Origin of the sequence: Streptomyces sp. NPDC006463, from assembly GCF_042870715.1 — a bacterium.
Classification (GTDB): domain Bacteria; phylum Actinomycetota; class Actinomycetes; order Streptomycetales; family Streptomycetaceae; genus Streptomyces.
In genome coordinates this window covers 1-57,671 of sequence record NZ_JBIAHP010000017.1, presented here as the reverse complement: position 1 = coordinate 57,671, position 57,671 = coordinate 1, and the positions used below count along the sequence as shown (strand labels likewise).

General features: G+C 72.3%; 46 protein-coding genes and 1 other RNA gene (1 of these 47 running past the window's edge). 22 read left to right on the top strand and 25 right to left on the bottom strand.

The features are described from left to right. The 6 genes from ACFYOB_RS27795 to ACFYOB_RS27770 all read right to left on the bottom strand — a co-directional run. Positions 1-1,739, bottom strand: the 5' portion of a protein-coding gene (locus ACFYOB_RS27795) for a HelD family protein (protein WP_388563950.1). It extends 568 nt beyond the left edge of the window; only the first 1,739 of its 2,307 coding nucleotides appear in the window; its start codon is at positions 1,737-1,739; its stop codon lies off the left edge, out of view. Between the two features lie 93 nt (positions 1,740-1,832). Next, positions 1,833-2,378 carry an ABATE domain-containing protein gene (locus tag ACFYOB_RS27790; RefSeq protein ID WP_328925959.1) on the bottom strand — a complete coding sequence of 182 codons (546 nt, stop codon included), beginning with the start codon at positions 2,376-2,378 and terminating at the stop codon, positions 1,833-1,835. Positions 2,379-2,486: 108 nt separating this feature from the next. Beyond that, positions 2,487-3,035, bottom strand: coding sequence for a GNAT family N-acetyltransferase (locus ACFYOB_RS27785; RefSeq protein WP_388563947.1), 549 nt, complete (start codon positions 3,033-3,035; stop codon positions 2,487-2,489). Positions 3,036-3,096: 61 nt separating this feature from the next. Beyond that, complete coding sequence (locus ACFYOB_RS27780) at positions 3,097-4,248, bottom strand: uroporphyrinogen-III synthase (RefSeq protein WP_388563945.1); 1,152 nt, start codon at positions 4,246-4,248, stop codon at positions 3,097-3,099. Between the two features lie 111 nt (positions 4,249-4,359). After that, entirely contained in the window at positions 4,360-5,730 is a 1,371-nt protein-coding gene (locus ACFYOB_RS27775; protein ID WP_388563943.1) for a nitrate/nitrite transporter, read from the bottom strand. Between the two features lie 97 nt (positions 5,731-5,827). Next, positions 5,828-6,793 (bottom strand): LysR family transcriptional regulator, encoded by a 966-nt coding sequence (locus ACFYOB_RS27770; protein WP_388563941.1) that lies wholly within the window; start codon positions 6,791-6,793, stop codon positions 5,828-5,830. A 94-nt stretch (positions 6,794-6,887) separates the two neighbouring features. On the opposite strand from ACFYOB_RS27770, the gene ACFYOB_RS27765 reads away from it, so the two are divergent. Genes ACFYOB_RS27765 through ACFYOB_RS27755 form a run of 3 tightly spaced genes read left to right on the top strand, consistent with a single transcriptional unit; the run spans position 6,888 to position 8,687 of the window. Continuing rightward, entirely contained in the window at positions 6,888-8,123 is a 1,236-nt protein-coding gene (locus ACFYOB_RS27765; RefSeq protein WP_388564122.1) for an MFS transporter, read from the top strand. A 34-nt stretch (positions 8,124-8,157) separates the two neighbouring features. Then, complete coding sequence (locus ACFYOB_RS27760; RefSeq protein ID WP_388563939.1) at positions 8,158-8,433, top strand: type II toxin-antitoxin system Phd/YefM family antitoxin; 276 nt, start codon at positions 8,158-8,160, stop codon at positions 8,431-8,433. Continuing rightward, positions 8,430-8,687 carry a Txe/YoeB family addiction module toxin gene (locus ACFYOB_RS27755; protein ID WP_388563937.1) on the top strand — a complete coding sequence of 86 codons (258 nt, stop codon included), beginning with the start codon at positions 8,430-8,432 and terminating at the stop codon, positions 8,685-8,687. Before ACFYOB_RS27760 ends, ACFYOB_RS27755 begins: the two co-directional genes overlap by 4 nt. 57 nt (positions 8,688-8,744) lie before the next feature. Here the strand turns inward: ACFYOB_RS27755 and ssrA are convergent. The 5 genes from ssrA to ftsE form a co-directional block, all read right to left on the bottom strand. Continuing rightward, positions 8,745-9,133: a transfer-messenger RNA gene (ssrA, locus tag ACFYOB_RS27750) on the bottom strand. An 82-nt stretch (positions 9,134-9,215) separates the two neighbouring features. Further along, a complete protein-coding gene (gene smpB / locus ACFYOB_RS27745; RefSeq protein WP_069920480.1) occupies positions 9,216-9,701 on the bottom strand; it encodes an SsrA-binding protein SmpB in 486 nt (161 codons plus the stop codon). 18 nt (positions 9,702-9,719) lie between these two features. Next, a complete protein-coding gene (locus ACFYOB_RS27740; protein ID WP_388563935.1) occupies positions 9,720-10,901 on the bottom strand; it encodes a S41 family peptidase in 1,182 nt (393 codons plus the stop codon). A gap of 67 nt (positions 10,902-10,968) precedes the next feature. Continuing rightward, complete coding sequence (ftsX, locus tag ACFYOB_RS27735) at positions 10,969-11,934, bottom strand: permease-like cell division protein FtsX (RefSeq protein WP_328925967.1); 966 nt, start codon at positions 11,932-11,934, stop codon at positions 10,969-10,971. 17 nt (positions 11,935-11,951) lie between these two features. After that, positions 11,952-12,641, bottom strand: coding sequence for a cell division ATP-binding protein FtsE (gene ftsE, locus ACFYOB_RS27730; protein ID WP_328925968.1), 690 nt, complete (start codon positions 12,639-12,641; stop codon positions 11,952-11,954). Between the two features lie 223 nt (positions 12,642-12,864). Here ftsE and ACFYOB_RS27725 point away from each other — a divergent pair, with 223 nt between their 5' ends. Continuing rightward, positions 12,865-13,056 carry a hypothetical protein gene (locus ACFYOB_RS27725; protein ID WP_030662818.1) on the top strand — a complete coding sequence of 64 codons (192 nt, stop codon included), beginning with the start codon at positions 12,865-12,867 and terminating at the stop codon, positions 13,054-13,056. Between the two features lie 89 nt (positions 13,057-13,145). Here ACFYOB_RS27725 and prfB read toward each other — a convergent pair whose 3' ends face one another. Then, positions 13,146-14,255, bottom strand: coding sequence for a peptide chain release factor 2 (gene prfB / locus ACFYOB_RS27720; protein WP_388563932.1), 1,110 nt, complete (start codon positions 14,253-14,255; stop codon positions 13,146-13,148). A gap of 315 nt (positions 14,256-14,570) precedes the next feature. On the opposite strand from prfB, the gene ACFYOB_RS27715 reads away from it, so the two are divergent. Continuing rightward, positions 14,571-15,575: an isopenicillin N synthase family dioxygenase gene (locus tag ACFYOB_RS27715; protein WP_388563930.1), complete on the top strand. Its 1,005-nt coding sequence runs from the start codon at positions 14,571-14,573 to the stop codon at positions 15,573-15,575. Between the two features lie 55 nt (positions 15,576-15,630). Here ACFYOB_RS27715 and ACFYOB_RS27710 read toward each other — a convergent pair whose 3' ends face one another. Together ACFYOB_RS27710 and ACFYOB_RS27705 are read right to left on the bottom strand one after the other, a co-directional pair. Next, positions 15,631-16,881, bottom strand: coding sequence for a serine/threonine-protein kinase (locus ACFYOB_RS27710; RefSeq protein WP_388563928.1), 1,251 nt, complete (start codon positions 16,879-16,881; stop codon positions 15,631-15,633). A gap of 160 nt (positions 16,882-17,041) precedes the next feature. After that, complete coding sequence (locus ACFYOB_RS27705; protein WP_388563926.1) at positions 17,042-18,736, bottom strand: serine/threonine-protein kinase; 1,695 nt, start codon at positions 18,734-18,736, stop codon at positions 17,042-17,044. 436 nt (positions 18,737-19,172) lie between these two features. On the opposite strand from ACFYOB_RS27705, the gene ACFYOB_RS27700 reads away from it, so the two are divergent. From ACFYOB_RS27700 to ACFYOB_RS27680, 5 genes are all read left to right on the top strand, one after another. Next, the gene (locus tag ACFYOB_RS27700; RefSeq protein WP_388563924.1) at positions 19,173-22,208 is read left to right on the top strand and encodes an FHA domain-containing protein; all 3,036 of its coding nucleotides are present in this window, start codon (positions 19,173-19,175) and stop codon (positions 22,206-22,208) included. Positions 22,209-22,322: 114 nt separating this feature from the next. Further along, positions 22,323-23,684 carry an ABC transporter substrate-binding protein gene (locus ACFYOB_RS27695; protein WP_388563922.1) on the top strand — a complete coding sequence of 454 codons (1,362 nt, stop codon included), beginning with the start codon at positions 22,323-22,325 and terminating at the stop codon, positions 23,682-23,684. A 29-nt stretch (positions 23,685-23,713) separates the two neighbouring features. Beyond that, the gene (locus tag ACFYOB_RS27690; RefSeq protein WP_388563920.1) at positions 23,714-25,033 is read left to right on the top strand and encodes a carbohydrate ABC transporter permease; all 1,320 of its coding nucleotides are present in this window, start codon (positions 23,714-23,716) and stop codon (positions 25,031-25,033) included. A gap of 26 nt (positions 25,034-25,059) precedes the next feature. Continuing rightward, on the top strand, positions 25,060-25,971 hold the full coding sequence (locus tag ACFYOB_RS27685) for a carbohydrate ABC transporter permease (RefSeq protein WP_388564120.1): 912 nt from the start codon (positions 25,060-25,062) through the stop codon (positions 25,969-25,971). 118 nt (positions 25,972-26,089) lie between these two features. Beyond that, positions 26,090-28,342 (top strand): CDP-glycerol glycerophosphotransferase family protein, encoded by a 2,253-nt coding sequence (locus ACFYOB_RS27680; protein ID WP_388563918.1) that lies wholly within the window; start codon positions 26,090-26,092, stop codon positions 28,340-28,342. 55 nt (positions 28,343-28,397) lie between these two features. On the opposite strand, the gene ACFYOB_RS27675 is transcribed toward ACFYOB_RS27680, so the two are convergent. Further along, a complete protein-coding gene (locus ACFYOB_RS27675; protein ID WP_388563916.1) occupies positions 28,398-29,015 on the bottom strand; it encodes a TetR/AcrR family transcriptional regulator in 618 nt (205 codons plus the stop codon). A 130-nt stretch (positions 29,016-29,145) separates the two neighbouring features. Between ACFYOB_RS27675 and ACFYOB_RS27670 the strand changes: the two genes are divergently transcribed. Further along, complete coding sequence (locus ACFYOB_RS27670; protein ID WP_388563914.1) at positions 29,146-30,051, top strand: ABC transporter permease; 906 nt, start codon at positions 29,146-29,148, stop codon at positions 30,049-30,051. Continuing rightward, positions 30,044-30,820, top strand: coding sequence for an ABC transporter ATP-binding protein (locus ACFYOB_RS27665; protein ID WP_388563912.1), 777 nt, complete (start codon positions 30,044-30,046; stop codon positions 30,818-30,820). The genes ACFYOB_RS27670 and ACFYOB_RS27665 overlap by 8 nt, the downstream gene beginning before the upstream one ends. An 89-nt stretch (positions 30,821-30,909) precedes the next feature. On the opposite strand, the gene ACFYOB_RS27660 is transcribed toward ACFYOB_RS27665, so the two are convergent. The 3 genes from ACFYOB_RS27660 to ACFYOB_RS27650 form a co-directional block, all read right to left on the bottom strand. Then, positions 30,910-35,889: an NAD-glutamate dehydrogenase gene (locus tag ACFYOB_RS27660; RefSeq protein ID WP_388563910.1), complete on the bottom strand. Its 4,980-nt coding sequence runs from the start codon at positions 35,887-35,889 to the stop codon at positions 30,910-30,912. A gap of 367 nt (positions 35,890-36,256) precedes the next feature. Next, on the bottom strand, positions 36,257-36,913 hold the full coding sequence (locus ACFYOB_RS27655) for an HAD family hydrolase (RefSeq protein ID WP_388563908.1): 657 nt from the start codon (positions 36,911-36,913) through the stop codon (positions 36,257-36,259). Next, positions 36,910-37,410 carry a DUF6912 family protein gene (locus tag ACFYOB_RS27650; RefSeq protein WP_388563906.1) on the bottom strand — a complete coding sequence of 167 codons (501 nt, stop codon included), beginning with the start codon at positions 37,408-37,410 and terminating at the stop codon, positions 36,910-36,912. The genes ACFYOB_RS27655 and ACFYOB_RS27650 overlap by 4 nt, the downstream gene beginning before the upstream one ends. A gap of 397 nt (positions 37,411-37,807) precedes the next feature. Here ACFYOB_RS27650 and ACFYOB_RS27645 point away from each other — a divergent pair, with 397 nt between their 5' ends. Next, a complete protein-coding gene (locus ACFYOB_RS27645) occupies positions 37,808-38,275 on the top strand; it encodes an Rv3235 family protein (RefSeq protein ID WP_388564118.1) in 468 nt (155 codons plus the stop codon). A gap of 145 nt (positions 38,276-38,420) precedes the next feature. Here ACFYOB_RS27645 and secA read toward each other — a convergent pair whose 3' ends face one another. Beyond that, entirely contained in the window at positions 38,421-41,222 is a 2,802-nt protein-coding gene (gene secA / locus ACFYOB_RS27640) for a preprotein translocase subunit SecA (protein ID WP_388563904.1), read from the bottom strand. Between the two features lie 239 nt (positions 41,223-41,461). Between secA and ACFYOB_RS27635 the strand changes: the two genes are divergently transcribed. Genes ACFYOB_RS27635 through ACFYOB_RS27625 form a run of 3 tightly spaced genes read left to right on the top strand, consistent with a single transcriptional unit; the run spans position 41,462 to position 43,841 of the window. After that, a complete protein-coding gene (locus ACFYOB_RS27635) occupies positions 41,462-42,046 on the top strand; it encodes a GNAT family N-acetyltransferase (RefSeq protein WP_388563902.1) in 585 nt (194 codons plus the stop codon). A gap of 21 nt (positions 42,047-42,067) precedes the next feature. Beyond that, positions 42,068-42,649: a GNAT family N-acetyltransferase gene (locus ACFYOB_RS27630; RefSeq protein WP_388563900.1), complete on the top strand. Its 582-nt coding sequence runs from the start codon at positions 42,068-42,070 to the stop codon at positions 42,647-42,649. A 10-nt stretch (positions 42,650-42,659) separates the two neighbouring features. After that, on the top strand, positions 42,660-43,841 hold the full coding sequence (locus tag ACFYOB_RS27625) for a winged helix-turn-helix domain-containing protein (RefSeq protein ID WP_388563898.1): 1,182 nt from the start codon (positions 42,660-42,662) through the stop codon (positions 43,839-43,841). A gap of 69 nt (positions 43,842-43,910) precedes the next feature. Here ACFYOB_RS27625 and ACFYOB_RS27620 read toward each other — a convergent pair whose 3' ends face one another. From ACFYOB_RS27620 to mtrA, 6 genes are all read right to left on the bottom strand, one after another. Then, on the bottom strand, positions 43,911-44,663 hold the full coding sequence (locus ACFYOB_RS27620) for a response regulator (RefSeq protein ID WP_388563896.1): 753 nt from the start codon (positions 44,661-44,663) through the stop codon (positions 43,911-43,913). Between the two features lie 210 nt (positions 44,664-44,873). Then, on the bottom strand, positions 44,874-45,569 hold the full coding sequence (gene hpf, locus ACFYOB_RS27615; RefSeq protein ID WP_388563894.1) for a ribosome hibernation-promoting factor, HPF/YfiA family: 696 nt from the start codon (positions 45,567-45,569) through the stop codon (positions 44,874-44,876). A 311-nt stretch (positions 45,570-45,880) separates the two neighbouring features. Then, positions 45,881-46,585: a ComF family protein gene (locus ACFYOB_RS27610; RefSeq protein WP_388563892.1), complete on the bottom strand. Its 705-nt coding sequence runs from the start codon at positions 46,583-46,585 to the stop codon at positions 45,881-45,883. Positions 46,586-46,650: 65 nt separating this feature from the next. After that, complete coding sequence (locus ACFYOB_RS27605) at positions 46,651-48,540, bottom strand: LpqB family beta-propeller domain-containing protein (RefSeq protein ID WP_388563890.1); 1,890 nt, start codon at positions 48,538-48,540, stop codon at positions 46,651-46,653. Further along, positions 48,506-50,467: an MtrAB system histidine kinase MtrB gene (mtrB, locus tag ACFYOB_RS27600; RefSeq protein WP_388563888.1), complete on the bottom strand. Its 1,962-nt coding sequence runs from the start codon at positions 50,465-50,467 to the stop codon at positions 48,506-48,508. Before mtrB ends, ACFYOB_RS27605 begins: the two co-directional genes overlap by 35 nt. A 1-nt stretch (position 50,468) precedes the next feature. After that, positions 50,469-51,158, bottom strand: coding sequence for a two-component system response regulator MtrA (mtrA, locus tag ACFYOB_RS27595; RefSeq protein WP_200904315.1), 690 nt, complete (start codon positions 51,156-51,158; stop codon positions 50,469-50,471). A 234-nt stretch (positions 51,159-51,392) separates the two neighbouring features. Here mtrA and ACFYOB_RS27590 point away from each other — a divergent pair, with 234 nt between their 5' ends. The 6 genes from ACFYOB_RS27590 (at position 51,393) to ACFYOB_RS27565 (ending at position 57,542) form a co-directional block, all read left to right on the top strand. Further along, positions 51,393-52,628: a hypothetical protein gene (locus ACFYOB_RS27590; RefSeq protein WP_388563886.1), complete on the top strand. Its 1,236-nt coding sequence runs from the start codon at positions 51,393-51,395 to the stop codon at positions 52,626-52,628. A gap of 7 nt (positions 52,629-52,635) precedes the next feature. Next, a complete protein-coding gene (locus ACFYOB_RS27585; protein WP_388563884.1) occupies positions 52,636-53,316 on the top strand; it encodes a DUF4129 domain-containing protein in 681 nt (226 codons plus the stop codon). Further along, entirely contained in the window at positions 53,313-54,575 is a 1,263-nt protein-coding gene (locus ACFYOB_RS27580) for a DUF4350 domain-containing protein (protein WP_388563882.1), read from the top strand. Before ACFYOB_RS27585 ends, ACFYOB_RS27580 begins: the two co-directional genes overlap by 4 nt. Further along, positions 54,572-55,558 carry an AAA family ATPase gene (locus ACFYOB_RS27575; protein WP_388563880.1) on the top strand — a complete coding sequence of 329 codons (987 nt, stop codon included), beginning with the start codon at positions 54,572-54,574 and terminating at the stop codon, positions 55,556-55,558. Before ACFYOB_RS27580 ends, ACFYOB_RS27575 begins: the two co-directional genes overlap by 4 nt. Continuing rightward, on the top strand, positions 55,558-56,868 hold the full coding sequence (locus tag ACFYOB_RS27570; protein WP_388563878.1) for a DUF58 domain-containing protein: 1,311 nt from the start codon (positions 55,558-55,560) through the stop codon (positions 56,866-56,868). Before ACFYOB_RS27575 ends, ACFYOB_RS27570 begins: the two co-directional genes overlap by 1 nt. A gap of 77 nt (positions 56,869-56,945) precedes the next feature. Continuing rightward, positions 56,946-57,542: a Uma2 family endonuclease gene (locus tag ACFYOB_RS27565; protein ID WP_388563876.1), complete on the top strand. Its 597-nt coding sequence runs from the start codon at positions 56,946-56,948 to the stop codon at positions 57,540-57,542. Positions 57,543-57,671: the final 129 nt, after the last annotated feature.

Genomic DNA, 57,671 nt, shown 5'->3' with positions numbered 1-57,671 from the left:
ACCACGGTCCAGGTGCCCATCCGGCCCCGGCGGCCCACCATCCGCCACTGCATCGGCGTCAGATCCTGGGCCTCGTCCACGATGACGTGCGCGTACTCGGTGCGCTCCGCCGCGAGCCGCTCGGCCCGCTCCCACTGGGTCTCCTCGCGGGTCGGCATCAGCTCCTCCAGCCCGCTGAGCTGGTCCAGCGGGTCCATCTCCCGCCTCCGCCTGGGCCGCGCGGGCGCGCCGAGCAGCTGCTGGAGCTCGTCCAGCAGCGCCACGTCGTGCACGGAGAGGGGGCCCTTGCCGTCCGGGCCCACCCGGCGCAGCGAGCGGGCCAGCTGGCGGGTCTCGCGCGGGTTCAGGTCCCGGCGCGACCAGCGCCCGAGCTTGCGCTCGTCCGCCATGGCGGCGAGCACCCCCCGCGGGGTCAGCTCCGGCCACCAGGCGTTCAGGAAATCGATGAAGGCGTCCTCGGTGGAGATGTCCTCGTCGAAGGCGGAGCGCAGCTCGGCCGCCAGCTCCGGGTCGCTGTGCCGGCCGGCCCCGCCGGACTTCGCGTACAGCGCGTCCAGCAGCAGCTTGCGGGCGCGGGGGCGCAGCAGGTTGACGGGGGCGGTGCCGCCGAGCACGTTCTGCCGGATCCGGTTCAGCTCGTCGGCCTCCAGCTCCTGGCGGCGGCCGAAGGCCACCACCCTCAGCCGGTCCGGGGCGTCACCGAGCTCCAGTGCGCCCCGTACGGCCTTGCGCAGCACCTTCAGCATCCGCGAGGAGCCCTTGATCCGGGCCACGGCCGGATCGTCGTACGTGGTCGCCTCGGCGCCGTCGACCAGCGAGCCGAGCGCCCGGATGGCGACCTGGCCCTCCTCGCCGAGGGAGGGCAGCACGCCCTCGGTGTACGCGACGAGCAGCGGTGTCGGCGAGACGATCAGGATGCCGCCGGAGTAGCGGCGCCGGTCCTGGTAGAGCAGGTAGGCGGCGCGGTGCAGGGCGACTGCGGTCTTGCCGGTGCCGGGCCCGCCCGCGACCTCGGCGACCGAGGCGGCGGGGGCCCGGATGACCAGGTCCTGCTCGGCCTGGATGGAGGAGACGATGTCCCGCATGGAGTGCGTACGGGCCCGCCCGAGCGCGGCCATCAGGGCGCCGTCGCCGAGCGCGGGGAGCTCCTGGCCGTCGAGGAAGGCGGTGACCTCGGGGCGCATCAGGTCGTCCTCCACGCCGAGCACCTTGCGGCCCTTGGAGCGGATGACGCGGCGGCGCACGACGCGGCCGGGGTCCTTGGGCGTGGAGCGGTAGAACGGCGCGGCGGCCGGCGCGCGCCAGTCGATGACCAGCGGCGCGTAGTCGGAGTCCAGGACTCCGATGCGGCCGATGTGCAGCGTCTCGGCGATGTCGGCCGTGAGGTCCTCGCGGATCGCGTCGTCGGCCGGCTCGACGGAGGTGTAGGCGCCGTCCGGCCCCTTCTCCCCGTCCTTCCCGAGCACCAGGTCGATGCGGCCGAAGAGGAAGTCCTCGAACTCGTTGTTGAGCCGGTTCAGGTGGATGCCCGCCCGGAAGACCTGCGCGTCGCGCTCGGCGAGCGCCCCGGGGGTGCCCACCTGACCGCGTTTGGCGGCGTCGTTCATCAGGAACTCGGCCTCGTGGATCTTCTCCTCGAGGCGTCGGTACACCTGGTCGAGATGCGTCTGCTCGACCGCGATCTCCCGATCGCGGACGGAATCCGCCGTGCTGTCGACAGCGGCATTCTGCGCGGCCACCAAAGCCCCCTTCTGACGTGCATGGGCGACCGTCAACCGTACGCGAACCGGCACCCTGTCCGCACGCCCGTTCCGGAACCGGCGGGGCCTGGCCTACACCGACCCCGCGGCCAGGGCCCGGCGGCGGTGCCGGGCGACGCGCTCCCGGTTGCCGCACACCTCGCTGGAGCACCAGCGTCGCCGGTGCCCGCGGGAAGTGTCCAGGTAGACCCTGGTGCAGCCGTCACCTTCGCAGGCCCGCAGCAGCGCCAGGTCGCCGGGGTCGGTGAGCAGCTCGACGGCGTCCCGGGCGACGGCCGCGAGCAGCGCCCCGCATTCCACGCCGCCGCACAGCTCCCGTACGAGGTGGCCCTCCTGGTCCCGTACGGCACACAGGCCCGGGGGTGGTCCGGCGGCCAGCGCGTTGACCCGGGCGAGCGCCTGTTCGTCGGGGCCGGTCCCGTCCAGCTCCGCCCGTACGAGGGTCTCCACATCGCCGCGCAGGTCCCGGAAGGCGGCGGCCCAGTCGGGGCCCACCCGCGCGAGCGGCGTCCGGTCGGGCACCAGCCCGGCCCCGGCGAGCCACTGCCGCAGCTCGTCGCCGTCCCGGATCTCCTCGGCCACCAGGTCCAGGCAGACCCGCCCGGCGTCGAACCGCATGCCCGTCACCGCCTCGCGTCTCGGGGGCGCCGCCCCACCAGAGTGCCCCCAGCCGCAGCGCAGCGGAAGCCCCCGTGCGGGTGCGGCGCGGCGATTGCGGGACAGCCCTCAGGGCGCCGGCGGGTCGTCGTGCAGCAGCCGCTGGAAGAGGCGGTGGTCCCGCCAGGCCCCGTTGATGTGGAGGTACCGCGGCGCGACGCCGTACGGCTCGAAGCCCGCCTTCGCCAGCACCCGCTGCGAGGCCACGTTGTCGAGCAGGGTCCCGGCCTCCACCCGGTGCAGGCCCAGGTCGTCGCGGGCGGCCCGGCACACCTCTTCCAGGGCCGCGGTGGCCAGGCCCTTGCCGTGCCAGGCGCGGTCGACCCAGTAGCCGACGCCTCCGCTGCACAGCGGCCCGAGCGCGATGGAGCCCAGGTTGATCGCGCCGACCGGCGCGCCCGTGGCCGCGTCGGCCAGCACGTACGGAACGATCCGCCCCGCGTCGCGCTCGGCGAGCATGCCCTCGATCCGGGCCCGCTGCCCCTTCTCGGTGTAGAAGTGCTCCGGCCGGACCGGCTCGAAGGGCGCCATGTACGCCCGGTTCCGCGCGAACGCCTCGGCCAGCCCGGCTGCGTCGCCGGGGGCGAGGCCCCTCATCTCCACCCCGTCAATGATCATCCGGGCACGCTAGCCCAGGCCGCCCGCGGCGGGCACCCTCCCGGCGGTCACCCCTCCGTGGTCACGCGGGCGGAGCCTCCCCGTACTTGACGTCCCCGCCCGCGTCCAGCGACAGCCTGTAGCCCCGCTTGACCACGGTCTGGATCAGCTTCGGCGCCCCCAGCGCCGCCCTCAGCCGGGCCATCGCCGTCTCCACGGCGTGCTCGTCGCGCCCCGCCCCCGGCAGTGCCCGCAGCAGCTCAGCGCGGGCCACCACCCATCCGGGCCGCCGGGCCAGCGCCCGCAGCAGGGCCATCCCGGCGGGTGGCACGAGCCGCAGCTCGTCGTCCACCAGGACCGCGTGCCCGCGGATCTCCACCCGGTGGCCGGCCAACGGCAGCACCCGCGCCCGGCCCGGCAGCTCCTTGCAGAGCAACTGCACCAGCGGGCCCAGCCGGAACCGCTCCGGCTGCACCGTGTCCACCCCGTGCGCCTGCAGCGGCAGCGCGGTCACCGGACCCACGCACGCCGACACCACCGTGCCCCGCAGAGCCTCCAGCACGGCCTCCCGTACGCCCCGCTCCTCGGCCCGGGACAGCAGCGAGGCCGCCGCCGGGGCCGAGGTGAAGCTGACCGCGTCCACCCCGCCGGCGACCACCGCGTCCAGCAGCCGGTCCAGCGGTGCGAGGTCCTCCGGCGCCATCCACCGGTACACCGGGACCACCACCACCTCGGCCCCACCGGCCCGCAGCGCCTCGACGAATCCGGGCAGCGGCTCCCCGTGCAGCTGGAGCGCGATCCGCCGCCCGGCCACCCCGGCCGACAGCAGCCGCTCCAGTACCTCGGCGAGCGATTCCGACTCCGGCGACCAGGCCTCCACCAGCCCGGCGGCCCGGATGGCGCCCTTCACCTTCGGTCCGCGCGCGAGCAGTTCGGCGGCCCGCAGCCGCGCGAGCAGCTCCTCGCCGATCCCCCAGCCGTCGGCGGCCTCGATCCACCCGCGGAACCCGATGGCCGTGGTGGCGACCACCGCGTCCGGGGCGCAGGCGATCAGCTCCTTGGTGGCGCCGAGCAGTTCGCTGTCGTCGGCCAGCGGGACGATCCGCAGCGCGGGTGCGTGCACCACGGCCGCCCCGCGCCGGCGCAGCAGGGCGATCAGCTCGTCAGCCCGCCGCGCGGCGGTCACCCCGACCGTGAAGCCCGCGAGCGGACCGGTGTTCCTGTCATCGTCCATGGTGACCTGCCTTGCCCAGTGGGTCGGTATCGCGTCGCGGGAGCGGAACCGAGACTGCCAAGTCGGCATGTCAGGCTCGGTTCCGCCGTATTTCACCGGGGTAAAGCCCGGTTACACCGACGTGAGCTGCGACTTCGCCGCGACCCCGGTGTCCGGGACGGCCACCACGGCCGGCCGGCGAAGGTATACCGCCCACGTGACGGCGCAGCACACCGCGTAGAAGCCGAGGAAGGTCACGAAGGCGGCCGTCCCCGACCCGGAGCTCAAGAACGCCTCCCGGAAGACCAGGTTGATGCCGAGCCCGCCGAGCGCTCCCACCGCGCCGATCAGCCCCATGGCGGCCCCGGACAGCCGGCGCCCGTACGCGGCCGCGCCCTCGCCGCTCATGCCCCGGTCCAGCGCCTTGGCCTGGAAGATCCCGGGGATCATCTTGTACGTCGACCCGTTGCCGAGGCCGCTCAGCGCGAACAGCGCCACGAATCCGACCAGGAACACCGGCAGCGATTCCCGTACCGAGGCCAGGACCACGACCCCGGTCGCGGCCGCCATCGCCACGAAAGTGGCCAGGGTGATCCGCGCGCCGCCGAACCGGTCCGCCAGCGCCCCGCCCACCGGCCTGATCAGGGAGCCGAGCAGCGGTCCGATGAAGGTCAGCGAGGCCGCCTGGAGCGGGGTGCGGCCGAACTGCGTCTGGAGCACCAGCCCGAAGGCGAAGCTGTAGCCGATGAAGGACCCGAAGGTGCCGACGTAGAGGAAGGCCATGATCCAGGTGTGCGGTTCGCGGACCGCCTCGCGCACGGCGCCGGTGTCGTTGCGTACCGGCGCCAGATTGTCCATCCGCAGCGCCGCGAGCGCCGCGGCGGCCACGATCAGCGGGATGTACACACCGAGGAGCAGCCGCGGGTGCCCGGCCCCGGCGGTGGCGATGACCAGCAGCGCGGCGAGCTGCACGACGGGGACGCCGATGTTCCCGCCGCCCGCGTTCAGCCCGAGTGCCCAGCCCTTCTTGCGCAGCGGGAAGAAGGCGTTGATGTTGGTCATCGACGAGGCGAAGTTGCCGCCGCCGACGCCGGTGAGGGCCGCCACGGCGAGGAAGGTGCCGTACGAGGTCCCGGGCTCCATGACCACCAGTGCGGCCACGGTCGGCGCGAGCAGGAGCAGGGCGCTGACGACGGTCCAGTTCCGGCCGCCGAAGCGGGCGACGGCGAAGGTGTAGGGGATCCGCACCAGGGCGCCGACCAGGGTCGCGGTCCCGATGAGGAAGAACTTGCCGGCCGGGTCGATCCCGTACTGCGGGCCCATGAAGAGGACCATCACGGACCACAGCGACCAGATGGAGAACCCGATGTGCTCGGAGAGCACGGAGTAGAGGAGGTTGCGGCGGGCGGTCCGCTCCCCCGTCTCCTTCCAGAACGTCTCGTCCTCGGGATCCCACCGCTCGATCCAGCGGCCCCCCTTGTGCGGTGCGGTCGTACCGGTCATCACACGCCTCCACAGCTGTCGCGTCCGTGGTGACGACCGTAGGAACGGCGCGTTTCGGCCTCGGTCCCCGCCGGATGACCGCCGGGAAACCTTGCTCTCACCCGCCGCCGGGGCCGTGTGTGAGCCGGGCCGGGGTCCAGCTGCCCGGAGGCGGTTCCAGCCAGCCCCCCTCGGCCGCCAGCTCGGCGGCCGCGGCGCGCAGGGCGTCCAGCCCGGGGTGGGTGAAGCCCCTGCGCCACACCATGGACAGCGGCGACAGCGGGACGGGGTCGATCAGCGGCCGCTTCACGCAGCCGGGCATGTCGAGGAAGTCCACCGTCGCCAGCACCGGGTTGCCGGTCTTGGCCATCACCCGGCCGAACTCCTCCTTGCCCATGGCCACGGGGGCGGGCGGCGCCATCTCGATCCCGCGCCCGGCGAACAGCTCGCGCGCGAGCCCGGTCCACTCCACGGTCCGCGGGTTCCCCGCTCCCGCGTACACGGTCTCCCCGGCCAGCGCGTCCAGGCGTACGGCGCCCCGCGCGGCCAGGGCGTGCCCCTCGGGCAGCAGTACGGCGAGCGGCTCGTACCGTACGGGCGCCTGCGCAAGCCGTGCCCGCAGCGCCGGGGCCAGCCCGTCGGCGTACCCGAAGGCGACGTCGAGGCGGCCTGCCGCGATCTCGGCGGCGGCGTGGGTGAGCCCGCTCTCGAAGCGGGCCATCAGCTCGCAGTCCGGGGCGAGTTCGCGGGCCCGTTCCAGCACCGCGCGCCCGGTGCTGGGCCCGTCGGTGTTCAGGTCGACGAGCAGCGCCCTGGGGGCGGCGAAGGCGGCGGCCAGCTCCTCGTGCGCGCGCAGCACCCGCCGGGCCAGCGGCAGCAGCCGCTCCCCTTCGGGGGTCAGCTCCACCTGTCGGGTGGTCCGTACGAACAGGGTCACGCCCAGGGCCTGTTCGAGCCGCCGGACGTCACGGCTGAGGGCCTGCTGGGCGACGTAGAGGCGGGCGGCGGCGCGGGTGAAGTGCAACTCCTCGGCGGCCGCGACGAACCCGCGCAGGAGCCGGGGGTCCACATCACGGGGTATCACCCCCGGAGACTAACAACAGAAGGGCGTGAATGGGGTCCGAACAGGTGTTGGACGGCGGACCGGGTCCCGACCGAGGGTGGTGGTCATGCCCCTCATGACCGTCACCGGCACCACGCTCGTCGTCGCCACCCCGGCCCCGGCCCCCGCCCGAGGCCGCGCCCCCGGCCCGTACCGCCGCCTGTTCGCCCTGCCCGGCACCCGCGCCTTCACCGCCGGGAACCTCCTCGCCCGGCTCCCCATGGGCATGTTCGGGGTCAGTGCGGTCATGATGATCGCCGGTCAGCGCGGCTCGTACGCCCTCGCCGGCGCGGTCACCGCGACCGGGCTGGCCGCCACGGCGCTGGTGGCACCCTGGACGGCCCGGCTGGTCGACCGTCACGGGCAGGCCCGGATAGCCCTCCCGGCCACCGTGATCGCGGTCCTCGGCTCCCTCGCCCTCATCGTGTGCGTCCGTACGCAGGCCCCGGCCTGGACCCTCTTCGCCTCGTACGCCGCGACCGCCACCACCCCCAACATCGGCGGCATGTCCCGAGCCCGCTGGACCCACCTGCTGCGCGACTCCCCGGCCTCCCACCACACGGCGATGTCCTTCGAACAGGCCGCCGACGAGCTGTGCTTCATGCTCGGCCCGGTGCTGGCGGCCTTCCTCTGCTCGGCCGTCCTCCCGGAGGCCGGCACCCTCACGGCGGCCGCCCTCCTCCTCGGCGGCATGCTGCTCTTCACGTCCCAGCGGGCCACGCAACCCCCGGTGTCGGCGCCGCAGTCCGGCCACTCCCCGCTGCGCGCGCTCCGCCCGGTGCTGTACCTCTTCCTCCCGCTGGGCGTGCTGTTCGGCTCGATGGAGGTCACCTCGATCGCTCACCTCGACGCCGCCGGCCTGGGCGCCGCCTCCGGCCTGGTCCTGGCCCTGCAGGCGGCGGGCTCCTGCGCGGCCGGGCTGCTGTACGGCACCCTGCGCCCGCGCGGCCTGCGGACCTGCCTGATCACCCTGGGCATCGCGATGGCCCTGCCCTGGGCGGCGGCGGCCACGGGCTCCGTCGCGCTGCTGGCCCTCGCCCTGCTCCTGGCGGGCATGGCCACGGCCCCGACGATGGTCACGGCGATGTCCCGGGTCCACGCCCTCACCCCCGAGGGCCGCCTCAACGAGGGCATGACCCTCGCGGTCACCGTCATCTTCGCGGGCATCTCCCTGGGCTCGGCGACGGCCGGCACCCTGATCGACCACCTCGGCCCCACCACCCCGTACGCCCTCCCGGCAGCGGCGGCCCTCGCCGCCCTGGCCGTGGCAGCACGAGGCGTACGAGTTTCCGGTACCGGTCTCGTACCATAAACTCGTACCAGAGCCGATCCGAGAGGGGCGAACCATGTCCATAAGCGCCAGCGAAGCCAGGGCGACCCTGTTCCCCCTGATCGAGCGCGTCAACACCGACCACGACCCGGTGCGGATCACCTCCAAGAACGGCGACGCCGTCCTCATGTCCGCCGACGACTACGACTCCTGGCAGGAGACGGTCTACCTGCTGCGTTCCCCCGCCAACGCCCAGCGCTTGATGGAGGCCGTCGCGCGCGACCGCGAGGGTGCCTCCACAGTCACCAGGACCCTGGATGACCTGAGGGAGCTGGCCGGGGGCGAGGAGTGAGGAGCGTCCACTTCGACCCCGCCGCCTGGGAGGACTTCCTGTTCTGGCTCTCATCGGACCGGAAGATGGCCCGCCGGATCACCCGCCTGATCGGCGAGATCCAGCGCGATCCCTTCACCGGGATCGGCAAGCCCGAGTCGCTGAAGGGGGACCTGTCGGGCTACTGGTCTCGCCGCATCGACGACGAACACCGACTCGTGTACCGGGCGGACGACAAGGAAGTGAAGATCCTCAAGGCCCGCTACCACTACTGACCGGCATGACAAAGGCCCCGCAGCCGTGAGGCCGCGGGGCCTTTGCCCACATGGGATGAGTGGAGATGGCGGGAATCGAACCCGCGTCCAACGGTGCAGAAGCAGGGCTTCTCCGAGCGCAGTCCGCTGCGCTTTTCTCGGCCCCGGAGATCACACGGACAAGTCTCCGACGGGCTCAGTCACTGTTTGATTTCCCTCCAACCCCCGTGACCGGGGCTAGAGGTTTAGATCCCTAATTGACGCCAGGATCCGGACCGGGACCACTTCCGGGCTGACGCTCCTCACAGAGGCTTCAGCTCACTGTTATTAGGCAGCGAGGGTGAAGCGGGAGTTATCGCTCTTGGAGTTGGCGATTATTGTTTGCGACATGTGGTTAGCGAGATCATTGCCGCTTCCTCGGCTCGCTTCCCCTGCATCGACATCCGCTGTCGAAACCGATCATCCCCATGTTTTTTTAACAAAGTGCTCCACCGCGAGCGGGGGTGCTGACGCCATGGTACGCGAAGTGGACCACTGCGTGCCAGAAGATTAAACCGTGCCCCGCTGCTTGCGGCGGATCGCCGAGATCGCACGGTTCGTCTCGCGGGTGTCCTGCTTCTCCCGCAGCGTCTGCCGCTTGTCGTACTCCTTCTTGCCCTTCGCCAGCGCGATCTCGACCTTCGCCCGGCCGTCCTTGAAGTACAGGGACAGGGGCACGATCGTGTGACCCGACTCGTCCGCCTTCCGCTCCAGCTTGTCGATCTCCTCGCGGTGCATGAGGAGCTTGCGCTTGCGGCGGGCGCTGTGGTTCGTCCAGGTGCCCTGGCTGTACTCCGGCACGTGCACGTTGTAGAGCCAGGCCTCGCGGCCCTCCACCGACACGAAGCCGTCCACCAGCGAGGCCCGGCCCTGGCGCATCGACTTGACCTCGGTGCCCGTGAGCACGAGACCGCACTCGTAGGTGTCGAGGATCGTGTAGTCGTGCCGCGCCTTCTTGTTCTGGGCGATCAGCTTGCGCCCTTTTTCCTTAGCCATAGTGCGGTCATTTTCGCACTACGGACCCACCCCGAGGCCACCCAATACCTTGGTGGCCCGTTCCTCGGCCCCGTCACCCGCCGCCAGGTCCGGCGTGATGCCCTTGCCGTCCAGGCTGCGGCCCGCCGGCGTGCGGTACGTGCCCACCGTCAGCTCGGCCACCGAGCCGTCCGGGAGCTCGGTGGGCATCTGCACCGTGCCCTTGCCGAAGGTCCGGCTGCCCACGGCCACGGCCCGGCCGCGGTCCTGGAGGGCGCCCGTCACCAGCTCGGCCGCGCTCATCGTGCCGCCGTCGACCAGGGTCACCAGCGGCCGGGCCGTGTCACCGCCCGGCTCCGCGTACAGGGCGCGCTGGTCGCCCCGCACGTCGTACGTCGCCACCAGCCCCCCGTCCAGGAAGGCGGAGGCGGCTGCCACCGCCTCGACGACCAGTCCGCCCGGATTGCCGCGCAGGTCGAGCATGACCCCGGCGCCGGGCGGGGCCGCACGGACGGCGGCCTTGACGCGTTCGCCCGAACCCCGGGTGAAGGAGGCCACCTTGATGACGGTGATCCCGCCCGCGAGCTGCCGTACGGTCACCGGCTCGGTGCGCAGCTGCTCGCGGCGGACGGTTTCGGTGAGGCCGACGCCGTCGCGGCTCAGGTTCAGCACCACGGGGGTGCCGGCCTCGCCGCGCAGCATGGCGATCACCTCGTTGACGCGAAGGCCGGTGACGGCGTGCCCGTCGACGTTCAGCAGGCGGTCCCCGGCGCGCAGGCCCGCCCGGGCCGCGGGGCTGCCGGGCTGGACCTTGTCGACCTCGATCAGGCCGTCACGGCCGCGCTCGGCCCAGAGTCCGACGCCGGTCCAGCGGCCGTCGAGGCCCTCGGCGAAGGCGGCGTACTCGGCCCGGTCGTAGACGGCGCCCCAGCGGTCGCCGCTGCGGCTGACCACCTCCTGGGCGGCCTTCTTGCCGGACTTCCCCTCGGCGACCGCCTCGGCGGCGGCGCGGGCCACGGCCTCGCGGTCGACGGTGCCCGTCGCGCGGGGCCGCTCGGGCGCGGCGGCCCCCGGACGGGCGGCGAGGGCGGCGGTGGCGTCCTCGCGGTCCCAGCAGCCGGTGCTCGCGGCGGTGCCGACGGCCACGAGGAAGGCCAACGTCAAGACGGCCCCGCGACGCAGGTCGCGGGGCCGGAGACAGAAGGCGGGAGGACCCGGCATGGCGCCGAGTCTAGGACAAGCCCCGCGCCGGTACGGATGGTTGACCGGACCGCTCGCGGGGCGCTTGTCACACCTTCAGGTACTTGCGCAACGCCAGGAAGGCCGCCATGGAGGGCATCAGGAGCCCGATGAAGAGCACGTACGGCAGCTTGCCGATCATCGCTCCCCAGCCCAGGAAGTCGATCAGTTCCATCCGGTCCCGCAGTGCGAAGCCGTGGTCGATCACGAAGTACTGGCCGGAGACGAGCATGCCGCAGGCGAGGACCGCGCCGATGAGGCCGGCGACGGCCGCCTCCATGATGAAGGGGAACTGGATGTAGAAGCTGGAGGCACCGACCAGCCGCATGATCCCCGTTTCCCGCCTCCGGCTGAACGCCGAGACGCGCACGGTGTTGACGATCAGCAGCAGCGCCACGATCAGCATGATCAGCATGATGCCGAGCGCGGCGATGTTGACGGAGTTCAGGAGCCCGAAGAGGGCCTCCAGCGACTGGCGCTGGTCGTCGACGGTGTGGATGCCGTCGCGGCCGACGAAGGCGGAGGTGACGACCTTGTACTTCTCCGGGTCGCTGAGCTTGACCCGGAAGGACTCCTGCATCTGGTCGGGCGTGATGGAGGAGGCCAGCGCCGTGTGCCCGTACTGCTCCTGGTAGTGCTTGTACGCCTCGTCCGCCGACTCGTAGGCGACGGACTTGACCAGGGACATCTGCTTGAGCTCGGACTCGATCTGCTTCTTCTGCTCGTCGGTCACCGCGCCCTTGCGGCAGGTGGCGACACCCAGGTCGCCCGCCGACCCGGCCGCCTTGTTGGCGGCCTCGGTCGCCTGCTCGGCGTCCTGCTTGTTGCAGAGGTAGATCGAGACGTTGGCCTTGTCGTACCAGTAGCCCTTCATGCTGCTGACCTGCTCGCGCATGAGCAGGGAGCCACCGAACAGGGCCAGCGACAGGGCCACGGAGATGATGACCGCGAAGGTCATGGTGAGATTGCGACGGAGACCGACGCCGATCTCCGACATGACGAACTGGGCGCGCATTGCGTCTCAGGGACCTTTCAGTGCTGGTAGCCGTAGACGCCGCGCGACTGGTCGCGCACGAGTCGGCCCTGTTCGAGTTCGATGACGCGCTTGCGCATCTGGTCGACGATCTGCTGGTCGTGTGTCGCCATGATCACGGTGGTGCCGGTCCGGTTGATCCGGTCCAGCAGCTTCATGATCCCGACGGAGGTCTGCGGGTCGAGGTTGCCGGTGGGCTCGTCCGCGATCAGCAGGGCGGGGCGGTTGACGAAGGCGCGGGCGATGGCCACGCGCTGCTGCTCACCGCCGGAGAGCTCGCCGGGCATCCGCTCCTCCTTGCCGCCGAGGCCCACCAGCTCCAGGACCTGCGGGACGGCCTTGCGGATCTCGCCCCGCGGCTTGCCGATGACCTCCTGGGCGAAGGCGACGTTCTCGGCCACCGTCTTGTTGGGCAGCAGGCGGAAGTCCTGGAACACGGTCCCCAGCTGGCGCCGCATCTGCGGGACCTTCCAGTTGGAGAGTTTGGCCAGGTCCTTGCCCAGGACGTGCACCTGGCCGTGGCTCGCCCGCTCCTCGCGGAGGATGAGCCGCAGGAAGGTGGACTTGCCGGAGCCGGAGGAGCCGACCAGGAAGACGAACTCGCCCTTCGCGATGTCGAGGGAGACGTCCCTGAGTGCGGGACGGCTCTGCTTCGGGTAGGACTTGGAGACGCTGTCGAATCGGATCACGGGTGCACCACGGTCGCCGGGAGTAGGTGTGCGTGACCATACGCGAACGGGCGCGAGGTGTGGACCCGGCATCCGGACTTGTCCCTTTTATCCCCTGCTCCGGGAGGGCAGGGGATGTGATTGCCCGGACGGGCCGCGCCGAATGTCGGCGGAGCTGGCACAGTGGTAGGGGGAACGGTCTCGTTCCCCCTGGCGTTGTACGAGGGGACGAGAGGAGGAGCGCATGACATATGACCGGCTCGTGTGCGCGAACTGCGCCGCACCCGTCAGCCAGGGCCGCTGCCCTGTGTGCCGGGCGAACCGGGAGCGCCTCCAGCAGGAGGGCCCCTTCTCCGGACTGAACCCCGTGGCACTCATCGTCCTCATGGTGGTCCTCGTGGCCGCTCTGGTACTGGTGGCTCAGCAGACCGCGTAGGCGTACCGATCATGACGGATGTCTGAAGGAACATGACGAAGGGCCCGGACACCAGTGGTGTCCGGGCCCTTCGTCATGCGTCGTGACGCCTACGCGGTCTGCTCCTGCTGCTTGCGCCAGCGGATACCGGCCTCCAGGAAGCCGTCGATCTCGCCGTCGAGAACCGCCTGCGGGTTGCCGACCTCGAACTCCGTCCGCAGGTCCTTGACCATCTGGTACGGGTGCAGGACGTAGGACCGCATCTGGTTGCCCCAGGAGCTGCCGCCGTCCTTGAGGGCGTCCATCTTGGCCTGCTCCTCCTGGCGGCGCCGCTCAAGCAGCTTGGCCTGGAGCACGTTCATGGCGCTGGCCTTGTTCTGGATCTGCGAGCGCTCGTTCTGGCAGGAGACCACGATGCCGGTCGGCAGGTGCGTGATGCGCACGGCCGAGTCGGTCGTGTTGACGCCCTGGCCGCCGGGGCCGGAGGCGCGGTACACGTCGATGCGCAGCTCGCCCTCGTCGATCTCGACGTGGTCGCTGGACTCGACGACCGGCAGCACCTCGACGCCCGCGAAGGACGTCTGGCGGCGGCCCTGGTTGTCGAAGGGCGAGATCCGGACAAGGCGGTGGGTGCCCTGCTCGACGGAGAGGGTGCCGTAGGCGTACGGGGCCTTGACGACGAAGGTGGTCGACTTGATGCCGGCCTCCTCCGCGTACGAGGTCTCGTAGACCTCGGTCGAGTAGCCGTGGCGCTCGGCCCAGCGCAGGTACATGCGCTGGAGGCGCTCGGCGAAGTCGGAGGCGTCGACGCCGCCGGCCTCGGCGCGGATGTTGACCAGGGCCTCACGCTCGGCGTACTCGCCGGAGAGCAGGGTCCGGACCTCCATCTCGTCCAGCGCCTTGCGGACGGAGACCAGCTCGGCCTCCGCCTCGGCGAGGGTGTCCGCGTCCTCCATCTCCTGGGCGAGCTCGAAGAGGACCGCGAGGTCGTCGATGCGCCCGCGCAGACTCTCGGTCTTGCGGACCTCGGCCTGGAGGTGCGAAAGCTTGCTCGTGATCTTCTGAGCGGCGTCCGGGTCGTCCCACAGGGACGGCGCGGCGGCCTGCTCCTCGAGCACGGCGATATCTGCCCTCAGCTTGTCGAGGTCCAGGACGGCCTCGATCGACCCCATGGTCGAGGAGAGGGACTTCAGCTCTTCGGAAACATCGACGACTGCCACGGGTCCAGCGTAGCCGGTCATCGGGGCGTGCCGTCCGGGCAGGCCAAATCACCCGTACTGGTGAACGTGGGTACAGGCGTACGCTCACCGTATGACCGTTCTCCTCGTCAAGCGCCGCCATGTGGACCACATGCGTGTCACGACGACCAGCTGTCTGCCGCCGGACCACCCCCAAGCCTGATCCACGCCGATCCGACTTGGTCCTGTTCGCGGCCCAGCGGCCCCGGCGCCATCCCTGCCGGCGGCCCTCCCCCTCCCGCGACCCCCGCCACCTCAAGGGGAACAGGACCCCGTGACATCCGAAACGGAGCCGTCATGCCGTCCGCGCACTCCTCCCTCCCCGTCCTGGACCTCTCCCAGGCGGACGACCCGGCCCAGCGGGCCGACTTCCTGAAGCAGCTGCACGCAGCGGCCAGGGACACCGGATTCCTGCACCTGACGGGGCACGGCGTCACGGACGCCGAGACCGCCCGCATCCTGGACCTGACCAAGGCCTTCTTCGCTCTCCCGGAGGCCGACCGGCTCGCCGTGAGCAATCTGAAGTCCCCGCACTTCCGCGGCTACACCCGGATCGGCCACGAGCTGACCGGCGGCGCCTCCGACTGGCGGGACCAGCTGGACGTCGGGGCCGAGCGGCCCGCGCCGGTGGTGGGGCCGGACGACCCGCCCTACCTGTGGCTGGAGGGCCCGAACCTGTGGCCGCAGGCCCTTCCGGAGCTCCGTACGGCGGTGCTGGAGTGGCAGTCCCGCCTGGCCGCGGTCGCCCACCGGCTCCTCCGGGAGCTGCTGGTCTCGATCGGCGCCCCGGCGGACTTCTTCGACGAGGCCTTCGCGGACCGCCCCCACCTGCACACCAAGCTGATCCGCTACCCGGGATCCGCCCCGACCGGCGCGGACCAGGGCGTGGGGGCGCACAAGGACTACGGCTTCCTGACCCTCCTCCTCCAGGACTCGGTGGGCGGGCTCCAGGTGGTCCGGGACGGGGGCTACTTGGACGTGCCGCCGCTGCCGGGTGCGTTCGTCGTCAACCTGGGCGAGCTGCTGGAGATCGCGACCGAGGGCTATCTGACGGCGACCGACCACCGGGTGGTCAGCCCGCCGGGGGCGGTGGAGCGGTACTCGGTGCCGTTCTTCTACAACCCGCGGCTGGACGCGGTCATCGAAACCGTCCCGGGCGACTACCTCGCGTCCGCCCCCGGAGTCGCGCACGACGCGTCGAACCCGCTGCACGCCGAGTACGGCCGCAACGAGCTGAAGGGCTGGGTCCGCGCGCACCCGGCCGTCGCACGCCGCTGGCACCCGGAACTGGTCGGGGCCTAACCCCCGTCACCGGCCGGGCCGGCTGCCCGCCAGGGCAACCGGCCCGCCCGGGGTGCTACGGCTTCCTCGGGCCCGACTGCTTCGTGTCCTGCCGAGGGGTCGGCTCGTCGGCGCCCGAGACGGCGAGCCAGGTCCCGAGCCCGATCGCCGCGGCCAGCAGGGCGGCCGCGGCCGACAGGGCGAGGCGCCGCTTGCGGGCGGCCTCGGCCCGGTGCCGCGCAGAGCCCGGGCGGTGGCCGCCGGCCGGCCTCGGTACCCGTGCGGTGCCCAGCGCGCCGCCCGCCAGCTCGTCCGGCCCCGGCACCCGCATCGAGGTGTGGGTGTCCCGGTTGGAGTCCGTCGCGGAGCCCGGCACCAGCGGGACCACGCCCCGGCGGCGTACCGGATCGGCGGCCGGCTCCTCCGAGGGGCCGGGCTCCGGCTCCGCGTCGTCCGGCTCGTCCACGTCCAGCGGCGGCATCCCGGCCAGCAGCGGCAGCAGGTCCCGGAGGCGCACGGAGAGCTCCGAGGCGCGCAGCCGCGACGCGGGCGCCTTGGCCAGGCACTGCACGATCAGCTGCCACAGCTCGTCCGGGATCCCCGGCAGCGGGACGACGGTCTCCGTCACGTGCCGGCGCAGCACCGCGCCCGGGTGGCCCCCGCCGAAGGGGGTGAACCCGGCCAGCAGCTCGTAGAGGACCGTGGCCAGGGCGTATATGTCCACCGCCGCGCGCGGGGGCAGGCCCTCGACGATCTCCGGCGCCAGGTAGTCCGGGGTCCCGATGATCCGGGTGGTCGGGGCCGAGGCCCGGCCCGCGGAGGCGCGGCGCGGGGTGTCGATCAGCTTGGCCACGCCGAAGTCGGTCAGCAGCGCGGGGTGCGAGCCGCCCGGGCCGAGCGGGCCCTGCATGTCCAGCAGGACGTTCTCGGGCTTGACGTCCCGGTGGACGACCCCGGCCGCGTGTGCGGCCGCCAGCGCGTCCGCGACGTCCGCGACGATCGCCACGGCCGCCTCGGGGGCGAGCCGGCGCTCGCGGTCGAGGCGCGTGCGCAGGTCCGTACCGCGTACGAGGTCCATGACGAGGGCGAGGTCGTTGCCGTCGACGACGAGGTCGCGGACGGACACGACGTGCGGATGGTCCAGGCCGAGCAGCGCGCTGCGCTCCTGGACGAACCGTCCGACCAGCTCCTGGTCGGACGCGAGGTCCTCGCGCAGCAGTTTGACGGCGACGGGGCCGTCAGGCCCCTCGCCCAGCCACACCGTGCCCGCGCTACCGCGCCCCAGGATCTGGTGCGCGGTGTACCGGCTGCCGATCTTCCGTGCCACGACTGCTCCCTCAGCGGCTGGCGTACGCACCAAAGCTACGCGGCCGGGTGGGCCTTGGAAGCCAGCAGGGGCCCGGATTTGCGGCGACCTTCACTTCTGCGGGCGAAATCACGTCCCAGAAGTCGACAAATCCACGAACTCAGCGCTACAGGGGTCCGTTTCAGGGCGCGGAAGAGCCCTTCGCGTCCCCGATGGCGCTGATCCAGTCGACGACGGCGGTGCCCCAGCTCCACACCTGGTCGAACCATCCCTTGCCGGTGCCGACCCATTCCTGGAGCGGGGTCAGCTCCCAGATCAGCCAGCCGCCGACGAAGAGCAGCAGGATCATGACCAGGCAGCCCTTCAGGCAGCCGAGACCGGGGATCCGCACCGGGTTGGCGCTGCGGCGGCGCGGCTCGCGCGGCTCACGCGGGGCCTGCGGAGGCTGCTGCCGGGGCGGCGGGCTCTGCGGGGGCTGCTGCTGCGGCGGCGGCTGCGGCTGGCGGTACTGGGGCTGCTGCGGCTGCTGGTACTGCTGAGGCTGGCGCTGCTGCTGCGGCTGGTAGTGCTGCGGGGGTGGCGGCGGCGCGTACTGCTGCTGCGGCGGCTGCTGGTACTGCTGAGGCGGCGGGCCCTGCCGGTACGGCTGCTGCGGCTGGTGCTGCGGCGGCGGAGGCGCCTGCCGCTGCGGGCGCCGCCGCAGCGGGTCCTCGCTCGGGTCGAGGTACTGGACCTGCGTCTGCTCGTTGCGGTCGCGGGCGGCGCGCATCTGCGACTCCCACGGGTGCGGCTGGTCCGGCCGTTGCACCGGCGGCATGACCGAGGTGGCGTCGGCCGCGCCGACCGGCGGCATGGCGCTGGTCATCGCGTTCGGGTCGTAGGCCCCGGCCGGCATCGCCCCGGCGCCGCTGGGCAGCACCTGGGTGGCGTCCGCGGCGCCTGGCATCTCGGGGACCGGCGCCGGCGAGGGGTCGGGCGCGAGCAGCGCGCCGACGCCGAGCGCGGCCTCGACCTCGGCGGCCGTGGAGTGCACGCCGATGCCGGCGGCGACCACGCGCAGCCCGCGGGCCAGGCTCTCGGCGCTGGGGCGCTCGTTCGGCTCCTTGCGCAGGCAGCGCTCGATGACGGTCCACAGCGGCTCGGGGACGGTCGAGGGGCGCTGCGGATCCTCGCTGAGGTGGCGGTGGAGCACTTCGAGCGCCGTGCCGCCCGCGAACGGCGGACGGCCGGTGAGGAGCTCGTAGAGCAGGATGCCGGCGCCGTAGACGTCGACGGCGGAGGTCTGCGGTCGGCCCTCGGCGGACTCGGGGGCGACGTAGGCCGGGGTGCCGACGAACTCGTGCGTGCGGGTCAGGCCCGGGGAGTCCGCGAGGCGGGCGATGCCGAAGTCGGTGAGCATCGGCTTCATCTGCCCGTCGCGCTCGTCGACGAGCACGTTGGCGGGCTTCAGGTCGCGGTGGACCACGCCGTCGGCGTGGCTGGCCGCGAGCGCGTCCGCGATCTGGGCGGTCAGCAGGCTCGCCGCGACGGGGGTGAAGGGGCCGTTCTGGCGGAGGTACTTGTGCAGGTCCGGGCCGTCGATCAGGTCCATGACGAGCGCGAGCAGATCGCCCTCGACGACGAGGTCGCGGGTGCGCACGATGTTGGGGTGCGTCAGGCGCAGCAGGACCGAACGCTCGCGCAGGAAGCGCATGACGATGTCCGCGTCCTGGGCCAGCTCCTCCTTGAGGACCTTGATGGCCACCGTCTCGCCGGGCTGTCCGGCGACGGCCGCCTCGGCACCCGCGGTCTCACGCTGGCGGGCACGCCAGACAGTGCCCGTGGCGCCGCGCCCGAGCGGCTCCTCGAGCAGGTATTTGCTGCCGACTGGCCGCACGTCTCGCGCTCCCCTGCTGTCGTCTGCTGTGGTCTGCAGTGGTCGATGGGATCGACTGGTTTTTCCGGCCCACTCTAGGGGGTGTCCCTGTGGAAGACGCCGGTCGCCGAAGGTTGGTTGCCGCACATATGTACGAAGGGTGATGTTTGCGGGGTATGCCGGAGGCGATTTTCCCCCGCTCGCTGTCCGATAAGCGTGAGGTCCGCACCCCGCCACGACCGATCAAGATCAATTGTGGGCGGGTGCCGGGCGTGTTGTCCGCGACAGGTGCGAGGATGCACACGTACGGAACGGCACGGGACGGGAGCCCCGCCTTCCGGCAGACCTGACCGGACGACGCGTCCGTGCCGGGTGGGGGGCGATCGGGCGGCCATGTTCCGAATTCCCCTGCCGGGCGCACACACCGCGCACCGCGCAGAAGGGACCGCTGACGGCGATGCAGATCCGGCTGACCGTCCTTGGGTCGCGCAGCGGCCACCAGCCCGCGACCGCCCCGGTGAGCTGTGACGTGCTCGTCACCGCACCCGCCGGCACCGTGCTGGCCGCGGTCGCCTCCGGGCTCGCGGCGACCGTCGGCGGGCCGGACACCGGGGGCACGGTCGTGCTCTACGCCGGCGCCGAGCGGCTCGACCTGCAGCGGCGCGTGCTGGGCGAACCGCCGCTGGTGGACGGGGCGGTGGTTGCGCTGCACGGCCCGGTGCCGGACGTCCTGCCGGAGGAGAGCCTCGGCGCGCCCCAGCTGCACGTGGTGGCCGGGCCCGACGCGGGCGGGGTGCACCTGCTGCACAGCGGGCAGATCCGGGTGGGCCGGTCCGCCGACGCCGACGTCCCGTTGGACGACCCGGACGTGTCCCGGCTGCACTGCGCGGTCACGGTGATGCGGGACGGTCGCGTGGCGGTGGCCGACCTGGACTCGACGAACGGCACCACCCTCGACGGTTCCCCGGTGGGGACGCAGCCGGTGGCCCTGGCGCCGGGCGCGCTGCTGCGGGTGGGCGAGTCCACCCTGCGGCTGGCGCCCGCGAGTGCGGACGGCGCCGCTGCCCTGCCGGTGATACCGGACCTGGAGGGTCACCTCTCGCTCCCCGGCCGCGCCGCCCCCGCCTCCGGCGCGGGGTCCGGGGCCGACCGGACGCCGGACGCGCCCTCGGAGCCCCTCCCCGCGGACGCCGCCGGACCCCAGGCCGCCGCGAGCCCCGCACCCGGCCCCCTGCCGGGTGCGCGCCCCGCGTCCGGCACCTCCGGCATCTCCGGCACCTCCCCTGCGGAGCACGCGGACGCCCGCGGCACCGGCCCGTACGGCGCCCCCGGCCCGGATCAGGGCTCCGCCCCCGGCCCGGATCAGGGCTCCGCCCCCGGCGCCGCGCCGGCAGGCCGCCGCAAGGGGCTCGGGGCCTGGGCCCGGAAGTGGGTCCGGGGAGAGGGGATCCCCGAGCCCGAGGCCGCGCCGGAGACCGCCTCGGCCGCGCCCGACCCCGACGACCCCGCCGCCCTGCTGCTGGCCGCGCTGGGGCCCACCGAACGGTTGTGGTCGCGGGGCCCCGGGCACCCCAGGGTCCTGGAGGTGGGCCTCGGCGCCGGGAGCCGGGTGCCACTGCGTACGGTCGGCGCGCTCGGCATCGCCGGTCCGCGGGCCAGGCTGGCCGGCGTCGCCCGGTGCGTGATCGCTCAGCTCGCGGGCCTGCACGCCCCCGGACAGCTGGAGATCGTGCTCGTCTCCACCGACCGGGCGCGCCCGCTCGCCGAGCGCCGCCGCGACTGGGGCTGGCTCGGCTGGCTGCCCCACGTACGGCCCGCGCACGGCCAGGACTGCCGCCTGCTCCTCGCGTACGACCGCGACCAGGCCGCCGCCCGTACCGGTGAGCTGACCCGGCGCCTCGACGACGGTCCGCTCGGCGCGCACTGGGCCGCCGCCGATGCCGAGCAGGTACGGCAGGCCGCCGACGCCTACGAAGGCCCGTACACGCTCGTCGTCCTCGACGGCGACCCCGGCGCCGGCCCGCTGCGCGACATCACCGGGCGGCTCGCCTCGCACGGTCCGGCCGCCGGGTTCCACGTGCTGGCGCTGGCCGAGGCTCCGGCGGCGACGCCCGCCTCCCCGGTCGCCGATACGTACGAGGCCGCCTGCGCGAGCGCTCCGGCCTTCCGGGACTGCGGCGCGGTCGCCCTGCTCAGCGGCGACGTGGCCACGGCCGTACGGACCTTCGCGGTCCGCGGCGGCCGGCCGGTCCCGAGCGGCGACACCGCCACCGCCGACGCCGTTTCCGCGGCCTGGGCCGAGCGGTTCGCCCGGGCGCTGGCGCCGCTCCGCGGCGACAGCGGCACGGTCGAGCCGTACCGGCCGGCCGCCGCCACCCTGCCGGCCACCGCGCGGCTGCTGGACGAGCTGGGGCTGGCCCGGGCCACCCCGGCCTCCCTGATGGCCCGTTGGGCCGCCGCCACCGAGCAGGGGCAGACAGTGGGCGGCCTGGCCGAGATCGTGCTGGGCAGCGGGCGGCACGGCGTCGTCGGCGCCGAGCTGGTCCACGACGGCCCGCACCTGCTCGTCGAAGGGCCGACCGGCAGCGGGCGGACCGAGCTGCTGCGGTCCGTGGCCGCGTCCCTGTCGGCGGCCGCCCGGCCCGACCGGCTGGGGCTGGTCCTCCTCGACGGGGCGGGCGGCGAGCGCGGCGACGGTCTGCAGCCCTGCACCGAACTGCCGCACGTCTCGGCCCATCTGGTGGCCTCCGATCCGCTGCGGATGCGGGAGTTCGCCCAGGCGCTGGGCGCGGAGCTCAAGCGCCGCGACGAGCTGCTGGACGGGGTGGCGTTCGCCGAGTGGCACGCACGCCGTGAGGTCTCCGACCGGATGGTCTCGCCGCGCCAGCCCACCCCCGGTGAGCTGCGCGGCGACCTGGACAGCCAGCGCACGGGCACGCTCCGGCTGCGCGCCTCGGCCGTCCGCAGCGATCCCGCGGTGCCGAGCCCGCTGCCCCGCCTGGTCGTGCTGGTCGACGACTTCGACGCGCTGGTCGCGCCGGGGCTCGGCGCCACGGGCCGCCCCGCCGCCGGTTCGGTGGTCCGGGTCCTGGAGGCGGTGGCCCGCGAGGGCGCCCGGCTCGGCGTGCACCTGGTGGCCGCCAGCGCCCGCCCGGACCGTACCGCCGACACCGGGCTGGCCCGGCTGACTACCCTGCGCGTGGAACTCGAAGCCCCCGACCAGCCGGGCCCCGGCCGCGGCCTGCTCCGGTACGCCGACGGCCGGACGGTCCCCTTCCAGGCGGGCCGGGTCACCGGCCGGATCCCGCGCACCGCCACCCTGCGGCCGACCGTCGTACCGGTGGAGTGGGAGCGTATGGGTGATCCGCCGGCCCGCCGCCCGGTGCGTGAACTGGGCAACGGACCGACCGACCTCGCGCTGCTGGCCAGTGCCCTGGACCGGGCCTCGCACCTGGTCTCGGCGATACCCGTGCTGTTCCCGGCGGCCCCCTGAGGCTCCCCGGGCGCCCCGCGGGGGGTGACCGGATGGCGGGACGCGGTATTGCGGGGGCGCACGGCTCGGCGTAGACCTGTGGTCCGGGACACATCGAACCTCGGGGGCAGAGCCATGCGCAAGCACGGAACGAGCCGTACGACGTATCGCTGGGTGGCCCTGGCCGCGGCCGGAGCGCTCGCGCTCACCGCGTGCGGGGGCGACCCGGACTCGAAGGCGGATCCGCCGCAGGGCGGGACCACGGCCGGGCCGAAGGTGGAATTACCGCAGCTGAAGGGTGAGAAGCTCTCGGTCGCCGCCGTCTGGACGGGCCCGGAGCAGGAGAACTTCACCAAGGTCCTGAAGGAGTTCGAGAAGCGGACGGGCGCCTCCGTCACCTTCGTCCCGGCCCAGGACCCGATCGTCACCTTCCTCGGTTCGAAGATCGCGGGCGGAGCCCCGCCGGACGTCGCGCTGCTCCCGCAGGTCGGGGCCCTGGTCTCGGCGGTCCAGAACAAGTGGGCGCAGCCGGTGGGCCCCGAGGCCCAGGCGCAGCTCGACAAGAACTACTCGGCGGGCTGGAAGACGCTCGGCGCCGTCGACGGCGTCCAGTACGGCGTGTACTACAAGGCCGCCAACAAGTCGCTGATCTGGTACAACGCGAAGGCCTTCGACGCGGCGGGCGTCAAGCCCCCGAAGACCTGGAAGGAACTGATCACCGCGGCCGACACCCTCTCCGCCTCCGGCACGCCGGCCGTCTCGGTGGCCGGCGCGGACGGCTGGACGCTCACGGACTGGTTCGAGAACGTGTACCTGTCCCAGGCCGGGCCGCAGAAGTACGACCAGCTGGCCAAGCATCAGATCAAGTGGACGGACGACAGCGTCAAGCAGGCGCTGACCACGCTGGGCGAGCTGTTCGGGCGCAAGGACTTCCTGGCGGGCGGCCCGAGCGGGGCCCTGGCCACCGAGTTCCCGAAGTCGGTGACGCAGACCTTCACCGGCGGCGACCGCCCGGCGGCCGCGATGGTCTTCGAGGGCGACTTCGTCGCGGTGAACATCGCGCAGACCGAGGCGAAGGTGGGCAAGGACGCCCTCGTCTTCCCCTTCCCGACGGTCGGCGGCAAGGCGCCGGTGGTCTCGGGCGGTGACGTGGCCGTCGCGCTGAAGCCGTCGAAGGGCGCGCAGGCGCTGCTGACGTTCCTGGCCTCGCCGGACGCGGCGGAGATCCAGGCCCGCGAGGGCGGTTTCGTATCCCCGAACAAGGGGGTCGATCCGGCCGCCTACCCCAACGACATCCAGCGGGGCATCGCGAAGTCACTGATCGCGGCGGGCGACGACTTCCGCTTCGACATGTCGGACCAGGCTCCGGCGGCCTTCGGCGGGACCCCGGGCGCCGGTGAGTGGAAGGCTCTGCAGGACTTCCTGGCGAACCCGTCGGACGTGGCGGGCACCCAGGCCAGACTGGAGGCGGACGCGGCCAAGGCCTACGGGAACTGATCCCGGTGACGGCCAAGGTCACCGGAGCCGTGCGGAACACAGTGAAGAACACCGCCCGCGACGCCGAGGCCAGGCGCCGCCGCCTGGTCGCGGCGGCGTTCCTCCTGCCGGCTCTCGTGCTGCTCGGGGCGCTGGTCGTGCATCCGATCGGCTACTCGGTCTACCGCAGCTTCTTCGACCGCTCCGGGTCCGGCTTCGTCGGCGGCGACAACTACCGGGAGATCCTGCGCGACCCCACGATCCGCACCGCGCTGAAGAACACGGCGCTGTGGGTGGTGCTCGCCCCGACCACGGCGACCGCCCTCGGCCTGATCTTCGCGGTGCTCACCGAACGGGTGCGCTGGGGAACGGCGTTCAAGCTGCTGGTGTTCATGCCGATGGCGATCTCCATGCTGGCGGCGGGCATCATCTTCCGTCTCGTCTACGACCACGACCCCGACCGGGGCGTCGCGAACGCGGTCTGGGTCGGGATCCACGACACCTTCGCGGAGTCCTCGGCCTTCCCCAAGGCCCGCCCGGGCCGGGACTCCCCGCTAACGGACGCCGGCGCGGGCGCCTTCGTGACCCGGGATCCCGTACGGGCGGGCATCCCGGTGCTGCTCCCGCTGGTCGGCGTGGCCCCGGAGGCGCTGCCCGAGGGGACCCGTACGGCCAAGGCCGCTCCCGCCGAGCCCGGCAAGGTCACCGGGACGGCCTGGCAGGACTTCACCCGCGGCGGGGGCGGCCGTACGAACGCGGTCGACCCCACCGAGCAGGCCTTCGCCGGGATGCGGATCGAGGCGGTCAAGGACGGCAAGGTGGTCGATGCGGCGACGGCCCGCGCCGACGGCACCTTCACCCTGTCCGAGAAGGCCGACGGGGCGCGGCTGCGCCTGCCCGCGGTGAACTTCCAGGAGGCGTACGGGGGAGTGCAGTGGCTCGGCCCGACGCTCGTCACCCCGGCGGTCATCGGGGCGTACGTGTGGATGTGGGCCGGGTTCGCGATGGTGCTGATCGGGGCCGGGCTGGCCGCCGTACCGCGGGAGCTGCTGGAGGCGGCGCGCGTGGACGGGGCGAACGAGTGGCAGGTGTTCCGCCGGATCACCGTGCCGCTGCTGGGGCCCGTCCTGGCGGTCGTGCTCGTCACCCTCGTCATCAACGTCATGAAGATCTTCGACCTGGTCTTCGTGATCGCGCCGGGAGCGGTCCAGGACGACGCGAACGTGCTCGCGCTCCAGCTGTACCGGACCTCCTTCGGCACGGACGCCGATCCGGGCCTGGGCAGCGCGATCGCCGTCCTCCTGCTGGTGCTGGTGGTCCCGGTGATGCTGGTGAACATCCGTAGGCTGCGCAAGGAGGGGTCCCGATGAGCGGTTCCCACCGGATGCCGGACCCGATGGCGACGGCCGCAGCGACGGTGGCGCCGCCGGTGGCAGCCGCGCCCGCGGCCGGCCGACGGGCCGCGGGCCGGGCCGGCTTCGCCAAGCTCGCCGCGAGCGGCCTGGTGCGCGTCTTCCTGGTCGCGGCCGCGCTCTTCTGGCTGCTGCCCACCCTCGGCCTGCTCCTCTCCTCCTTCCTCTCCCCCACCGACCTCAACAAGGGCGGCTGGTGGCAGGTGCTGACCGCGCCGTCACGGCTGACGGCCGACAACTACGAGCGGCTGCTGGCCAACGACACGATCACCGGCTCGCTGCTGAGCACGGTCGCGATCGCCGTCCCGGCGACCCTGCTCGTCCTCGTACTGGGAGCGTTCGCCGGATACGCCTTCGCCTGGCTGGAGTTCCCCGGACGGGACTGGCTCTTCCTGGTCGTCGTCGGGCTGCTGGTCGTCCCCGTTCAGGTGGCGCTGATCCCGGTCTCCGAACTCTTCGGCTCCATCGGGCTGTTCGAGACCACCGCGGGCGTGGTCCTGTTCCACACCGCCTTCGGGCTGCCCTTCGCCGTGTTCCTGCTGCGGAACTTCTTCGCGCAGATCCCGCGCGAACTGCTGGAGGCGGCGCGCCTGGACGGCGCGGGCGAACTGCGGCTGTTCACGCGGGTGGTGCTTCCGCTGGGCGGTCCGGCGATCGCCTCGCTCGGCATCTTCCAGTTCCTGTGGGTGTGGAACGACATGCTGGTCGCGCTCGTCTTCGCGGACTCGGCGCACCCGCCGGTCACGGTCGCACTCCAGCAGCAGGTCCGGCAGTTCGGGAACAACATCGACGTGCTGGCGCCCGGCGCGTTCCTGTCGATGGTGGTGCCGCTCGTCGTCTTCTTCGCCTTCCAGCGGCAGTTCGTCTCGGGGGTGATGGCGGGCGCGATCAAGTGACCGACGTGGGTGTTGACACTGTGTAACCCGATTGCCGCACACTGCGTAACCCGATCGCCACGCCGGGGGTTGCTGGGCCAGATGCCTGCATGCCCGCCCGCCGACCCCTGGATGTGCCGTGCCCCGGTTCAGCGTCATCGTGCCCGCGTACAAGGTCCAGGCGTACCTCCAGGAGAGTCTGGACTCGGTCCTGACGCAGTCGTACCCGGATCTGGAGCTGATCGCGGTCGACGACGCGTCCCCGGACGCCTGCGGCTCGATCATCGACGAGTACGCGGCCCGCGACCCCCGGGTCACCGCGGTGCACCTGGCGCACAACCTCGGGCTGGGCCCGGCCCGCAACGCGGGCCTGGCCCGGGCCACGGGCGACTACCTGGTCTTCCTCGACGGCGACGACACCCTGGCCCCGGGCGCCCTGCAGGCCGTCACCGACCGGCTCAAGGCCACCGGCTCCCCCGATGTCCTGGTCTACGACTACGCGCGCACCTTCTGGACCGGCGAACTGGTGCGCAACCGCCTCTCGCACCGGCTGTCCGAGGAGGGCCCGGCCAGCTTCCGCCTCGCCGACCGTCCGACCCTGCTCGGCATGCTGATGGTGGTGTGGAACAAGGCCTACCGCCGCGAGTACGTGGAGCGCGAGGGCTTCACCTTCCCGCCCGGCTTGTACGAGGACACCCCCTGGACCTACCCGGCGCTGCTGGCCGCGGAGTCCGTCGCCGTCCTGGACCGGGTCTGCGTGCACTACCGCCAGCGGCGCACGGGGTCGATCCTGACCACCTGCAGCCGCCGCCACCTGGACATCTTCGACCAGTACGACCGGGTCTTCGGCTACCTCGCCGGCCGTCCCGAGCTGGAGCGCTGGCGCCCCGCCGTGCACCGGCGGATGGCCGAGCACTTCTGCGCCCTGTACGCCGACCCGCGCCGGCTCCCGCGCGCGAGCCGGCCCGAGTTCTTCGGCCGGGCCTGCGCCCTGCTGCGCCGCCACCGGGCCCCGGGCGGCGCGAGCGCGCTGCCGCTTCCCCTGTCCCGGACCGACCGCGTGCGGCACACCCTGATGCGGCTGGGCACCCGGCGCACGTACCGGCTGCTGTCGGTCCTGCGCTCGGCGGCGCCGGCGGCGGGGCGCGGCGGCTCGGCCCTCTGGCGGGGGCTGCGCGAGACCGCTCTGCGCCTCCACTACCGGATCCAGCGGCTCCTGCCCCTGCGCCCGGAGCTGGCGGTCTTCTCCGCGTACTGGCACGGCGGTTACGCCTGCAACCCGGCGGCGATCGAGGCGAAGCTGCGGGAGCTGGCGCCCCGGATGCGGACGGCGTGGATCTGCGACCCGGCGCACGCGGCGACCCTGCCGCGTCAGACGGCGGCGCTGCGCCCGGGCTCGGCGGCGTACTGGTCGGCCCTCGCCAGGGCCACGTACCTGGTCACGAACGTCAACTTCGAGCGCAGTCTGGTCAAGCGCCCCGGCCAGATCCTGGTCCAGACCCAGCACGGGACCCCGCTCAAGCGGGTCGGCCTCGATCTCCAGGACCGGCCGGCGGCCACCCCGACCACGGACTTCGCGGGCCTGCTGCGGGGCGCCGACCAGTGGGACTACCTGCTCTCCGCGAACCGGCACTCCACGCTGGTCTGGGAGAAGGCCGTGCCGTCCTCCTACACCACGCTCGAATACGGCTACCCGCGCAACGACGTGTTCCACCGCGCCACCCAGGCGGACGTCCTCGACCTCCGCGAGCGGCTCGGTATCGCGCCGGGCTCGACGGCGGTCCTGTACGCGCCCACGCACCGCGACTACCGGCGCAGCCGGCCGGACCACCTGGACTTCGAGCGGGTGCTGCGCGATCTCGGGCCGCGCTTCACGCTGCTGGTGCGCACGCACCTGACGTACGCGGACGCCCCGGCGGCCGCCCGCGACCCGCACCCCCGCCTGATCGACGTCTCCTCGTACCCCTCGGTGGAGGAACTCTGCCTGGCCTCGGACGCGTTGGTGACGGACTACTCGTCCCTGATGTTCGACTACGCGGCGCTGGACCGGCCGATCGTGATCCACGCGGACGACTGGGAGGCGTACGAGGCCGCCCGCGGCACCTACTTCGACCTCCGCTCCTGCCCTCCGGGGGCGATCGCCCGCACGGAGGACGAGCTCGTGGACATCTTCGCCACCGGCCACTGGCAGGGCTCGCGCTCCGCCCAGCTGCGGTCCGCCTTCCGCACCCGCTTCTGCGCGTACGACGACGGGCACGCGGCCGAGCGCGTCGTGCGCCATGTCTTCCTGGGCCAGTCCGCCCCGCTCCCGCCGGTCGTCCCCCTGGGGGACCGCCGCCCCACCCCCGCGGCGCCGGCCCCGACCCCGGCCCTGGCCCCGGTCCGGCCGTAACGGCCGCGGGCCACCTGTTGGGCCGACTGCCGGGGCAGCTGCCGGGGCGCAGGCGTCAGGCGGCCCGCAGGCCCGCGACGACCGAGCGGGCCAGCTCGTCCAGGTAGCCGGCGGGGAAGGCGTCGCGGACGACCACCTGCCGCCAGTACAGCGGCCCGATCGCCAGATCGAGCGCCCGCCCCGGGTCGATGCCCTCCGGCAGCTCGCCCCGCGCGACCGCGCCGGAGACGATCCCCTCCGCCATCCGCCGCTGCCCGTCCAGCAGCGCGCCGCGCACCGCGTCCGCGATCTCGGGATTGCGCGCCGCCTCGACCAGCAGGTCGGGGATCACCGCCGAGGCCACCGGGTGCCGCAGCACGTGGGACATGACCTCCAGCAGGGCCCGTACGTCCCCGTACAGCGACCCCGTCTCCGGCACCGGCAGGCCGTCGGCCGCGAAGGCGCCCACCAGGTCCAGGACCAGGTGCAGCTTCGACTTCCACCGCCGGTAGACCGCGGTCTTCCCGACCCCGGCCCGCCGTGCGATGCCCTCGATGGACATCCGGGAGAAGCCGACCGCGGCCAGTTCCTCGATCACCGCCTCCCGGATCGCCTCGGTCACGTCCTCGCGCAGGACGGCGGCCCCGGCGGGGGCACGGCGGGCGGGGGTGGCGGCGGCAGGCTCCGTGGTCATGCACACAGCATAGCTTTGCGCGTCACGACGATACGGTTGCGTTCCGACGCGTCGCAGCCTAATCTCACCGTAGCGACGATACGGACCCGTCCCATCGCCACCCGCCCCGACCCCGGCGAAAGCGACCCTTGTGACCACCGCGACCGCAACCAAGACCTCACCCGCTCCCGCGACCCCCGCGGAGCTGGCAGCCGCCCACGGCCTGACCCTCAGCGGCGCCCGCCCCACGCTCCCCCGCTACATCGCGCAGCTCTGGGGCCGCCGCCACTTCGTCACCGCCTACGCGACGGCCCGCATGCAGGCCACGTACAGCACGGCGAAGCTCGGCCAGGTCTGGCACCTGGTGACCCCGCTGCTCAATGCGGCGGTCTACTACTTCATCTTCGGCATCGTCATGCAGGCCAGCCACGACGTGCCCGACTACGTGCCGTTCCTGATCACCGGCGTCTTCGTCTGGGACTTCATCGGCAGCTCCATCAACGCCGGCACCCGCGCCGTCCACAGCAACCTCGGCCTGGTCCGCGCCCTGCACTTCCCCCGCGCGAGCCTGCCCCTGTCCACCGTCATCCAGCTCTTCCAGCAGCTGCTCGTCACCATGGGCGCCCTGGTCGTCCTGCTGCTCGCCTTCGGCCAGACACCCGCCCTGTCCTGGTTCCTGGCCGTCCCGGCCCTCCTGCTGACGGCCCTCTTCGCCGCCGGCTGCGCGATGGTGCTGGCCCGCATCGGCAGCAAGAACCCGGACGTCAGCCAGCTGATGCCGTTCATCCTGCGCACCTGGATGTACTCATCGGGCGTCATGTGGTCCATCGACTCGATGCTCAAGACCGACCACCTGCCGCACTGGGTGTCGATGATGCTGGGGCTCAACCCGGCGGCCGTCTACATCGACCTGATGCGCTTCGCACTGATCGACAGCTTCGAGGCGCACTCGCTCCCGCACCACGTGTGGCCGATCTCCATCGGCTGGGCCCTGCTCGCCGGCGTCGGCGGATTCATCTACTTCTGGAAGGCTGAGGAGGAGTACGGCCGTGGCTGACACCGCAACCAAGACCCGCGTCCCCACGGTGATCGCGGACGAGGTCCACGTCGTCTACAAGGTCCACGCGGGCGGCCGCAAGGGCGGCGCCACCGCCGCGCTCAGCCGGATCTTCTCCCGCAAGCCCGCCCCCGGCGTGCGCGAGGTGCACGCCGTCAAGGGCGTCAGCTTCACCGCGTACAAGGGCGAGGCCATCGGCCTCATCGGCTCCAACGGCTCGGGCAAGTCCACCCTGCTCAAAGCCATCGCCGGCCTCCAGCCGGTGGCCCGCGGCGCGGTCTACTCGCACGGCCAGCCCTCGCTCCTCGGCGTGAACGCGGCCCTGATGAACGACCTGACCGGCGAACGCAACGTCATCCTCGGCGGCCTCGCGATGGGCATGTCCAGGCAGCAGGTCCACGAGCGCTACCAGGACATCGTCGACTTCTCCGGCATCAACGAGAAGGGCGACTTCATCTCCCTGCCCATGCGTACGTACTCCTCCGGCATGGGCGCCCGGCTGCGGTTCTCCATCGCCGCCGCCAAGGACCACGACGTGCTGATGATCGACGAGGCCCTGGCCACGGGCGACGCCGCCTTCCAGCGGCGCAGCCAGGCCCGCATCGAGGAACTCCGCGAGCGCGCGGGCACCGTCTTCCTCGTCAGCCACGGCATCAACACGGTCCGCGAGACCTGCGACCGCGCGATCTGGCTGGAGTCGGGCGTCCTGCGCATGGACGGCCCCTCCGCCGAGGTCTGCGACGCGTACGAGGCCTTCACCAGGGGCTAGGGGACACCCGCCACGCACAAGGCGGCCGCGCAAGCCGAAGGCCCCGGCCCCGGAGTGATCCGGGGGCCGGGGCCTTGTGCTCAGCGGGTTCAGCTGTGCGCGCGCAGCAGGCTGCGCATCGTCCGCATCGCCACCGACAGGTTCGCCAGGTCGAAGTCGTCCGAGCCCCGGATCTCGTCCAGGGTCGTCCGGGCCCGCCCGATGATCGCCGCGTTCTTCTCCTCCCACGCCTGGAAGCGCTCCTCGGGAGTCGAGCTGCCGTCGCCCACCGACAGCACGTCGGCGGTCAGGGCCGCGTGCGCCGCGAACAGGTCCTCGCGGATGGAGGCGCGGGCCATGGACTGCCAGCGGTCGGCCCGCGGCAGCTCGATGATCCGGTCCATCAGCTGGGTGATGTCGAGGCGGTCGGCGAGGTCGTAGTAGACCTCGGCGACGTCCAGCGGAGCCACACCGGTGCGGTCCGCGGTCGCGACGACGTCGAGCGTCGGGAAGGCCGAGGAGAAGCCGGCGACCTTGGCCGCCAGTTCCTCCGGGACACCCTCGCCCGTCAGCTCGTCCATGATCGACTGGTACCACTCCAGGTCGGCACCGCGCAGCAGCTTCGGCAGCTCGGTCCAGACGTTCCCGACCCGCTCCGCGAAGAAGTCGATGGTCTCGGTGATCTGGAGCGGCTGCGGCCGGTTGTTCAGCAGCCAGCGCGTACCGCGCTCGACCAGGCGCCGCGAGTGCAGCCGGATCCGGGTCTGGACGGCGGCCGCGACCTTGTTGTCGAGGGCCTCGACCGAGTCCCACACCTCGGCCAGGCCGAAGATCTCGCGGGCCGCGAGCTGCGCCCGGACGATCTCCTCCGTGGAGGCGCCGGTCTCCTCGCGCAGGCGGTGCAGGAAGGTCGAACCACCCGTGTTGACCGTGTCGTTGACCAGGAGCGTGGTGATGATCTCCCGACGCAGCGCGTGCCCGTCGACCTGCTCGGGGAACTTCTCGCGCAGGGCGGCCGGGAAGTAGGCGAAGAGCAGGCGGCGCAGGTACGGGTCGTCCGGCAGCCCGGTGGCGATCAGCTCGTCCGCCACCGTGATCTTGGTGTAGGCGAACAGGACGGCCAGCTCCGGCTGGGTAAGGCCCCTGCCGTTGCTGAGCAGTTCACGGATCTGCCGGTCGGTGGGCAGGAACTCCAGCTCCCGGTTGAGCAGCCCCGCGCCCTCCAGGCGGCGCATGAAGCGCTGCTGCGCGTGGAGCAGGCTGGCGGCCTGCGCCGCGCCGTTCGCGAGCGCCGTGTTCTGCGCGTAGTTGTTGCGCAGCACCAGACCGCCGACCTCGTCGGTCATCTCGGCGAGCAGCTTGTTGCGCTGCTTGACGGTCATGTCGCCGTCCGCGACGACCGCGTTGAGCAGGATCTTGATGTTCACCTCGTGGTCGGAGGTGTCCACGCCCGCGCTGTTGTCGATGGCGTCGGTGTTGATCTTGCCGCCCTCGCCGTCGGCGCCGGAGCGGGCGAACTCGATCCGGCCGAGCTGGGTCAGACCCAGGTTGCCGCCCTCGCCGATGACCTTGGCCCGTACGTCGGAGCCGTTGACGCGGATGGCGTCGTTGGCCTTGTCGCCGACGTCCGCGTGCGTCTCGGCCGTGGCCTTGACGTACGTACCGATGCCGCCGTTCCACACCAGGTCCACGGGGGCCTTGAGGATCGCCTGCATCAGCTCGGCCGGGGTCATCTTGGTGATGCCCGCCTCGATGCCGAGGGCCGCGCGCATCGGCGCGGTGACCGGGACGGCCTTCGCGGAACGCGGGTGGATGCCGCCGCCCGCCGAGATCAGCGAGGTGTCGTAGTCGGCCCACGAGGAACGCGGCAGCTCGAACAGGCGGCGGCGCTCGGCGTAGGAGGTGGCCGCGTCCGGGTCCGGGTCGATGAAGATGTGCCGGTGGTCGAAGGCCGCGACCAGGCGGATGTGCTCGGAGAGCAGCATGCCGTTGCCGAAGACGTCGCCGGACATGTCGCCGACGCCGACGACGGTGAAGTCCTGCGTCTGGGTGTCGTGGCCCAGCTCGCGGAAGTGCCGCTTGACCGACTCCCACGCACCGCGGGCGGTGATGCCCATGCCCTTGTGGTCGTAACCGGCCGAGCCGCCGGAGGCGAAGGCGTCGCCGAGCCAGAAGTTGTACGAGACGGCGACCTCGTTGGCGATGTCCGAGAACGTCGCGGTGCCCTTGTCGGCGGCGACGACGAGGTACGTGTCGTCCCCGTCGTGGCGGACCACGTCCTGCGGCGGCACGACCTCGCCCGCCACCAGGTTGTCGGTGATGTCGAGCAGCGCCGAGATGAAGGTGCGGTAGCAGGCGATGCCCTCGGCGAGCCATGCGTCACGGTCCACGGACGGGTCCGGGAGCTGCTTGGCGACGAAGCCGCCCTTGGCGCCGACCGGCACGATCACCGTGTTCTTCACCATCTGCGCCTTGACCAGGCCGAGGATCTCCGTGCGGAAGTCCTCACGCCGGTCGGACCAGCGCAGACCACCGCGCGCGACCTTGCCGAAGCGCAGGTGCACGCCCTCGACCCGCGGCGAGTACACCCAGATCTCGTACGCCGGGCGGGGCGCCGGTAGGTCCGGGATGGCCTGGGGATCGAACTTCATCGACACGTAGTCGTGCCACTCGAAGCCCCGGGCCTCCTGGAAGAAGTTGGTCCGCAGCGTCGCCTTGATGAGGGTGAGGAAGGCCCGCAGGATCCGGTCCTCGTCGAGCGAGGCGACCTGGTCCAGTGCCCCGTCCAGCTCCTCCAGCATGGCGTCGATGAGCTCGGTCCCGGCGGTCTGCCGTGCGGGCGACATCCGGGCCTCGAACAGCGAGACCAGTAGCCGGGTGGTGTGGACGTTGTTGCGGAGGGTGTCCTCCATGTAGTCCTGGCTGAAGGTGGAGCCCGCCTGGCGCAGGTACTTGGCGTACGCGCGCAGGACCACGGCCTGCCGCCAGGTCAGCCCGGCGCTCAGCACCAGGGTGTTGAAGTTGTCGTTCTCCGCCTTGCCGGTCCATACGGCCGCGAAGGCCTCCTGGAAGCGCTCACGGGCGTCGTCGCCGGCGTAGTTGGACGTCGCCGCGCCGTCGCCGGTACCGGCGACGGGCATCCGCAGACCGAAGTCGTAGATCCAGGCGCTGACCCGGTCGGTGCGGCGCAGCTCGTACGGGCGCTCGTCGGTGACCTCGACGCCCAGGCGCTGCAGCACCGGCAGGACCGCGGAGAGCGAGACCTGCTCGCCGGTGCGGTAGATCTTGAAGCGGCGCTCGCCGGGGGCCGCGCCGACCGGCTCGTACAGCGAGAGCGCGAACGGGCGGTCGCTGGCGGAGAGCCGCTCCAGGTGGCAGAGGTCGGCGACGGCGGCGCGCGGCGAGTGGTCGGCCTTGTAGCCCTCGGGGAACGAGGTGCCGTACTTGCGCAGCAGCTCGGCGGCGCGCTCCTCTCCGAGCTCGGCGACCAGGGCCTCGCCGAAGCCGTCGGCCCAGGAGCGGGCGGCGTCGACCAGACGGCCCTCGATGCGCTCGACGTCGGAGTCGGTGAGGACGGGCAGTTCCTTGCCCTGCGGGACGCGGACGACGAAGTGGATGCGCGAGAGGATCGACTCGGTGTTCCAGGCCGTGAAGTCGACGCTGATGCCGCCCAGCTCCTCCTTCAGGATGTCCATCAGGCGCAGCCGGACGCCGGTGGTGAAGCGGTCCCGCGGCAGGTAGACGAGCGCCGAGTAGTAGCGGCCGTACTCGTCCTGGCGCAGGTACAGCCGCAGCCGGCGGCGTTCCTGGAGGTACAGGACGGAGGTGACGATCGACTGGAGCTGGTCGACGGGCGTCTGGAACAGCTCGTCGCGCGGGTACGTCTCCAGGATCTGCAGCAGGTCGCGGCCGTCGTGGCTGGACGGCGCGAAACCGGCCCGCTCCAGGACCTCGGCGACCTTGCGGCGGACGACCGGGACGCGGCGCACGGACTCGGTGTACGCGGCGGAGGAGAACAGGCCGAGGAAGCGGCGCTCGCCGACGACGTTGCCGTCGGCGTCGAACTTCTTGACGCCCACGTAGTCGAGGTACGAGGGGCGGTGCACGGTGGAGCGGCTGTTGGCCTTGGTCAGCACCAGCAGGCGGTGCTCGCGGGCCTTGGCGCGCGCGTCGGCGGGCAGCCGGTTGAAGGACGGCGAGACGGGGTGGCCGTCGTCCTTGCCGCTGTGGTGCGGGTCGGAGCGCAGGATGCCGAGGCCGGTGCCGGGGACGGCCGCGAGGGCGTCGCCGTCGACGAGGTTGTACTCGCGGTAGCCGAGGAAGGTGAAGTGGTCGTCGGAGAGCCAGCGCAGCAGCTCGCGGGCCTCTTCGAGCTCGTACTCGCGCAGGTCCGGGGCGGTCGGCTCGTCGGGCAGGCCTTCGGCGATGCGCAGCGCGGCGTCGCGCATCTTCTCCCAGTCCTCGACGGACTCACGCACGTCGGACAGGATGCGCAGCAGATCGCCGTTGATCTGCTTGAGGTCGGCGCGGTCGGTCTCGCGGTCGATCTCGACGTGGATCCAGGACTCCACGAGGGAGTCGTGGGGGCGCGCGGTACGGGGACCGTGCGCGTCGCAGTCGGGACCGAGGATCTCGATCAGCTTGCCGGTGACGTCACGGCGGACGACGACCTGCGGGTGGATCACGACGTGGATGCCGCGGCCCTGGCGGGACAGCTCGTTGGTGACGGAGTCGACCAGGAAGGGCATGTCGTCCGTGACGACCTCGACGACGGAGTGGCTGGAGGTCCAGCCGTTCTCCTCGACGGTGGGCGTGTGCACGCGCACGCTCGCGGTGCCCTGCGGGCGGTTCTCCGCCAGCCGGTAGTGCGAGAGCGCCGCACCGAACACGTCGACCGGGTCCCGGTCCAACAGGTCCTCGGGGGCGGTGTGCAGGTAGTAGCGCTGGAGGTAGGCGAGCACTGTGTCCCGGTCGGGATGCTCCCCCTGCTCGGACCCAGTCGGAAGTAGCCCCCCGGCCGGGCTGTTCTCAGCTACCCGGGCCGCCCGCGCGAGCAGCTCGGCCTTTGCTTCGTCCAGCTTGGTCTGCATGTCCTCTGGCTCCTGTCGCGCGCCATTGCGTGACGTAGATGAAGGAAGGAAAGGCGTAGCGCCGCGAGGCGGGATGTCCGTCCGGGATCGACGCTATGCCGTCGAGAAGGCCGGCCGGGAGGGAATCAGCCATGATCGGCGAGAGGTCCCGGCGGCGGAAATCAGCGAAGGCCCGGGCACGGTTGTGCGCCGGGCGCAGGCCGGAGGCTCCAGTGCCCCCGATGACTATCGCGCTGATCACGGGTACAAGGCTATCTCGCCCCACCCCCAGGTCGTCATGCACTGCTTCTGTACAAATCTTGGGGTAGAACTTTGACACTCTGGCCAGCGACGGGACGAGCAGTCCGTGCACTGGCGTGTCCAGTCCCTATTCGGACAGCTCGCGAGCTGCCCGAACGGCGTCTGCCAGGGTGTCGACGACGGGGACACCGGCTGATTCGAGACTGCTGCGGCTGTGCGAGCCGCCCGTGTAGAGCACGGCCCGGGCGCCGACGTGGGCCGCGGCGAGCGCGTCGTCCACGGCGTCTCCGATGAGGACCGTACGTTCTGCGGTCACACCCGTCCCGTCCATGGCGGCCAGGTGGCGTACGAGATGCCCTGCCTTGCTGGTGTGGGAGGGACCGGTCCGCCCGTCGACGCGCAGGAAGTGCCCCTCGATGCCGTGGAACCGTACCAGCGGCACGAGCTTGTCGTGGGGCGCCAGGGAGAGCAGCGACTGGGTGAGCCCGCCCCGCTGCCAGTCCCGGAGCAACTCCCGGGCTCCCTCGGCGAGCCCGGCGTCCTCGGCGGCGACCCAGTAGTGCCGGTGGAACGTGTCGTCCATGACCAGCCACTCCTCCTCGGTGGGCAGCCGGCCCATGAGGCGCTCGTAGAACTTGGGCACCGGTACGACGTACAGCTCGCGGTAGGTCTCCAGGGTGATCGGCGGGAAGCCGAACTCGGCGAAGGAGGCATTGGTCGCGGCTATCACGGCGTCGATGTCGTGGAGGAGGGTGCCGTTCCAGTCCCAGACTATGTGCGTCACTTGAGCAGCCCCGGAATCTCCTGCACGCCGAACCACAGCAGCTCGTGGTCCTCGGCGCCGTCGACGGTGAACTGCGCGTCGTCGTCCCCGGCGTCGGCCGCGTCGACGGCGGCCGCGGCGGCGGCCACGTCCTCTTCGGCGTCGTCGGCGTCGACGTGCACGGCGGCGGCCACGGTGAGCCGTACGGAGTCGGCGAGGGCGACCTGGCCGAGGGCGGCCTCGTCGACCCCGGGCGTGACGGTGGCGGCCTTGTCGGCGACGTCCAGGGCGACGACGACCCGCCTGCGCGGGGCCGCCGGGTCGGCGGCGATCAGCCGCAGGGAGGCGGCGGCGGCGCGGCTGAGGGCCGCGTACTCCAGCTCCTCGATGTCGTCCGACACGTACCACTCGCGCAGGCCGGGCGTGACGGCGTACGCACGCAGCGGGGCGGGGCCCAGCTCACCCGCCTTGTGCGCCTCGGCGAGCCCGGGGAGGGTCAGGGGGACGTACACGCGCATGGCCGGCTGCTTTCGGTAGTCGGAAACGTCCTCAGGATACGACCGCCCGCGCCGCCACCGGGAGACGGACGGCCGGCCCCGGGGGCCTTCCCGGCTTCGGGTGGCTGCGCCCGGACTCGGTCCGGTGGTGGGGAGTCCCCTCCGGGTGACGGCCTTCGTCCCCCTTCGGGGTGCCGCAGCGGGACCCGCGGCCGTCCACCCCGGTCCTTCCGGGCCTGCCGCCGCGGCCTCGGCGGCAGCGCCGGGCACTCGGATAGGTGAACGGGCCCGGTCGGGGGCGGGGGTGATCGGACGGTTGCGGAGCGTGTTCGCCGACCGTAGAAGATCCCCATCAAGTTACCGCCCGGTACCGCTCCGGGCCCGGCCTGTACGGGGGCAGATCGCGATGGACACCACGATGCGCGGCACGATCGGCGGCGAGGCGGCACGCCGCCGGACCGGCGGCCAGTCGTCCCGGACCCGGCCGGCCGGGCGGTCGGACACCCGGCGCCCGGCGGCCCCGCCGCGGGCCCTGCGGCTCGGCCCGCACCACTGGTTCGCCGAACGCCTCCTGGCGGTCGTCAGCGGCCTGCGGCCGGTCCATTCGCTCCTCGGCCACACCGTCGGCCCGGCCTACCAGCAGTTGGTCACCCTCGCTCCCTGCGGCCCCTCCCCTCGCCCTTCGGGCCGGGGAGGGGCCGGGCAGGGCCGCCCGCGCCCGGTCGTCCGCCGGTGCGGTCGCTTCACCCCGGGCCCCGGCGTCATCGAGGCCTTCGCCCGCATCGCCACCGGCGACCGCATGACGGCGATGGCCTTCCGCCTGGAACAGGGCCCGGACCTGCGCTGGCGCTGCGCGGCGATCGAGATCCAGGGCCCGCGCCCCTGATCCCCAAGAGGCGGCCCTCGACGCCCGAGGCCGGGACACCAGCACCGGCACCGGCACCGGCACCGGCACCGGCACAACGCGGCCGGGGCCGGACACCACGTACGGTGTCCGGCCCCGGCCGGTGACTCGACCCCAGCGAGCGGGGCTACTTCTTGCGGCGACGCCCGCCGGCGGCCTTCTGGGCCTTGCGGCGCTCCGCCCGCGTCATCCCGTCACCGTCACCGGCGCCGTCGGACTCGAAGTCGCCCTCGACCACACCGCCCTCACCGTCGACGGTCGGCGCCGAGAAGTGCAGCCGGTCCGGCCGCTGCGGAGCGTCCAGCCCCTTCGCCCGGATCTCCGGACGGGCCATCGCACCCGCCGGTTCCTTCGTCAGCGACGGCGCCGCGTCCTGCACCGGAACCTCCTCGACCTGCTGCTCGACCTGGACCTCCAGGTTGAACAGGTAGCCGACGGACTCCTCCTTGATGCCGTCCTGCATGGCGTTGAACATGTCGAAGCCCTCGCGCTGGTACTCGACCAGCGGGTCCTTCTGGGCCATCGCCCGCAGGCCGATGCCCTCCTGCAGGTAGTCCATCTCGTACAGGTGCTCACGCCACTTGCGGTCCAGCACCGACAGCACCACGCGCCGCTCCAGCTCGCGCATGATGTCGGAACCGAGCGTCTTCTCACGCGCCGAGTACTGCTCGTGGATGTCGTCCTTGATGGACTCCGCGATGAACTCGGCGGTGATGCCCGCCCGGTCGCCCGCGGCCTCCTCCAGCTCATCGATGGTGACCTTCACCGGGTAGAGCTGCTTGAAGGCGCCCCACAGGCGCTCCAGGTCCCACTCCTCGGCGAAGCCCTCGACCGTCTCGGCCGCGATGTACGCGTCGATCGTGTCGTCCATCATGAAGCGGACCTGCTCCTGGAGGTCCTCGCCCTCCAGGACACGGCGGCGCTCGCGGTAGATGACCTCACGCTGGCTGTTGAGGACCTCGTCGTACTTCAGGACGTTCTTGCGCGTCTCGAAGTTCTGGGTCTCCACCTGCGACTGGGCCGACGCGATCGCGCGCGTCACCATCTTGTTCTCGATCGGCACGTCGTCCGGCACGTTGGCCATCGCCATGACGCGCTCGACCATCTGCGCCTTGAACAGGCGCATCAGGTCGTCGCCCAGCGACAGGTAGAAGCGGGACTCGCCCGGGTCGCCCTGTCGGCCGGAGCGGCCGCGCAGCTGGTTGTCGATACGGCGCGACTCGTGACGCTCGGTGCCCAGCACGTACAACCCGCCGAGCTCCTTGACCTCCTCGAACTCGGCCTTCACGGCCGCCTCGGCCCTGGTGAGCGCCTCGGGCAGGGCGTGCGCCCACTCCTCGATGTGCTCCTCCGGGTCAAGGCCGCGCTGGCGCAGCTCGGCCTCGGCGAGGTCGTCCGGGTTGCCGCCGAGCTTGATGTCGGTACCACGGCCGGCCATGTTCGTGGCGACGGTGACGGCGCCCCGGCGGCCGGCCTGGGCGACGATCGTCGCCTCACGGTCGTGCTGCTTGGCGTTGAGCACCTCGTGCGGGATGCCACGCTTGGACAGCTGCTGGGAGAGGTACTCGGACTTCTCGACCGACGTCGTACCGACGAGGATCGGCTGGCCCTTCTCGTGCTTCTCCGCGATGTCGTCGACGACGGCGGCGAACTTCGCGACCTCGGTCCGGTAGATCAGGTCCGGCTGGTCCTTGCGGACCATGTCGCGGTTGGTCGGGATCGGGACGACACCGAGCTTGTAGATCTGGTGGAACTCGGCGGCCTCGGTCATGGCCGTACCGGTCATGCCCGACAGCTTCGAGTAGAGGCGGAAGAAGTTCTGCAGGGTGATCGTCGCGAGGGTCTGGTTCTCGTCCTTGATGTCCACCCCTTCCTTCGCCTCGATCGCCTGGTGCATGCCCTCGTTGTAGCGGCGGCCGGCGAGGATACGGCCGGTGTGCTCGTCGACGATCATGACTTCGCCGTCGAGGACGACGTAGTCCTTGTCCTTCTTGAACAGTTCCTTCGCCTTGATGGCGTTGTTCAGGTAGCCGACGAGCGGGGTGTTCACCGACTCGTAGAGGTTCTCGATGCCGAGCCAGTCCTCGACCTTGGCGACACCGGCCTCGTGGATGGCGACGGTGCGCTTCTTCTCGTCGACCTCGTAGTCGCCGGTCTCCTCGATGCCCTTCAGCGGCTGGCCGGGCTCGCCCTTCTTCAGGCGGGTGACCAGCTTCGCGAAGTCGCCGTACCACTTCGTGGCCTGGTCGGCGGGACCGGAGATGATCAGCGGGGTACGGGCCTCGTCGACGAGGATCGAGTCGACCTCGTCGACCACGGCGAAGTTGTGGCCGCGCTGGACGAGCTCGTCCTGGGACCACGCCATGTTGTCGCGCAGGTAGTCGAAGCCGAACTCGTTGTTCGTGCCGTACGTGATGTCGCAGTTGTACTGCTCGCGACGCTGCGCCGGCGACATGTTCGCCAGGATGCAGCCGACCTCCAGGCCGAGGAACTTGTGCACCCGGCCCATCAGCTCGGAGTCGCGCTCGGCGAGGTAGTCGTTCACCGTGATCAGGTGGACGCCCTTGCCGGACAGCGCGTTCAGGTACGCGGGCAGGGTGCCGACGAGGGTCTTGCCCTCACCGGTCTTCATCTCGGCCACATAGCCGAGGTGCAGCGCCGCGCCGCCCATGATCTGGACGTCGTAGTGACGCTGGCCGAGGACGCGCTTGGCGGCCTCGCGCACCGTCGCGAAGGCCTCGGGCAGCAGGTCGTCCAGGCTCTCGCCGTCCTGGAAACGCTGCTTGTACTCGTCCGTGAGCGCCCGCAACTCGGCGTCGGAGAGGTTGACGAAGTCCTCTTCGATGGAGTTGACCTGGTCCGCGATGCGGTGCAGTTTGCGCAGGATCTTGCCTTCGCCTGCACGCATGAGCTTGTTGAAGACGGACACCGAGGTTTGTCTCCTTGCCGGTCGGGCCTGGGCACTGTACGTACACGGGCACGGCAGGTGGGCCCCACCGTAACGGCCATCGTAAGCGAGGACGTGGTCGCGCCGGGAGGTCCGCCGTAGCCGCGAGGGCGCGGGTGCCCGTATTGAGAACGTACGGGTGACACGGAAGGTGCCGCTTCCTCCCCGAGATTCCCGAAAAGTGTTCGCCCGGCGAAGCGCGATGGCAGCAGAATCCGTTCATGGAGCCCACCACACTGACCACCGACCGGCTCGTACTGAGGCCGTTCGCCCCCTCCGACGAGGACGAGGTGTACGCGGCCGCCCAGGACCCGGACATCCAGCGCTGGACCATGGTCCCCTCCCCCTACGAGCGCGTGCACGCCCGCAGCTTCGTCTGCGAGCTGGTGCCGGGCGGCTGGCGCGACGACACCGGCTACTCCTTCGCCGTCCGCCTCGGCCCCGGCGGCCCGCTGGTCGCCGCCGTCGGCGTCCACGTGCACGAGGTCTTCGGGACGAACTCGTACGAGATCGGCTACTGGGCGACCAAGGAGCACCGCGGGCACGGCTACATGACCGAGGCCGTCATCGCCGTCGCCCGCTGGGCCTTCACCCAGCTGGGCGCCGTACGCCTGGAGTGGCGCGCCGAGGTCGGCAACGACGGCTCGCGGGCCGTCGCCGAGAAGGCGGGCTTCCGCATGGAAGGGCTCCTGCGGGCATCCCTGCACCGCGCCGGCTCCGTGCACGACTCCTGGGTGGGCGCTCTGCTGCCCTCCGACCTCGGCCTGACCCCCGCGGTCCCCTACCTGCCGTCGGCCGCCGGCTAGCCGCTCGGCACAATCCGGTCCATGGAGCCGATCACGCTGACCACCGAACGCCTCGTGCTGCGCCCCCACACCCCCGGGGACGCGGCCGAGGTGCACGCCGCCTGCCAGGACCCCGAGATCCAGCGCTGGATCTCGGTGCCCGTCCCGTACGAGCCCGCGCACGCGGAGGAGTACGTGACGCAGAGCGTCCCGGCCGGGTGGCGCGAGGACACCGCGTACAACTTCGCCGTCCGGCTCGGGGCGGACGGCCCGCTCGTCGCCACGCTCGCCGTGCACCGGACGGGTGCGCACACCCACGAGATCGGGTACTGGACCGTCGCCGGTCACCGGGGCCGCGGCTACATGACCGAGGCCCTGCGGGCCGCCGTCCGCTGGGCGTTCACCGAGGCGGGCGTCGTACGGCTGGTCTGGCGCGCCGGGGTCGGCAACGACGGCTCCCGCGCCGTCGCCGAGCGGGCGGGTTTCCTGATCGAGGGCGTCCAGCGCGCCGGCATGGAACACGGCGGCGCGCTGCTGGACTGCTGGGCCGGCGCGCTGCTCCCGTCCGACCTGGGCCTGCCCTCCCGCCTCCCGTACGAGCCCGCTGTCAGTGGCGCCGCCTAGGCTCCGGCGCATGACGATCCTGCCGCCGCCGACCGTGTCCCTCTCCGCCGACGAGGCCCGCCGGATCGCCCTGCGCGCGCAGGGCTTCCTCGGGGCGCCCGACCGCCGCGGCGGGGTCCGCGGCGTCCTGCGCCACCTGGGCGCCGTACAGCTGGACACGATCTCGGTCCTGGCCCGCTCGCACGAACTGATCCCGTACGCCCGCCTGGGCGCCGTCGGCCGCAGCACGGTGGAGCAGGCCTACTGGTCCGACCGCCACGCCTTCGAGTACTGGTCGCACGCGGCCTGCATCCTCCCCATCGAGGAATGGCCGCATTTCGCCTTCCGCCGCCGGGCCAACCGGGCGCGCGGCCACCGCTGGCACATCCTCCAGGACAAGCAGCACTCGACGCGCGCGGTCCTGGACCGGCTCCGGGCCGACGGCCCGCTGACCTCGACCGAGCTGGGCGGCGCCAAGAACGGCGGCGAGTGGTTCGAGTGGTCCGAGACCAAGATCGCCGTGGAGTGGCTGCTCGACACCGGCGAGGTGGTGTGCAGCCAGCGCCGGGGCTGGAAGCGGGTGTACGACCTCCCCGAGCGCGCCGTCCCCGACGCACTGCTCCACGACGACCTGGACGACCGCGAGTGCGTGCGCCGCCTGGTCGCCCTCGCCGGCCGGTCACTGGGCCTGGGCACCCGCGCCGACATCGCGGACTACCACCGGCTCAAGGGCGAACAGGTCGACGCGGTGATCGCGGACTCCGGGCTGGTACCCGTCTCGGTGGAGGGCTGGGCGAAGCAGGCGTGGGCGGACCCCGCGGCCCTCGCGACGGCCCCCAGGGGCCGCCACCGCACGACGCTGCTCTCCCCCTTCGACTCGCTGGTCTGGGACCGCCCCCGCACGGAGCGGATCTTCGGCTTCACGCACCGCCTGGAGGCGTACGTCCCCAAGCCGAAGCGGATACACGGGTACTTCGCCATGCCGCTGCTCGCGGGTGGCCTGCTCCAGGGCCGCGTGGACCCGGGCCGCGAGGGCAAGACCCTGGTCGCCCGCCAGCTCTCCCTGACGTCGCCGAAGGCCGCCCGCCCGATGGCGCAGGCCCTGCGGGAGGCGGCGGAGTGGGTCGGCTGCGACGCGGTCCGCGTCGAGCGCGCCCAGAGCCCCCAGGAGGCCGCCGCCGTCGTGGCGGAGCTGGCGGCACTGCCGGGCTAGCCGGGCTGACCGGCCTGGCAGGCCCGGCCGGCACGGCAGGCCGACGCGGCAGGTCTGGAACGGAGGCGGCTAGCGGATTTCGAGGATCTTCTCGCGCATCGCGTAGACCACGGCCTCCATCCGGGAGTGCAGCTGCAGCTTCTCCAGGATGTTGCGGACGTGGTTCTTCACCGTGTTCTCGGAGATGAACAACTGCTTGGCGATGTCACGGTTGTTCATGCCGGTGGCCACCAGCTTCAGGACCTCCAGCTCCCGGTCCGTCAGCCTCGGCGCCGGCACCAGCCGCCGCTCGTCGGTCCGCTGGATCATCGACTTGAACTCGGTGAGCAGCTTCGACGCCATCGACGGGCTGATCTGCGACTGGCCGTCCGCCACCGCCCGGATCGCCGTGGCCACCTCGTCCGTCGAGATCTCCTTCAGGAGGTACCCGGTCGCACCCGCCTTGATCGCGTCGTAGAGGTCAGCCTCCTCGTCGCTGATCGTCAGCATGATGATCTTCGCGGAGGGTGCCACCTCCTTGATCGAGGTGCACGCCTCGATCCCGCCGCGCCTGGGCATCCGTACGTCCATCAGCACGATGTCCGGCAGCAGGTCGGCCGCCTTGTCCACGGCCTCCGCGCCGTCCCCCGCCTCACCGACGACCTGGATGTCCTCCTCCTGCGCGAGGACGATTTCCAGCCCTCGCCGGAACAGCGCGTGGTCGTCGACCACGAGCACCCGGATGGGCTCCCCGGCCGGCGAGCCGGCGAGCTCCGCCGGCGCGTCCGCCGCACGGCAGCCCGCACCGTCGTCACCGCGCGCCGGCCCGAAGCTGTCCGCCATCGTTCCTCCCCCTGCCCCTGCATGTGCCGAACTGCTGGGCCAACCGGACAGGCTCCGCCGCCGGTTGACTGCCCGCCATGATTCCATGCCCGCGGCACGGCGCGGGGGGCCGACGATGGCTGCCCGGCGCATACGCGCCACACGGGAGGCCCGCACACGAGGCCCCCGTGGGACGCCGGAGCGTCCCACGGGGGGCGATGAATGATGTGCTCAGCCGCCGAGCGCGCCCCCGGCACCACCGCGGGGCTGCTCCGAGCTGGAGGCCCCGTCGGGGTTCACATGGATCACGCCGTAGTCGTACGCGTGACGTCGGTAGACGACACTGGGCAGCTTCGACTCGGAGTCGACGAACAGATAGAAGTCGTGGCCGACCAGTTCCATTTCGTACAGTGCCTGGTCGAGCGACATGGGTGCGGCCGAGTGGGTCTTCTCGCGGACGATGAGCGGGCCTTCGCCCTGAACCTCCAGCGATCCGATCCGGGTGGTCGGGATCGCGTCCGCCTTCTCCGCGCTGACCGGCTCGCCGTTCCCGTTCAGGGTGGCGGCGTCCGGCACCACGTCGGCGACCTCCGCCGCCGAGAGCCGACCGCTGCCGCGGCGGGTGTGGCGCTTGTCGTGCTGCTTGCGCAGCCGGGCCTCCAGCTTGTCCTGAGCCAGGTCCAACGCCGCGTACGCGTCTGCGGCGGCGGCCTCGGCACGGATCACCGGGCCCCGCGAATGCAAGGTGATCTCCACGCGGTCGGAACGGTCGGCCTGGCGCGGGTTGTGCTCCTTGGACACCTCGACGTCCAAGCTGATCACCTTGGCGTCGAGCTTCTGGATCCGCTCCGGATTCAGCTTCTCGGCCACGTGCTTGCGGAACCGGTCGGGCACCTCGGTCTTGCGGCCCTTGACGACGATGTCCACGCAGAACTCCGTTCCCGGATAGCTCCGCCCGACAGGGCGAAGCGTCTCCCTTTCGCACCAGACTCCGGTGAAGGCCGGAGCCTCGGACTTGGCGACTTTCACCTCCTCCTCCCCCATCGGCAAGATCTACACCCCACCGACTTCGGAGTCGAGAGACAGCGATGCGTGGGGCCTTAAGGCTCGCCAGTCCTCACAACCGAACATATCCCTCTATGACGGTTGTCGGCACCCGCTACCGGAACGTACTTCCGTTCAGGTGGCCGTTCCCTCTTACTACCTGCAACGATGGGCCTTCCCCGGCAGTTCCAAATCTATTCACGGGATTTTTGGTCTGTCCGAGTTGCGGCCACCACCGCCGCCCGCAGACCGGCCACGCCCCCCGGATCCGCGGCACGCAGCGCCCTGGCCGCCTCCGCCAGCGTCGCCCCGGTGGTGATCAGGTCGTCCACGAGCACGACCACGGCCCCGCCGGTCAGCCGCGCCCCGCCACGGCACACCTCCAGGGCCCCGGAGAGGTTCTCCCGGCGCTGCCGGGCCCCCAGCCCCGCCTGGTCCGCCACCGCCCGCCTCAGCCGCAGTACGGGCGCCACACGCGCGGGCACACCGGCCCGCCGCAGCCGCCCCGCCGCGGCGAAGGCGATCCTGCGCGCCGGGTCGTGCCCGCGCGCCCGGACCTGCCGCCGCGCCGACGGGACCGGCACCAGAGCCACCTCCTCCCCCGCCCCCGCCCCACCCGCCCGCACCGCCGCCGCCAGGGCGGCGCCGAGCGCACCGGCCAGGGGCAGCGCCCCGCGCTCCTTGTGCGCCAGCAGGACAGCCCGGACCGGCCCCTCGTACACGGCGGCCGCATGGACCACCGGCAGGCCCTCAGGCCGCGGAAACGGCCTCGCCCGCGCCGTGACGGCCCCGCTCAGCGCCTCCCGGCAGCCGGCGCACAGCAGTACCCGGGACGCCCCGCAGCCCGCGCAGTCGACCGGCAGGACCAGCCCGGCCAGCTCCTGCCACCACCCCCGCATGCGTCCACTCTGCCGACCACGCACCGGCGCCCGCCACCCCTGTGGACAACGGACGCGGAGGCACGTCAGCCCGGATACACCGGAGCCCGGCCGCCCGGCATCACCGTGCGCCACTGCGCCCCCGGCGGCAGCCACACGATCCCGTCGTCCTCGGAGAAGGCCACCACCGGCTTCGGCTTCGACTCGTCCTCCGTGGCGGCCACCGCGACCTCCATCAGCCCCGTGGCCCCCGGCAGACCCGCCGCCACCATCGAGCCGTCCGCGAGCATGTAGCGGGCCTGCACGATCCCACCGCTCTCCCGGCCCACGACCAGCAGCCTGCCCCTCGGCGCCCAGCTCATCGCCGTCACGTCCGCCATCTGCGGAGCCGCCGGGCGCAGCTCGCGCACCGACACCGCCGAGACGTCACCCTTGCCGTCGGGCCTCTCGATCCGCCCGACGTACAGGTTCTTGCGGGCGCCGTCCCGCTGCACGAGCAGCGCGATCCGCGCCCCGTCCGAGGATGCCTTCAGCGAGGTGATCCGCCCGCCGTCCAGCCCGGCCACCTGGACCTTCTCCGGCACCCCGGTCCCACCGGGCACCCGCCACAGCCCCAGGTGCTGCGGATCCTGGTCGGCGAACCACAGGTCGCCCGCCGCGTCCCAGCTGGGCGCGGTCAGCGTGTTCGTCTTGTTCCCCTTGCCGGGGTACACCGGCTGCGGCATGGCACCGGACCCGGACATCGGCACGACGTACAGCCCGTGCCCGTCCTGCGAGACCACGGCCGCGCGCCGCTCGTCGTACGTCACGGCCGCCGAGAGGACCTTGAACCCCGGCGGGGTGGCCAGCGGCCCCGGCACCGGTTCGGGCTTCTGCTGGACCTCGCTCGAAATGTCGAGCTTCAGCCGGACCAGCCGGTCCGCGTCGTCGACGAAGTACTGGTACTCGGGGATCTTCGGACGGTTGGCGATCGCCGCCGCGCTCACCTCGGTCACCGAACACAACGAGGACGACTTGCCGTCGGAGCGCAGCAGTTCGACCTGTTCCAGCCGGGAGCCCGTCAGGTCCTTGACCGTGTAGAGGAGTTGGGTGGCCATCTTCCGGCACTGCGGCTGCGCGACGTTGTCGGCCTTGTCGTTGAGCGGCACGCGCAGCGTGTTCTGGCCGTCGTACGAAAGGGACTTGGTGCCCGCCCGCAGTTCCGTGCCGGTCGGGAAACTGGACTCGACGACCGGGCTGAGCCACCTCGACGGCCCGGCCAGCAGCGACTGCACCGTCTGCGTGGTGGGGTCCATCCGCGAGTCGGGGTCGCTGCGCTGGCGCACGTACACGGGGTCGGCGACCAGGTGGTCGCCCGCGAAGTAGTACTTGTTGACCGGCATGTAGATCCGCTGGAAGTCGGACTCGCTCAGCACGAGGCTGCGCGGCGGAGTCGCGATCCGCCACTGCTTGTCCTCCTGGACGAGCTGGAGGAACTCCTCGAACGCCCCGCCGCCGGTCTCCGGCTGGTACGCGCTGCGCTCGTCCACGGTCGCCAGCTTCTTGCCGGTCACCTTCCAGCGCGGCCCGTCGGGGTCCTTCTCGCCGCGGACCGGGGACCGGTCGAGGCCGCCCCTGAGCACGGTAACGGCGGAGCCGGGCTTCCAGCTCTTGGCCTGCTCCTGCGTGAGGTACTTGCGAGCCGTCTCCAGCTGCGGGTCGTCGCTGGTCATCGCCTCCAGGAAGCCGTCGACGATCTCGGCCGCACTGGCCTTGTCGGCGGGCGGTACGCCGAACACCCGGACCTGGGAGTCGACGCCCTGCGAGCCCTGCACCGAGCGGATCTCGCCGTGGTCGGGCATCGAGGCACACCCCGCCAGCAGCAGCCCGGCGACACCGAGGGCGCAGGCCCGCACGGTGCGCAACCGCCTGCCCCGCGTCCGGGCGCGCGCGGCCCTGGCCTCAGCGTCCACGGGCATCGCCATCGGCGTCGGCATCGGTTCGATCCTCCTGTGGTGCCTGCTCGGCCGGCCGGGCCACGACCCTGGCTCCATTGCCCGGCAGTGCCGTCGGGTCGGCGGGTACGGGCAGCGCGCCGGCGACCGGCGACCGCGGCGGTATCGGCGACCGGTCACCGCCGTCCGCCGGCTGCCGGTCCGCCGCACTGCCCGCGGCGTCGGCTGCGGCCCTGGCCCGGTTGGCCCGGGAGTCCTCGGGTTCCAGCGGGATGGGCGAGCCCCGCAGCGGCTCGTCGGCGGTGCGCGGCAGGGTCAGGCGGAACTGCGAGCCGCCGCCCGGCTCGCCCCACGCCTGGAGCCAGCCGCCGTGCAGCCGGGCGTCCTCGACGGCGATGGACAGACCGAGGCCGGTGCCGCCCGTCGTACGGGCCCGCGCCGGGTCGGCCCGCCAGAAGCGGTTGAAGACGCGGGTGGCCTCGCCGGGCTTGAGCCCGACGCCGTAGTCCCGTACGGCGACCGCGACGGCCCCGCCCGCGGACGCCAGCCGGACCACCACATCGCGTCCCTCGCCGTGCTCCACGGCGTTGACGACCAGATTGCGCAGCACCCGCTCCACCCGCCGGGCGTCCGCCTCGGCGATGACCGGCTGGGTGTCGCCGAGGACCCGGATCCGGGTCCCCTTGTGCTCGGCGAGCGGCTCGGCGCCGTCGATGACCCGGCGTACGACGTCGCGCAGGTCGATCGGCTCGGCCTCCAGCGCGGCCGCGCCCGCGTCGAACCGGCTGATCTCCAGCAGGTCGGCGAGGAGCGACTCGAACCGGTCGAGCTGCCCCGCGAGCAGTTCGGCGGAGCGCGCCGTGATCGGGTCGAAGTCGACCCGGGCGTCGTGGATGACGTCCGCGGCCATCCGTACGGTCGTCAGCGGGGTGCGCAGCTCGTGCGAGACGTCCGAGACGAACCGGCGCTGCATCCGCGACAGCTCCTCCAGCTGCTGGATCTTGAGCTGGAGGTTCTGCGCCATCTTGTTGAAGGCCTCGCCGAGGCGGGCGATGTCGTCCTCGCCCGTGACCTTCATCCGCTCCTGGAGCCGGCCCGCCGAGAGCCGCTCGGCGATCCCGGCGGCCATCCGTACGGGGGTCACGACCTGGCGCACGACGAGCCAGGCGATGCCACAGAGCAGGACGACGACGAACAGGCCCGCGGTCACGATGGTGACCTTGATCAGGTTGAGGGACTCCTCCTCCTGCGTGAGCGGGAAGAGGTAGTACAGGTCGTACGGGTCCCCGTTGATGTCGGTGAGCCGCTTGCCCACGACCAGCGCGGCCTCGGGTGCCTTCTCCCCGGCCCCGGCGGTGTACCGGATCTCGGAGAAGGTCTTGAAGGTGCCGGCGGAGTGGTTGACGGCCCGGCGCAGCGCGATCGGCACACTGGCGGCCGGGTCCACGTTGCCCGAGGCGCGGGCGCCCTTGACCCCCTGCGTGCCGGGCAGGACCTGCTCGCCGGTGCCCGCGCCGAGCGCGACCACCTCGAAGGCGGACTGACCGCCACTGGCGAGCTGCTTGACCAGCGAGTTCATCCAGGTACTGGCATCGAGCCCGACCTTGTTGTCGGCGGAATCCGGCCCGTCCACGGTCGCGGGGGCGTTGGCCTTCTCCTGTGCGACCGCGAACCCGCCCGCGGCCTGGCTCTGCGCCGCCTCCTCCTTGACGTCGAGGAGGCCCTTGCTGACCTGGGCTATGACGACGAAGCCCAGGGCGAGGACCACGGCGAGCGAGATCAGCAGCGTGGCGGCGACGACCCGGAGCTGGATGTTGCGACGCCACAGCCGGACAGCCGGAAGCAGCGGCCGGCGCAGGAGACGCACGAACAGCCGCAGCACAGGGCCGCCGGGCGCTCCGTCCTGGAGCAGCCGGCCGCCCCTCAGCGCTCCCCAGCGGGAACCGGCCCGGTCCCTGCCGGACTGCACGTCAGCTGGGTCCGGCCTTGTAGCCGACACCGCGCACCGTCACGACGATCTCGGGACGCTCCGGGTCCTTCTCGACCTTGGACCGCAGACGCTGTACGTGCACGTTGACCAGCCGGGTGTCCGCGGCGTGCCGGTAGCCCCAGACCTGCTCCAGCAGCACCTCACGGGTGAAGACCTGCCAGGGCTTGCGCGCGAGAGCGACCAGCAGGTCGAACTCGAGCGGGGTCAGGGCGATGGAGGCACCGTCCCGCTTGACCGAGTGCCCGGCCACGTCGATGACGAGGTCACCGATGGTCAGCTGCTCGGGAGCGGGCTCCTCCGACCGGCGCAGGCGGGCCCGGATGCGGGCCACCAGCTCCTTCGGCTTGAACGGCTTGACGATGTAGTCGTCGGCGCCGGACTCCAGGCCTACGACGACGTCGACCGTGTCGCTCTTCGCCGTGAGCATCACGATCGGCACGCCCGACTCGGCCCTGATCAGCCTGCACACCTCTATGCCGTCCCGTCCGGGCAGCATGAGATCGAGCAGTACCAGATCGGGCTTCGCCTCCCGGAAGGCAGCCAGCGCCTTGTCACCGTCCGCTACGAACGACGGCTCAAAACCTTCTCCACGCAGCACAATGCCGAGCATCTCGGCCAGCGCGGTGTCGTCGTCGACGACAAGGACTCGTCCCTTCATGCTTGACATCATCCCATTAGCTAATCGTTACCTGGCGGTGAGCTGTCCCACAGCCAAAAGGGCTGGAAATCGCCCCTCGGACCTGCGTGGAGATCAGGTCAACCAGTCTGCCCCGGATCCGGGTGACAATTGAAGGTACGGGCTGCCGCGGATCCGGGGGGACGGCTGGTCCGTTCGTGGACCTCACGTGGCACGATGGCAGCGACCAGCGCCCCCGCCGCAGCAGGTGCACGTGAAGGAGCGACGATGAACGACTCTCCGGGCTGGGCTTCGCCCGGATCCTCTCCGTCCGACGGCGAGCGACCTGGGGCACCCTCCGATCAGCAGGCTTCCGGCGACTCGAAGTGGTCCGCCGAGCAGCCGCCGCCGGGAGACTGGTCCGACCCGGCCTCCGGCCCGACACCGCCTCCGCAGGCACCGCCGCAGCAGGGCCAGGGCTGGGGACCGTACGGCGGCCAGCAGCACCCGGGCCAGTACGGAAGCCCGTACGGCGGCCAGTACGGCTACCCGGGCGGCCCCGGCCAGTGGGGCAAGCCCCCGGCCGCCAAGCCCGGCGTGATCCCGCTGCGCCCCCTGGACATGGGCGAGATCCTCGACGGCGCGGTCGCCACCATGCGCGCCCACTGGCGCTCGGTGCTGCCGATCACGCTGGTCGTGGCCACGGTGGTGCAGGTGATGAGCGTGCTCCTGCAGAAGTACGTGATGTCCGACCTGGCCCTCGCCGCAGACCCCGCGGCGGACATCGAGCAGACGATCAACACCCTGGGCACCGCCTCGGCGGTCTCGTTCGGAGCCCTCTTCATCCAGGCCCTCGGGGGCATCGTGGCCACCGCGATGCTCACGATGATCTTCAGCCGGGCGGTCCTCGGCAACACCTCCACGATCTCCGCCGCCTGGCGCGAGGCCCGTCCGCAGCTGCTGCGCCTGGCCGGACTGACGCTGCTGATGGGATTCGGCTTCGCCCTCCTCATCGTCGTGCTGATCGTGCCGGGCATCCTCGCCCGGAGCGTGGGACTGGCCGTCCTCGGCGGCTTCGCCGCGCTCCCGCTGGCCGTCTGGCTGTGGACCAAGTACAGCCTGGCCTCCCCCGCCCTGATGCTGGAGAAGAGCACCGTCTTCAAGTCGCTCGGCCGCTCTTCCAAGCTCGTCAAGGGCGCGTGGTGGCGCATCTTCGGCATCACGCTCCTCACCAGCATCATCACCGGCATCATCGCCGCGATCATCGTCTGGCCGCTGACGTTCCTCGGCGTCGCCCTCTTCGGCGGCGGCATGGGCGGCCTGCAGGCCGGCACGGCCTCCACCGCCTGGGGAGCGCTCGTCCTCTCCGCCATCGGCGCGATCATCGCGCAGACCATCGTGATGCCGATGCAGTCGGGCGTCACCGTCCTCCTCTACGTGGACCAGCGCATCCGCCGCGAGGGGCTCGACCTGGAGCTCGCCCGGGCCGCAGGCGTCGAGAACTACGGCACGACCGGAGGCTGACACACCGATGACGGGTACGGGGGGCCTCATCACCCGCGCCACGGCGCTCCTGCCGGGCACGGCGACACCACCGGTGACGACACCGCGCGAGCCTGCCCAGGAGGCGGCAGAGCGCGAACTGTCCAAGCCCATGTACCACCAGAACGACCCGGGGCTGCTGGACCGCGCCCTGCGCAAGTTCTTCGAATGGCTCGACGACCTGTTCGGCGCCGCCTCCGGGGCGACCCCGGGCGGCGGGCTCGGCATCGTCGTGATCGTCCTCCTGGTCGTCCTGGCCGTCGGCGCCCTGTGGTGGCGGCTCGGCTCCCCCAGCCGGGCCGTCTCCGGCGCGGGCGTCCTCTTCGACGAGGGCATCCGCAGCGCCGCCGACCACCGCACGGCCGCCGAGGCCCACGCCGCCGCGGGCCGCTGGACCGAAGCCGTCCAGGAGCGCATGCGCGCCGTCGTCCGCTCCCTGGAGGAGCGGACCCTGCTCGACCCCCGGCCGGGCCGCACCGCCGACGAGGCCGCCGCCGAAGCCGCCGTCTGCCTCCCGGACCACGCCGGGGACCTCCGCGCGGCCGCCCGTACCTTCGACGACGTCACCTACGGCGGCCGCACCGCCGACGCCGACGCGTACGCCCGTATGCGCGCCCTCGACCTCACCCTGGACCGCGCCAAGCCGCTCCTGACGGGACCCACCGCATGACCGGCCCCATCCCCGGCCCCATCCCCGGCCCGACCGCGTCCGGCACCGACTCCGGCAAAACCGGCGCCGCTGCCGGAACCGCGGCCCCCCGCACCGGCCGAGCGCAGCGGATACGACGGACGCGCCGCGTCCTGGCCTTCCTCGCCGTGCTCGCCGCAGGCGGACTCGTCCTCGCCGCCCTCGACTCCGGCACCCGCCACGGCACGCTCGACCCCCGCTCCGCCGACCCCTACGGCAGCCGGGCCGTCGCCGAACTCCTCAAGGACCGCGGCGTCACCACCCGCGTCGTGACCACCGCCCGCGAGGCCGCCGACGCGGCCGGCCCCCGCACCACCCTCCTGGTCACCGAGCCCGACCTCCTCGGCACCACCCAGCGCGGCGTCCTCCGCTCTGCCATGGACCTCTCCGGAGGCCGCACCGTCCTCCTCGCCCCGGGCAGCCACAGCCTCCCCGACCTCGTCCCCGGCGTGCACACGAAGGGCGACGCCGCGTCGGACACCCTCGCCCCGGCCTGCACCCTGCCGGCCGCCACCTCCGCGGGCCGCGCGGACACCGGCGGCGGCCTCCGCTACACCACCACCCTCCTGCGGGCCACCGCCTGCTACCCCAGCGGCGGCCATCCCACCCTCCTCGTCCTGCCCACCGGCACCCGCGGCGGCGACACCGTCCTCCTCGGCGCCGAGACGATCCTCCTCAACGAGAGCCTCGCCGAGGAGGGCAACGCCTCCCTCGCCCTCCAACTCCTCGGCTCCCGCCCGGACCTCGTCTGGTACATGCCGTCCCTCGCGGACTCCGACCCCGCGACCCACAGCGGCGAGGACAAGACCCTCTTCGACCTCATCCCGGCCGGCTGGTCCTGGGCCCTGCTCCAGCTCTTCGTCGCCGCCGTCCTCGCCGCCCTCTGGCGCGCCCGCCGCCTCGGCCCCCTCGTCACCGAGAAGCTGCCGGTCGTCATCCGCGCCTCCGAGGCCACCGAGGGCCGCGCCCGCCTCTACCGAAAGGCCAGGGCCCGCGACCGCGCCGCCACCGTGCTGCGCGCCGCCACCCGCGAACGCCTGGCCGCACTGCTCGGCGTACCGCACACCCAGGCCCACGACCCGTCCGCGCTGACGCCCGCCGTCTCCGCCCGACTCACCGGCGAACCGCAGACCAGGGACGTTTCCGCCCTGCTCTTCGGCCCCACACCCTCCGACGACGCGGCACTCGTCGCGCTCGCCGACCACCTCGACGCCCTCGAAAGAGAGGTCCGTACGTCATGACGTACCCGGCCACCGAGTCCACGGCTGCGACCGCGGACAGCGCCCGCGCTTCCCTCGAAGCGCTCCGCACCGAGATCGGCAAGGCCGTGGTCGGTCAGGACTCCGCCGTCACCGGTCTCGTCGTCGCGCTCCTGTGCCGCGGCCACGTGCTCCTCGAAGGCGTCCCCGGCGTCGCCAAGACCCTCCTCGTACGGGCCCTCGCCGCGTCCCTCGAACTCGACACCAAGCGCGTCCAGTTCACCCCGGACCTGATGCCCAGCGATGTCACCGGCTCCCTCGTCTACGACGCGCGCACCGCCGAGTTCTCCTTCCAGAACGGCCCGGTCTTCACCAACCTCCTCCTCGCGGACGAGATCAACCGGACCCCGCCCAAGACCCAGTCCTCCCTCCTCGAAGCGATGGAGGAACGCCAGGTCACGGTCGACGGCACGGCCCGCCCGCTCCCGGAGCCCTTCCTCGTCGCCGCCACCATGAACCCCCTTGAGTACGAGGGCACGTACCCGCTCCCGGAAGCCCAGCTGGACCGCTTCCTCCTCAAGCTCACCGTGCCCCTCCCCTCCCGCGCGGACGAGATCGGCGTCCTGACCCGGCACGCCGCCGGCTTCAACCCCCGCGACCTGCACGCCGCGGGCATCCGCCCGGTGGCCGGACCTGCGCATCTCGAAGCCGCCCGCGAGGCCGTCTCCAAGGTCTCGGTCTCCCCCGAGATCGCCGGCTACGTCGTCGACATCTGCCGCGCCACCCGCGAATCGCCGTCCCTCACCCTCGGCGCCTCCCCGCGCGGTGCGACCGCCCTGCTGGGCACCTCCCGCGCCTGGGCCTGGCTCACCGGCCGCGACTACGTCACCCCCGACGACGTCAAGGCCCTCGCCCTGCCGACCCTCCGCCACCGCGTCCAGCTGCGCCCGGAAGCGGAGATGGAGGGAGTCACGGCCGACGCCGTCATCACGGCGATCCTCTCCCACGTCCCCGTCCCGCGCTGATGGCCCTCACCGGACGCGCCGCCCTGCTGGCGGCCCTCGGCAGCATCCCCGTCGGCATCCTCGAACCGAGCTGGACGGGGATGCTCGCGGTCAACGGCCCGCTCGCGCTGGCCTGCGCGGTCGACTACGCCCTGGCGGCGCCCGTCCGCACCCTCGGCCTGACCCGCTCGGGCGACGCCTCCGTCCGCCTCGGCGAACGGGCGGACGTCCACCTCACCGTCACCAACCCGAGCCGCCGCCCGCTGCGGGCCCACGTCCGCGACGCCTGGCCCCCCAGCAGCTGGATCCCGGGCACGGAGACGGCCGCCTCCCGGCACAAGGTCGTGGTCCCCGCGGGCGAACGCCGCCGCCTGACGACCCGCCTCCTGCCCACCCGGCGCGGCGACCGCCAGGCCGACCGGGTCACGATCCGCTCGTACGGCCCGCTGGGCCTGCTCTCCCGGCAGGGCGCCCACGTCGTCCCGTGGACGGTCCGTGTCCTGCCGCCCTTCGCGAGCCGCAAGCACCTGCCGTCCCGGCTGGCCCGCCTGCGCGAACTGGACGGCCGTACGAGCGTCCTGACCCGCGGTGAGGGCACCGAGTTCGACAGCCTCCGCGACTACGTACCCGGCGACGACACCCGCTCCATCGACTGGCGCGCCACGGCCCGCCAGAACAAGGTGGCCGTCCGTACGTGGCGTCCAGAACGCGACCGGCACATCCTGATCTGCCTGGACACCGGCCGCACCTCGGCGGGCCGCGTCGGTGACGCCCCGCGCCTGGACTCGGCGATGGACGCGGCCCTGCTCCTCGCAGCCCTGGCCACCCGCGCCGGCGACCGCGTGGACCTGCTGGCCCACGACCGCCGCCCCCGCGCCCAGGTCATGGGCCGCCCGGCGGCCGACGTCCTTCCGTCCTTCGTGAACGCGATGGCCCCGCTGGAACCAGAGCTGGTGGAGACCGACTCGCGCACCCTGGTCTCCACCATCCTGCGCAGCGCCCCGCGCCGGTCCCTGGTGGTCCTCCTGACGAGCCTGGACGCGGCCCCGGTCGAAGAGGGTCTCCTGCCCCTCCTGCCACGCCTCACCCAGCGCCACACGGTCCTCCTGGCCTCGGTGGCCGACCCCCACGTCGCGGAGATGACGACATCCCGCGGCGGTGTGGAGGAGGTCTACGAGGCCGCGGCGGGCACCCAGTCCCAGTCCCAGCGCCGCCGCACCGCCGACCAGCTCACCCGCCACGGCGTCCACGTGGTCGACGCCACCCCGGACACCCTGGCCCCGTCCCTGGCCGACGCCTACCTGGCCCTCAAGGCGGCGGGCCGTCTCTAGCCTCCCGACCTGTTCCATCTGAAGGCTTCACAGCGACGGGCTGGATACGCTGGTCGGGCACCCACCAGGAGGACACCATGGCCGACCTCACCCCCGAGCAGATGCGCCGCATGCACGATTTCGCGGAGCAGCTCGCGGAGCTGGCGGAGCACCAGGAGGACCAGTGGAAGGTGCAGACCACCGACGGTCAGATCTTCCTCACGATGATGAGCCCCACAGCTCCCCACGGGCTCAACGTGGTGCGGCTGCGCCGCCAGATCGAGGCCCAGACCCCAGAGGTCATGGCCCTCAACGACACGAACATGGGCGATCCTCAAACCGGCCTGACCAAGGTCCCCGATCTCATGGTCATCGCGGAAGAGGACACCGACGACACGGCGAAGGCCGTCAACTCCCGCGATGTCCTGATGGTGGTGGAGGTCGTCTCACGCACGAACTCGCTCACCGACATCCGCGACGAGCTGCACGACTATCCGAGGATGGGGGTCCCGCTGTACGTCGTCGTAGACCCCCGCAAGGACAAGAAGACCGTCACCGTGCACAGCGACCCCTCAGCGGGGCCCGACGGTATCCGCTTCCGCAAGGCCGTCCCCTACGCCTTCGGGGACACCGTCATTGCCGGCCGCTGGACGCTCGACACGAGCAGCCTCAAGAGCTATCCCGCCGACTGGTGAAACAGCGGGTGCCGGCCCATGCGATCTGGTCCTGAACGCAGAAAAGCCCCGCACCGGACCCGTAAAGGTCTGGTGCGGGGCTTCCGCAATGATTGTTCGGCGGCGTCCTACTCTCCCACAGGGTCCCCC

Excerpts from the sequence above, each read along its gene's own strand:
- ACFYOB_RS27610 (WP_388563892.1), bottom strand. The coding sequence starts at position 46,585 with ATGCGGGGGTGGTGGCAGGAGCTGGCCGGGCTGGTCCTGCCGGTCGAC.
- ACFYOB_RS27790 (WP_328925959.1), bottom strand. The coding sequence starts at position 2,378 with ATGCGGTTCGACGCCGGGCGGGTCTGCCTGGACCTGGTGGCCGAGGAG.
- ACFYOB_RS27605 (WP_388563890.1), bottom strand. The coding sequence starts at position 48,540 with ATGCCGACGCCGATGGCGATGCCCGTGGACGCTGAGGCCAGGGCCGCG.
- ACFYOB_RS27580 (WP_388563882.1), top strand. The coding sequence starts at position 53,313 with ATGACCGGCCCCATCCCCGGCCCCATCCCCGGCCCGACCGCGTCCGGC.
- ACFYOB_RS27575 (WP_388563880.1), top strand. The coding sequence starts at position 54,572 with ATGACGTACCCGGCCACCGAGTCCACGGCTGCGACCGCGGACAGCGCC.
- ACFYOB_RS27700 (WP_388563924.1), top strand. The coding sequence starts at position 19,173 with ATGCAGATCCGGCTGACCGTCCTTGGGTCGCGCAGCGGCCACCAGCCC.
- mtrA (WP_200904315.1), bottom strand. The coding sequence starts at position 51,158 with ATGATGTCAAGCATGAAGGGACGAGTCCTTGTCGTCGACGACGACACC.
- ACFYOB_RS27775 (WP_388563943.1), bottom strand. The coding sequence starts at position 5,730 with ATGACCGGTACGACCGCACCGCACAAGGGGGGCCGCTGGATCGAGCGG.
- ACFYOB_RS27760 (WP_388563939.1), top strand. The coding sequence starts at position 8,158 with ATGTCCATAAGCGCCAGCGAAGCCAGGGCGACCCTGTTCCCCCTGATC.
- ACFYOB_RS27695 (WP_388563922.1), top strand. The coding sequence starts at position 22,323 with ATGCGCAAGCACGGAACGAGCCGTACGACGTATCGCTGGGTGGCCCTG.
- ACFYOB_RS27660 (WP_388563910.1), bottom strand. The coding sequence starts at position 35,889 with ATGCAGACCAAGCTGGACGAAGCAAAGGCCGAGCTGCTCGCGCGGGCG.
- ACFYOB_RS27565 (WP_388563876.1), top strand. The coding sequence starts at position 56,946 with ATGGCCGACCTCACCCCCGAGCAGATGCGCCGCATGCACGATTTCGCG.
- ACFYOB_RS27765 (WP_388564122.1), top strand. The coding sequence starts at position 6,888 with ATGACCGTCACCGGCACCACGCTCGTCGTCGCCACCCCGGCCCCGGCC.
- ACFYOB_RS27780 (WP_388563945.1), bottom strand. The coding sequence starts at position 4,248 with ATGGACGATGACAGGAACACCGGTCCGCTCGCGGGCTTCACGGTCGGG.
- ACFYOB_RS27625 (WP_388563898.1), top strand. The coding sequence starts at position 42,660 with ATGACGATCCTGCCGCCGCCGACCGTGTCCCTCTCCGCCGACGAGGCC.
- smpB (WP_069920480.1), bottom strand. The coding sequence starts at position 9,701 with ATGGCTAAGGAAAAAGGGCGCAAGCTGATCGCCCAGAACAAGAAGGCG.
- ACFYOB_RS27715 (WP_388563930.1), top strand. The coding sequence starts at position 14,571 with ATGCCGTCCGCGCACTCCTCCCTCCCCGTCCTGGACCTCTCCCAGGCG.
- ACFYOB_RS27785 (WP_388563947.1), bottom strand. The coding sequence starts at position 3,035 with ATGATCATTGACGGGGTGGAGATGAGGGGCCTCGCCCCCGGCGACGCA.
- ACFYOB_RS27675 (WP_388563916.1), bottom strand. The coding sequence starts at position 29,015 with ATGACCACGGAGCCTGCCGCCGCCACCCCCGCCCGCCGTGCCCCCGCC.
- ACFYOB_RS27570 (WP_388563878.1), top strand. The coding sequence starts at position 55,558 with ATGGCCCTCACCGGACGCGCCGCCCTGCTGGCGGCCCTCGGCAGCATC.
- ACFYOB_RS27725 (WP_030662818.1), top strand. The coding sequence starts at position 12,865 with ATGACATATGACCGGCTCGTGTGCGCGAACTGCGCCGCACCCGTCAGC.
- ACFYOB_RS27585 (WP_388563884.1), top strand. The coding sequence starts at position 52,636 with ATGACGGGTACGGGGGGCCTCATCACCCGCGCCACGGCGCTCCTGCCG.
- ACFYOB_RS27645 (WP_388564118.1), top strand. The coding sequence starts at position 37,808 with ATGCGCGGCACGATCGGCGGCGAGGCGGCACGCCGCCGGACCGGCGGC.
- ACFYOB_RS27740 (WP_388563935.1), bottom strand. The coding sequence starts at position 10,901 with ATGCCGGGTCCTCCCGCCTTCTGTCTCCGGCCCCGCGACCTGCGTCGC.
- ACFYOB_RS27635 (WP_388563902.1), top strand. The coding sequence starts at position 41,462 with ATGGAGCCCACCACACTGACCACCGACCGGCTCGTACTGAGGCCGTTC.
- ACFYOB_RS27620 (WP_388563896.1), bottom strand. The coding sequence starts at position 44,663 with ATGGCGGACAGCTTCGGGCCGGCGCGCGGTGACGACGGTGCGGGCTGC.
- ACFYOB_RS27650 (WP_388563906.1), bottom strand. The coding sequence starts at position 37,410 with ATGCGCGTGTACGTCCCCCTGACCCTCCCCGGGCTCGCCGAGGCGCAC.
- ACFYOB_RS27590 (WP_388563886.1), top strand. The coding sequence starts at position 51,393 with ATGAACGACTCTCCGGGCTGGGCTTCGCCCGGATCCTCTCCGTCCGAC.
- ftsX (WP_328925967.1), bottom strand. The coding sequence starts at position 11,934 with ATGCGCGCCCAGTTCGTCATGTCGGAGATCGGCGTCGGTCTCCGTCGC.
- ACFYOB_RS27685 (WP_388564120.1), top strand. The coding sequence starts at position 25,060 with ATGGCGACGGCCGCAGCGACGGTGGCGCCGCCGGTGGCAGCCGCGCCC.
- ACFYOB_RS27630 (WP_388563900.1), top strand. The coding sequence starts at position 42,068 with ATGGAGCCGATCACGCTGACCACCGAACGCCTCGTGCTGCGCCCCCAC.